The organism is Dorea amylophila (assembly GCF_025567265.1).
GTDB lineage: Bacteria > Bacillota > Clostridia > Lachnospirales > Lachnospiraceae > Dorea_A > Dorea_A amylophila.
Genome location: NZ_JAOQJW010000029.1, coordinates 1 through 49638, shown reverse-complemented (window position 1 = coordinate 49638; position 49638 = coordinate 1). Strand labels below are relative to the sequence as shown.

Annotated in this window: 45 protein-coding genes and 1 pseudogene; 2 read left to right on the top strand and 44 right to left on the bottom strand. The window is 42.5% G+C overall.

Annotated elements, in window-relative coordinates:
• Nucleotides 1–383 precede the first annotated feature (383 nt).
• Nucleotides 384–1565: an MFS transporter gene (locus tag OCV72_RS15360; protein ID WP_055284690.1), complete on the top strand. Its 1182-nt coding sequence runs from the start codon at nt 384–386 to the stop codon at nt 1563–1565.
• A gap of 81 nt (nt 1566–1646) precedes the next feature.
• Here the strand turns inward: OCV72_RS15360 and radA are convergent, their stop codons facing one another.
• The 32 genes from radA to dapF all read right to left on the bottom strand — a co-directional run bounded on the left by radA (nt 1647) and on the right by dapF (nt 38575).
• Nucleotides 1647–3014, bottom strand: a complete 1368-nt coding sequence (radA, locus tag OCV72_RS15355) for a DNA repair protein RadA (RefSeq protein ID WP_055284688.1) — start codon at nt 3012–3014, stop codon at nt 1647–1649.
• Entirely contained in the window at nt 3014–3427 is a 414-nt protein-coding gene (locus tag OCV72_RS15350) for a hypothetical protein (protein WP_028086926.1), read from the bottom strand. The genes radA and OCV72_RS15350 overlap by 1 nt, the downstream gene beginning before the upstream one ends.
• Before the next feature lie 56 nt (nt 3428–3483).
• The gene (locus tag OCV72_RS15345; RefSeq protein WP_055284686.1) at nt 3484–5919 is read right to left on the bottom strand and encodes an ATP-dependent Clp protease ATP-binding subunit; all 2436 of its coding nucleotides are present in this window, start codon (nt 5917–5919) and stop codon (nt 3484–3486) included.
• A gap of 20 nt (nt 5920–5939) precedes the next feature.
• Nucleotides 5940–6311, bottom strand: coding sequence for a GntR family transcriptional regulator (locus tag OCV72_RS15340; protein ID WP_055284684.1), 372 nt, complete (start codon nt 6309–6311; stop codon nt 5940–5942).
• A 112-nt stretch (nt 6312–6423) separates the two neighbouring features.
• The gene (purD, locus tag OCV72_RS15335) at nt 6424–7698 is read right to left on the bottom strand and encodes a phosphoribosylamine--glycine ligase (RefSeq protein ID WP_055284682.1); all 1275 of its coding nucleotides are present in this window, start codon (nt 7696–7698) and stop codon (nt 6424–6426) included.
• A 21-nt stretch (nt 7699–7719) separates the two neighbouring features.
• Nucleotides 7720–8346 (bottom strand): phosphoribosylglycinamide formyltransferase, encoded by a 627-nt coding sequence (purN, locus tag OCV72_RS15330; RefSeq protein ID WP_055284680.1) that lies wholly within the window; start codon nt 8344–8346, stop codon nt 7720–7722.
• Complete coding sequence (gene purM, locus OCV72_RS15325) at nt 8340–9365, bottom strand: phosphoribosylformylglycinamidine cyclo-ligase (protein WP_055284679.1); 1026 nt, start codon at nt 9363–9365, stop codon at nt 8340–8342. The genes purN and purM overlap by 7 nt, the downstream gene beginning before the upstream one ends.
• 50 nt (nt 9366–9415) lie before the next feature.
• The gene (purE, locus tag OCV72_RS15320; protein ID WP_028086920.1) at nt 9416–9928 is read right to left on the bottom strand and encodes a 5-(carboxyamino)imidazole ribonucleotide mutase; all 513 of its coding nucleotides are present in this window, start codon (nt 9926–9928) and stop codon (nt 9416–9418) included.
• A gap of 42 nt (nt 9929–9970) precedes the next feature.
• Nucleotides 9971–12013, bottom strand: a complete 2043-nt coding sequence (locus OCV72_RS15315; protein WP_055284677.1) for an aminopeptidase — start codon at nt 12011–12013, stop codon at nt 9971–9973.
• A 1-nt stretch (nt 12014) separates the two neighbouring features.
• Nucleotides 12015–12407, bottom strand: a complete 393-nt coding sequence (locus tag OCV72_RS15310) for a DUF6142 family protein (RefSeq protein ID WP_055284675.1) — start codon at nt 12405–12407, stop codon at nt 12015–12017.
• Nucleotides 12376–12855, bottom strand: coding sequence for a VanZ family protein (locus OCV72_RS15305; protein ID WP_028086917.1), 480 nt, complete (start codon nt 12853–12855; stop codon nt 12376–12378). Before OCV72_RS15305 ends, OCV72_RS15310 begins: the two co-directional genes overlap by 32 nt.
• 30 nt (nt 12856–12885) lie before the next feature.
• Nucleotides 12886–13038 (bottom strand): hypothetical protein, encoded by a 153-nt coding sequence (locus OCV72_RS15300; RefSeq protein WP_028086916.1) that lies wholly within the window; start codon nt 13036–13038, stop codon nt 12886–12888.
• An 18-nt stretch (nt 13039–13056) separates the two neighbouring features.
• Nucleotides 13057–13737 carry an orotate phosphoribosyltransferase gene (pyrE, locus tag OCV72_RS15295; RefSeq protein ID WP_028086915.1) on the bottom strand — a complete coding sequence of 227 codons (681 nt, stop codon included), beginning with the start codon at nt 13735–13737 and terminating at the stop codon, nt 13057–13059.
• A 131-nt stretch (nt 13738–13868) separates the two neighbouring features.
• A complete protein-coding gene (locus OCV72_RS15290) occupies nt 13869–16064 on the bottom strand; it encodes a YhgE/Pip domain-containing protein (RefSeq protein WP_055284673.1) in 2196 nt (731 codons plus the stop codon).
• Nucleotides 16061–18613: a YhgE/Pip domain-containing protein gene (locus OCV72_RS15285; protein ID WP_055284671.1), complete on the bottom strand. Its 2553-nt coding sequence runs from the start codon at nt 18611–18613 to the stop codon at nt 16061–16063. The genes OCV72_RS15290 and OCV72_RS15285 overlap by 4 nt, the downstream gene beginning before the upstream one ends.
• 211 nt (nt 18614–18824) lie before the next feature.
• The gene (locus OCV72_RS15280; protein WP_028086912.1) at nt 18825–19727 is read right to left on the bottom strand and encodes a dihydroorotate dehydrogenase; all 903 of its coding nucleotides are present in this window, start codon (nt 19725–19727) and stop codon (nt 18825–18827) included.
• Nucleotides 19727–20509, bottom strand: coding sequence for a dihydroorotate dehydrogenase electron transfer subunit (locus OCV72_RS15275; RefSeq protein WP_055284670.1), 783 nt, complete (start codon nt 20507–20509; stop codon nt 19727–19729). Before OCV72_RS15275 ends, OCV72_RS15280 begins: the two co-directional genes overlap by 1 nt.
• Before the next feature lie 68 nt (nt 20510–20577).
• On the bottom strand, nt 20578–21504 hold the full coding sequence (gene pyrF, locus OCV72_RS15270) for an orotidine-5'-phosphate decarboxylase (RefSeq protein ID WP_055284668.1): 927 nt from the start codon (nt 21502–21504) through the stop codon (nt 20578–20580).
• A gap of 136 nt (nt 21505–21640) precedes the next feature.
• Nucleotides 21641–22816: a S41 family peptidase gene (locus OCV72_RS15265; RefSeq protein WP_055284666.1), complete on the bottom strand. Its 1176-nt coding sequence runs from the start codon at nt 22814–22816 to the stop codon at nt 21641–21643.
• 31 nt (nt 22817–22847) lie between these two features.
• The gene (locus OCV72_RS15260; protein WP_055284664.1) at nt 22848–24008 is read right to left on the bottom strand and encodes a murein hydrolase activator EnvC family protein; all 1161 of its coding nucleotides are present in this window, start codon (nt 24006–24008) and stop codon (nt 22848–22850) included.
• A gap of 27 nt (nt 24009–24035) precedes the next feature.
• Complete coding sequence (gene ftsX, locus OCV72_RS15255; protein ID WP_055284662.1) at nt 24036–24944, bottom strand: permease-like cell division protein FtsX; 909 nt, start codon at nt 24942–24944, stop codon at nt 24036–24038.
• Nucleotides 24934–25620: a cell division ATP-binding protein FtsE gene (ftsE, locus tag OCV72_RS15250; protein ID WP_028086906.1), complete on the bottom strand. Its 687-nt coding sequence runs from the start codon at nt 25618–25620 to the stop codon at nt 24934–24936. Before ftsE ends, ftsX begins: the two co-directional genes overlap by 11 nt.
• 16 nt (nt 25621–25636) lie before the next feature.
• Nucleotides 25637–26725, bottom strand: coding sequence for a PucR family transcriptional regulator (locus OCV72_RS15245; protein ID WP_055284660.1), 1089 nt, complete (start codon nt 26723–26725; stop codon nt 25637–25639).
• Between the two features lie 213 nt (nt 26726–26938).
• On the bottom strand, nt 26939–27613 hold the full coding sequence (locus OCV72_RS15240) for a WecB/TagA/CpsF family glycosyltransferase (RefSeq protein ID WP_055284658.1): 675 nt from the start codon (nt 27611–27613) through the stop codon (nt 26939–26941).
• Nucleotides 27614–27698: 85 nt separating this feature from the next.
• Nucleotides 27699–27917, bottom strand: coding sequence for a small, acid-soluble spore protein, alpha/beta type (locus OCV72_RS15235; RefSeq protein WP_055284656.1), 219 nt, complete (start codon nt 27915–27917; stop codon nt 27699–27701).
• 91 nt (nt 27918–28008) lie between these two features.
• Nucleotides 28009–28206: a PspC domain-containing protein gene (locus OCV72_RS15230; RefSeq protein ID WP_055284694.1), complete on the bottom strand. Its 198-nt coding sequence runs from the start codon at nt 28204–28206 to the stop codon at nt 28009–28011.
• A gap of 123 nt (nt 28207–28329) precedes the next feature.
• Nucleotides 28330–29277 carry a DUF4097 family beta strand repeat-containing protein gene (locus OCV72_RS15225; protein WP_055284654.1) on the bottom strand — a complete coding sequence of 316 codons (948 nt, stop codon included), beginning with the start codon at nt 29275–29277 and terminating at the stop codon, nt 28330–28332.
• Nucleotides 29278–29280: 3 nt separating this feature from the next.
• Entirely contained in the window at nt 29281–30054 is a 774-nt protein-coding gene (locus OCV72_RS15220) for a DUF1700 domain-containing protein (RefSeq protein WP_055284651.1), read from the bottom strand.
• Nucleotides 30051–30374 carry a PadR family transcriptional regulator gene (locus OCV72_RS15215; protein ID WP_055284649.1) on the bottom strand — a complete coding sequence of 108 codons (324 nt, stop codon included), beginning with the start codon at nt 30372–30374 and terminating at the stop codon, nt 30051–30053. Before OCV72_RS15215 ends, OCV72_RS15220 begins: the two co-directional genes overlap by 4 nt.
• A 192-nt stretch (nt 30375–30566) precedes the next feature.
• Nucleotides 30567–34244, bottom strand: coding sequence for a helicase-exonuclease AddAB subunit AddA (gene addA / locus OCV72_RS15210; protein ID WP_055284647.1), 3678 nt, complete (start codon nt 34242–34244; stop codon nt 30567–30569).
• Nucleotides 34245–34246: 2 nt separating this feature from the next.
• Nucleotides 34247–37606 (bottom strand): helicase-exonuclease AddAB subunit AddB, encoded by a 3360-nt coding sequence (gene addB / locus OCV72_RS15205; protein WP_055284645.1) that lies wholly within the window; start codon nt 37604–37606, stop codon nt 34247–34249.
• Between the two features lie 111 nt (nt 37607–37717).
• Complete coding sequence (gene dapF, locus OCV72_RS15200; RefSeq protein ID WP_028086897.1) at nt 37718–38575, bottom strand: diaminopimelate epimerase; 858 nt, start codon at nt 38573–38575, stop codon at nt 37718–37720.
• 312 nt (nt 38576–38887) lie between these two features.
• On the opposite strand from dapF, the gene OCV72_RS15195 reads away from it, so the two are divergent.
• The gene (locus tag OCV72_RS15195) at nt 38888–39727 is read left to right on the top strand and encodes an AraC family transcriptional regulator (RefSeq protein WP_055284643.1); all 840 of its coding nucleotides are present in this window, start codon (nt 38888–38890) and stop codon (nt 39725–39727) included.
• Here the strand turns inward: OCV72_RS15195 and hflX are convergent.
• The 12 genes and pseudogenes from hflX to OCV72_RS15135 all read right to left on the bottom strand — a co-directional run.
• Nucleotides 39679–40947, bottom strand: coding sequence for a GTPase HflX (hflX, locus tag OCV72_RS15190; RefSeq protein WP_055284641.1), 1269 nt, complete (start codon nt 40945–40947; stop codon nt 39679–39681). The genes OCV72_RS15195 and hflX overlap by 49 nt on opposite strands.
• A gap of 6 nt (nt 40948–40953) precedes the next feature.
• Entirely contained in the window at nt 40954–41475 is a 522-nt protein-coding gene (locus OCV72_RS15185; protein WP_055284639.1) for a tetratricopeptide repeat protein, read from the bottom strand.
• 22 nt (nt 41476–41497) lie between these two features.
• Nucleotides 41498–42166 (bottom strand): uracil-DNA glycosylase, encoded by a 669-nt coding sequence (locus OCV72_RS15180; protein WP_028086893.1) that lies wholly within the window; start codon nt 42164–42166, stop codon nt 41498–41500.
• 56 nt (nt 42167–42222) lie between these two features.
• Entirely contained in the window at nt 42223–42984 is a 762-nt protein-coding gene (gene hisF, locus OCV72_RS15175; protein WP_055284637.1) for an imidazole glycerol phosphate synthase subunit HisF, read from the bottom strand.
• Nucleotides 42985–42996: 12 nt separating this feature from the next.
• A complete protein-coding gene (hisH, locus tag OCV72_RS15170; RefSeq protein ID WP_055284692.1) occupies nt 42997–43602 on the bottom strand; it encodes an imidazole glycerol phosphate synthase subunit HisH in 606 nt (201 codons plus the stop codon).
• Between the two features lie 66 nt (nt 43603–43668).
• The gene (locus OCV72_RS15165; protein WP_055284635.1) at nt 43669–45174 is read right to left on the bottom strand and encodes a sensor histidine kinase; all 1506 of its coding nucleotides are present in this window, start codon (nt 45172–45174) and stop codon (nt 43669–43671) included.
• The gene (locus OCV72_RS15160; RefSeq protein WP_055284633.1) at nt 45171–45854 is read right to left on the bottom strand and encodes a response regulator transcription factor; all 684 of its coding nucleotides are present in this window, start codon (nt 45852–45854) and stop codon (nt 45171–45173) included. Before OCV72_RS15160 ends, OCV72_RS15165 begins: the two co-directional genes overlap by 4 nt.
• 204 nt (nt 45855–46058) lie before the next feature.
• Nucleotides 46059–46292, bottom strand: a complete 234-nt coding sequence (locus tag OCV72_RS16700; protein ID WP_055284630.1) for an LPXTG cell wall anchor domain-containing protein — start codon at nt 46290–46292, stop codon at nt 46059–46061.
• A 253-nt stretch (nt 46293–46545) separates the two neighbouring features.
• A complete protein-coding gene (locus tag OCV72_RS15150; RefSeq protein ID WP_055284628.1) occupies nt 46546–47697 on the bottom strand; it encodes an IS4 family transposase in 1152 nt (383 codons plus the stop codon).
• Nucleotides 47698–47816: 119 nt separating this feature from the next.
• A pseudogene (locus OCV72_RS15145) lies at nt 47817–48305 on the bottom strand (ABC transporter permease subunit); the annotation flags it as partial.
• A 271-nt stretch (nt 48306–48576) separates the two neighbouring features.
• Nucleotides 48577–49269, bottom strand: a complete 693-nt coding sequence (locus tag OCV72_RS15140; RefSeq protein ID WP_055284627.1) for a ferric reductase-like transmembrane domain-containing protein — start codon at nt 49267–49269, stop codon at nt 48577–48579.
• Nucleotides 49266–49638 (bottom strand): hypothetical protein (locus OCV72_RS15135; RefSeq protein WP_172677236.1); only part of this gene is annotated, 373 nt, incomplete at its 5' end. The genes OCV72_RS15140 and OCV72_RS15135, both read right to left, overlap by 4 nt.

Sequence of the window (49638 nt, the reverse complement as noted above, 5' to 3'; positions counted from 1 at the left end):
GTTTGTCTCAAGCGACAGCTTATTAAGAATATCACAAGCAGTTGTGTTTGTCAACTGTTATTTTATTCTTTTTTTCAGGAACAATTCCCGAAGATTTCTGATTATGATTCGGCATTCTCTGCTTTTCCGTAATCAGTTCCCGCCGTCTTCTGCTTCGACTCTGTTACCTCACGGCCTTGTCTAACGCGACAGCTAGATTAATATACCACAAGGGCGTTTGAATTGTCAACGTTGTTTTTATATTTTCTGCAATTTAGACAATTCAAACAATTTTATTCTTTTCCCTTGCTTATTTCTATATAAATTGCCTGTTTTCCTTTCTTGACACTGTCTATCTTTTCTTTTATGATTCTTCTTATATAAAAGGAAGGAGTTACTATTATATGTTTCACTTATTACTTGCCGTAATCTATCTGGCATTCATCAGCCTCGGACTTCCGGATGCACTTTTGGGCTCCGCATGGCCCTCCATGTATCCGGTCTTTCATGTACCCGTTTCTTACGCAGGAATCATTTCCATGATCATAGCCGCCGGTACCGTTATATCTAGTCTGCAAAATGACAGACTTACCAAAAAACTTGGTACAGGTAAAATCACTGCCATCAGTGTAGCTACTACTGCTGTTGCTTTGATTGGATTCTCTGTCAGCCATTCATTTATTGCATTGTGTCTGTGGGCAGTTCCTTACGGACTTGGCGGTGGAAGTGTTGATGCAGCACTCAATAATTATGTTGCACTTCATTACGAAAGCCGGCATATGAGCTGGCTGCACTGTATGTGGGGTGTCGGTGCCTCTATTGGACCTTATATTATGGGATATGCTTTATCTAATAAGCAGGGGTGGTCTATGGGATACCGCTACATTTCCATTTTCCAGATTGGACTTACTGCTATTTTAATCATAAGTCTTCCTCTTTGGAAGCAATTTCAGAACAAAGGAAACACCGGACAACCTGATTCCAGTTCTGTCTGTACTTTGCCGGCCCTGACTTTAAAGCAGATTTTTCAGATTCCAGGCGCCAGAGAAATTCTTTTTGCTTTCTTCTGTTACTCTGCAATCGAACAGACATCCTCTCTCTGGGCCAGTAGTTATCTCGTTCTGCACCTGGGTTATTCTTCAGAGAAAGCAGCTGGATTCGCAAGTCTCTTCTTTATTGGAATTACTGTAGGCAGAGGTATCAGCGGTTTCATTACTTTTAAGCTAAATGACTCACAGATGATCCATCTTGGTGAAGGGATCATACTTATCGGTGTCTTCGCCATGATTTTTCCTTTTGGAAAAACAATTGCTTTAACCGGACTTATCCTCATCGGACTTGGATGTGCACCGATTTATCCATCCATTATTCACTCAACCCCCGCACATTTTGGTGCGGACAAATCTCAGTCGATTATTGGAGTACAGATGGCGTTTGCCTATATTGGAACTTGTCTGATGCCTCCATTTTTTGGCATTATTGCAAGATCCATAGGTATTACACTCTTTCCGATTTATCTGGGAGTCTTTTTATGCATCATGTTCTTTATGTATGAAACAGTTATCAAAAAAACTCATATAGTATAGTTTTCTCATACCACATAACAATAAATAAAAAAGAACCAGTGGGGACACTAAAAAAGCCACAAAACTCCGTCCCCACTGGTTCTAAATATAATTCATTGCCTGATTCACGCTACTGACCCCGATCACTTCGATTCCGTCCACTTTCCCAATGGACTTCAATGTAACCGATGGCACAATACAAGTCTTAAATCCTAGTTTTTTAGCTTCTGCAACTCTCTGCTCGGGCATAGATACAGCCCTTACTTCCCCGCTTAATCCAACTTCTCCGAATACGATCGTATCTTCTGCGATTGGTTTATTCTTATAACTGGAAGCAATAGCCATTACAATGCCCAGATCAGCTGCCGGTTCATTCATACGAATCCCGCCGGCAATATTGACATAAGCATCGTAATTGGATAATGGAAGCCCCATCCTCTTTTCCAAAACTGCCATCAGCAGGTTAACACGGTTATAATCCAATCCTGCCGCAGTTCTTCTCGGCATTCCGAAATTACTCCTGCAGATCAGTGCCTGAATCTCCATCAGCATCGGTCTTGTGCCTTCCATCGCACATGCCACCACAGATCCGGCTGCATTCTCCGGCTTTCCACTCAACATGAATTCCGAAGGATTCTCTACCTCGCATAGTCCCTCTCTGCGCATCTCGAATACGCCGATCTCATTTGTTGATCCAAAACGATTCTTCACTCCTCGGAGTATCCGGTATGATGCATGCCTGTCGCCTTCAAAATAAAGTACTGTATCCACCATATGTTCCAGTACTCTCGGGCCTGCAACCGTTCCTTCCTTTGTCACATGTCCCACGATAAAAGTCGAGATATTCAGCCCCTTTGCCAGCTGCATCAGTACATTTGTTGATTCCCGCACCTGGGATACGCTTCCCGGTGCAGATGACACTTCTTCATTATACATTGTCTGAATCGAATCAATCACAACAACATCCGGCGTTTCTTTCTCAATCACACTTTGAATTGCTGCCAGATTCGTCTCACATAATAAAAAGAGACTATCCGCGAATTCTCCCATTCGATTTGCACGCAATTTAATCTGCTTCAATGATTCCTCTCCGGAAATATAAAGCACCTTCTTCTGCCTGGCTGCCAGCTTCTGGCACACCTGAAGCAGCAGTGTTGATTTTCCGATTCCGGGATCCCCACCTACTAATACGAGGGAACCTTGTACGATTCCCCCGCCTAATACTCTGTCTAATTCTTTTATTCCAGTTTTTGTTCGTTCTTCATCTGTCGTTGATACACTGGATAAAGTCACAATCTGACTCTTTTTCTTTGCCACACTGCTGCCTCTGGATACACCGGCTGCCGGAGTACTCACCTTTTCCTCCACAAATGTATTCCACTCTTTGCACATTGGGCACTGCCCCAGCCACTTGCTTTCTTCATGTCCGCAATTCTGACAGAAATATATACTTTTCTTTATTTTTGCCATTATTTTCTTACGACTTTAATTCCAATCTCTTTTCCCGGATCTGCTTCTGCACTTACGCTGAGTTTTCCACTTAAGTTTGTTGTCATGTCTCCGATATTCACATCATCCATGTATACAACATACTCTGCATCCGCTTCCATTCCAAGTGTAAACTGAAAATCTGTCTCTCCACATACTTTAAACGAAACTACGTTCTCTGTTGCCTTGAAATTCTCTACTGCAGTTCCCGGTACGGATTCGTATACAAACATTCCGTTCTTTTCTAATTTTGTAATCTCTTTGAACGTCTTAACTTTGTAGATATCCCCCTGAAATTCGAATCCGTCTAACTTAGTTTTGCTGTCTAATGTATAATCTCCAAAACTAAGTGTACCGTCTGTTTCAGCTCTTAAAAGCTCTTTCACTGCTGCCATTTTCTTGTCCTCCTAAGGTTCTTCTTTCGTTCATTCTATTATATAATAAAATATTTTTAATTTGTAGTCTTTGCCGTAAATTTAATTTCTTTTTTAGAGATTCCAACAACAACTTTCATATTTCTTCTGATTTCCCCACTTAAAATCGCCTCGGCAAGTTTATCCTCTAACTGATTCTGTACAGCGCGTCTGAGTGGTCTTGCCCCATACTTCTTATCCATACCAGTCTCTACAATATGCTTTTTCACAGAATCACGAATCGTAAGATCGATTCCAAGCTGATCTTTTGCACGTTTGATCAGTTCTCTGCACATCAATCCCACAATCTTCTGCATCTGCTCAACTGTCAGTGGATGGAATACCAAAATTTCATCAATACGGTTCAAAAATTCCGGACGGAAGATAAACTTGATCTCATTCATAACGTTATTCTTCATCCGCTTATAATCTCCTGCGGCATCTTCTTTTGTATTAAAGCCCAGCTTTTTCGGATCGATGATTGACTGTGCTCCGGCATTAGATGTCATAATGATCACAGTATTCGAAAAATCCACCTTTCTTCCCTGTGAATCTGTAATGTGCCCGTCATCTAACACCTGCAAAAAGATATTAAACACATCCGGATGTGCTTTTTCTATCTCATCAAGCAAGATGACGGAATATGGATGTCTTCTCACCTGTTCGCTAAGCTGTCCACCGTCATCGTGTCCGACATATCCCGGAGGCGAACCAATCAGCTTTGCCACACTATGCTTTTCCATATATTCAGACATATCTACACGGATCATAGAATTCTCATCTCCAAAGAGAGCTTCCGCAAGAGCTTTGGATAATTCTGTCTTTCCGACTCCTGTTGGCCCCAGGAATAAGAACGAACCGATCGGACGCTTTGGATCTTTCAGTCCGACCCTTCCGCGCTTGATAGATTTTGCTACTGCTGTTACCGCTTCATCCTGCCCGACCACACGCTTATGAAGTGTCTGTTCAAGCTTATTTAACCTTGTGCTTTCTGACTCAGCCAGACGACTTACCGGAATCTTCGTCCACTGTGATACGACCTCTGCAATATCTTCTTCCGTTACTTCCAGATGCTTTGCATCATTCTTCTTGTGAATACGTTTCTTGATTTGTTCTGATTTCTCTTCTGCATCCTTTAATTCTTTATGAAGCATGGATGCCTCAATGATATTGCCGCTTTGAATTGCTTCTTCCAGTTCCTTTGCAAGTTCCGTCTGTGCCTTTTCCAGTTTATATACATTTTCCGGTACTTTAAATCCACGCAAGCTTACTTTTGAGCATGCTTCATCCACAACATCAATCGCCTTATCCGGAAGAAAACGGTCATTGATATAGCGGTTGGAATAGCTGACTGCTGCCTCCAGTGCTTCTTCTCTTATCTTTACTTTATGATGTTTTTCATATCTGGAGCGCAGACCTTTCAGTATCTCCAGACACTGATTTTTATCTGGTTCTTCTACCGTGATTGGCTGGAATCTTCTTTCCAGTGCCGCATCTTTTTCAATATATTTGCGGTATTCCACGATCGTTGTGGCACCGATCAGCTGCAGTTCTCCTCTTGCAAGGGACGGCTTCAGAATATTAGACGCATCCATCGCTCCTTCTGCACCACCCGCACCAATGATCGTATGCACTTCATCCAGAAACAGAATGATATTACCTGCCGCCTTCACCTCCTGAATCAGACGTTTCATACGTTCTTCGAATTCTCCGCGGTATTTTGATCCGGCGATCATACTTGCCAGATCCATGGTATAGATACGTTTTCCCCTGATTCCTTCCGGCACGATGCCTTCTGCAATCTGTGTTGCAAGCCCTTCGATGACTGCTGTCTTACCAACACCCGGTTCCCCGACCAGACAGGGATTGTTCTTTGTGCGTCTGCTTAAGACCTGCATCAGCCGTCCGATTTCTTCTTCTCTTCCGATGACCGGATCGAGCTTTCCTTCTTCTGCTTCTGCTGTCAGATCGGTACCATACTGATCCAATACTCCGTTCTTTCTCCCCTCTTCCGGTCCATATTCTTCCTGATACATCTTCGGATCGATCCCGACAGTTTCAAATATTTCCTGATAGATCTTCTGAAGATTCGCACCTAACGTAGTCAGGATCTTTGCAGCAACACAATCCATATCACGGATAAGTGCCGTCAGCATATGTTCTGTTCCAATCTCTTCTGAGCGGAACTGTTCTGCCTCTGTCTTACTGTCTTCCAGAATATATTCCAGTCTCGGACTGTATTCTGGTTTCTTTCTGCCTGGCATCTCACCTGCAGGAGAGATCAGTTCGGACATCACTTTCTGTATATTTTCCTCATCTACCCCGTTCATTCCCAGAACCTGCGCCGCTACGCCGGTATACACCTTTCTGAGTCCCAGAAGCAGATGTTCTGTTCCTACATAAGGGTGCGCCATCTCCTTCGCACTTTTTTCTGCAATCTTCAGCACTTCCTTAGCCTGCCTTGTATAATCCATGCCTTTTTGTTCCTTTCTGCCTATCTTCTATACTCGTCAAATATCTCATCCACCAATGCATGCACATCTTCTCTTCCAATATTCTTGCAGCATCCTTTTGCAAGTAATATTGCAAGCTTTTCCCTGAGTTTTAACATTGCCTGTGCCTTGTCCGCATCAATGGCGACTACGGCTCCTCTTCTTCTGTCCAACTGGATGAACCCTTCCTGCCGTAAGATCGAATACGCTTTATTCACCGTATGCATATTAATTCCCACAGTATCCGCCAGCTGTCTGACAGACGGTAAGGTATCTCCCTCCCGAATCATGTCTGTTGCAATCCCCATGATAATCTGATTCTGCAGTTGTACATAGATTGCCTCGCTGCTGTTAAAATCAATTTCTATCAACATCTCATCACCTGTTATCTGTCTTTTTCTTTTGTTATATGGATACTATAACACAATTAAAAAGAGCTTACAACCTAAATCGTAAGCTCTTCTTTTCATACTCTTTTCGTACTTTTTATGCTTCGTCAATCGCTTTACCAATATCATGACGCATATATTTATTATCGAATTTTACCCATTCGGTTGCCGCATAAGCATTAGCTCTTGCTTCTTTTAAGTCTTTTCCCTTTGCTGTCACACCAAGTACACGTCCGCCGTTGGTCACAATCTGATCACCGTTGAATTTCGTACCTGCATGGAAGCAGTAATAGCCTTCGTGCCTGTCAAATTCCTCCAGTCCGCTGATTGGAAGTCCTTTGTCATATTTCACCGGATATCCGTCACTTGCCAGAACAACACATACTGCAGCATTGTCTTCAAACTGCAGATCGATCTGATCCAGCGTACCATCAATACAAGCTTCTACTACATCAATGATATCATTTTTCATTCTCGGAAGAACCACCTGCGCTTCAGGATCTCCGAATCTGGCATTGTATTCCAGAACCTTCGGTCCGTCCGCTGTCAGCATCAGTCCGAAAAAGATTACACCTTTGAACGGTCTTCCTTCTGCCTTCATAGCATCAACGGTTGCCTGATATACATATTTCTTACAGAAGTCATCTACTTCTTCTGTATAGAACGGACTTGGTGAAAATGTTCCCATTCCTCCTGTATTCAGACCTGTATCTCCATCACCTGCACGCTTATGATCCTGTGCGGAAGTCATCGTTTTGATTGTATTTCCATCTACAAATGACAGTACTGAGACTTCTCTTCCTGTCATGAATTCTTCTATAACCATCTCATTACCGGCTGTACCGAATTTCTTATCCAGCATGATCGTCTTCACGCCTTCTTCAGCCTCTTCCAGATTCTTACAGATCAGCACGCCTTTTCCAAGTGCCAGTCCGTCTGCTTTTAATACAATTGGGAATCTGGCCTCCGTCTTCAGATATTCAACTGCCTCATCCGGATCTGTAAAATTCTCATAAGCTGCAGTCGGAATGTTATATTTCTTCATAAGATCCTTGGAAAATGCTTTTGATCCCTCAAGGATCGCTGCATTCTTTTTAGGTCCGAAAGTACGGATACCTGCGGCTTCCAGTTCATCCACCAGACCGCCAACCAGTGGATCATCCATTCCAACAATAACCAGATCAATCTCTTTTTCTTTTGCAAATGCTACGATCTTGTCAAATTCCATGGCTCCGATCGGTTCACACTCTGCAAATTCTGCAATTCCCGCATTTCCCGGAGTACAGTAAATCTTGTCTACTTTATCGCTTTTTGCAACGCTGTATGCGATTGCATGTTCTCTTCCGCCACTTCCAACGATTAATACTTTCATCTTACACTGCTCCTTTATCCTCTATGACTCGATCGTCACACGCTGTCCTTCTACTTTAACTTTACCGTTTGCGATCAGATCAATGGCTCTTGGCAGAATTCTCCATTCTGCCTGCTCCATTACACGTCTCTGCAGAACTTCCGGGGTATCTCCCTGTTCCACTTCAACTGCTTTCTGCAAAATGATCGGACCGGTATCGGTTCCTTCATCTACAAAATGTACCGTTGCACCAACCACCTTCACTCCGCGTTCCAGTGCTTTTTCATGCACCTTCAATCCATAAAATCCTGTTCCGCAAAATGCCGGGATCAGGGACGGATGAATGTTGATCATACGGTTTCTGTATTTTGCGATCATCTCTGCCGGAATCACTACCAGAAATCCGGCCAGAACGATCAAATCCGGCTGCATGACATCCACAGCCTTCATAAATTCCTGATTGAAAATCTCACGGCTTTCATAATCTTTTGGAGATATACACTGATTCGGAATCCCATGTTTTTCAGCACGCTCCAGTGCATATGCATTCTTATTATTACTGATGACGCCGGCAATCTTTGTGTTTGTAATCTCGCCGGAATCTACTGCATCTATGATTGCCTGCAGATTTGTTCCGCCACCGGATACCAGAACTACGACATTTAACATAATGTCACTCCTTTTTCACCTTCTTCGATATGACCGATCACATATGGAGTATCTCCGGTCGCTTTGATTGCTTCTATTGTCTTATCTACATCAGCAGGATCAACCGCAACGATCATACCAATACCCATATTATAAGTATTGTACATTGCATGCTCGTCTACATTTCCCTCTTTTGCAAGCTTTGTGAAAATTGGCGGAACCGGATAACTGTCTTTTTCTACAACGGCTTTTACTCCGTCTTTTAACATTCTTGGAATGTTCTCATAGAATCCGCCTCCTGTGATATGGCTGCAGGCTTTCACTTTCACTCCTGCGTTCTTTATGCTCTTTAATGCTTTGACATAGATTCTTGTCGGAGCAAGCAGTGCTTCTCCGAGTGTAGTTCCCAGATCATCATAATATGTATCCAACGATTCTTTTGTCATCTCGAATACTTTACGTACCAGTGAGAATCCATTGCTGTGCACACCTGAAGATGCCATACCGATCAGTACATCTCCTGCTTTTAAGTCTTCTCCTGTAATCATATCTTTTTTATCACATACACCAACTGCAAATCCTGCAAGATCGTATTCATCTTCCGGCATAAGTCCCGGATGTTCTGCTGTCTCTCCACCGATCAGGGCTGCTTCTGACTGCAGGCATCCTTCTGCCACACCTTTTACGATAGATGCGATCTTCTCCGGATAATTTTTTCCACATGCAATATAGTCTAAGAAGAATAACGGCTCACCGCCTGCACATGCAATATCATTCACACACATAGCTACTGCATCGATTCCAATGGTATCGTGCTTATCCATGATCATGGCAAGTTTGACCTTTGTTCCACATCCGTCTGTTCCTGATAACAGCACCGGTTCTTCCATTTCTTTGATCTTCGCAAGAGAAAATGCTCCCGAGAATCCTCCGAGTCCTCCAAGAACTTCCGGACGCAAGGTCTTCTTTACATGCTCTTTCATAAGTTCTACTGACTTGTAACCTGCTTCAATATCCACACCAGCTTTTTTGTAATCCATAATCCGATCTCCTTTTGTACCTGTTATTTATTTTTGTACTTTTATATCTATTATTTTGATGCCAGATATGCCTCATATCCGATAGAATCAAGCTTTGCTGCTTTGGCTTTGACTGCCTCTTTCTGTTCTTCTGTATAAGCTTTCAGTTTCTTCAGAAGTTCTTCATCTGAAGCCGCAAGAATCTTTGCTGCAAGAATTGCTGCATTCTTTGCGCCATCGATTGCAACGGTTGCAACCGGAACTCCCGGCGGCATCTGCATGATTGAAAACACTGCATCCATTCCATCCAGATTCTTTCCTGAAAGAGGTACACCAATAACCGGAAGGGCAAATAATGCTGCACACATTCCCGGAAGGGCTGCTGCCATTCCTGCACCGGCGATCATAACTTTTATTCCGCGGCTTTCTGCTCCTCTGGTCCATTCAATCAGTTCATCTGGTTCACGATGTGCTGAGATGATCGTCATCTCATACTCGATTCCTAACTCTTCCAGCATTACTGCAGCCTTACTCATAACTTTAAGATCTGAGTCACTGCCCATGATAATTCCTACTTTTGGCATAATTTTCATCCTTTCTTATAAGTTTGACAAATAAATCATACCCTATTTATTAGAATTTTTCAATGGTTCATTTAAAATCTCTGTACCGGGAAGTACAAATTTTCCATTTTCCAGTAACACAATCTCTTTTTTATCCTTTGTAACAACCGTAATACTTCCAAGTTCTTCATATGGAATGGTAATATCTGTATGGCAGTGGAAATATGCTTTTGATACATCTTCTTTTCTGCGGATCGATACCGAATTGTCTCTTGCAATAATCTCTTTTCCGTTCGGATTATAGACTTTGATATCCTCGCACCAACTGTAACATGTATCTCCCACCGCAAAATGCGGTCCCATCTTCTCTGCGATCAGAATCGGCATCTTATCCTCGATTCCATACTTCCTGGCAGTTATATATGCAGTTGTATTCGTTCCGATCGCAAATTCACCAAGCGGCAGCGTCGGATGTTTGTATAATACATTATCGTGAATATACGCTTTATTTTCCAGATCGCGATCAAAGTTCGCACAGTTATACTCTGATACCATGCCATTTGAGAATGTGATCTCCAGATCACGATACTGCAGTTCATTCAGATACACTTTGCTGACATGTAAGACTCCGTTCGTTCCTTCCAGAACAGGAGAAGTAAAGACTTCCCCGACCGGAATATTCACATCTGCCACACAGTTCTCAAAGATTGTTTCTTTTGCCGGGTCATTCAACGGATGCAACTGCACATTCAGATCTGTACGATTCCCATTTGTCCCGAGAATATGCACGTATTCTCCCTGATCCAATGCATCAATCAGTGTCTGCTGTACTTTTTCATATACTTTTGCATCCAGTGTGTTTATACGGATAATCTCATCGAAAATCTCTTCATACTTCTCTCCGATCTCCGGCACCGGATAGGCAATGATCGTAAAGCTGCGCTCTTCTCCTTTGATATACCTGTTCACCATCTGGCTCTGACGGCTGTCATACTGCAGGATCATCTCTTCCTGACTCTCCGAAAGCTTTGCCACAGTCTCTTTTGCCACCGGTTCGAATGGTTCTTCACCAAACATGTCAATGCATGCCGGTCCTGCAAACCCGGCTGCCTCTTTCTTATAATGTTCATATGTTGTCTGCATCACTTCCAGTTTGCGCTCCAGGTACTTCTTATCCATGAAGATTGCCTGATCATCTTTATGATCGTATTCATACTGCTTATTTGCCACTGCTCCGCAGTATCCGATCTTGTAATGTTGTCTCTTTGTCAGCACACTGACCGCTGCACGATAGATGACCGGTTTTAATCCCATTTTTTCAAAGTTCTCTATCGCTTTCTTTACTACACGTTCAAATCCAAGAATATAACGGATATTCACTACCGATTTCTTCGAAAGATCTTTTCCGGTATTTACGAATCCGATGCGGTATCCTTCCGAATAGACATCTGCCATCTTCTGGATGGTCTCTTCCGGGAGACGGTTCAGATGCTCCGCTGTCTTCCATTCGTTTTCGCTGATATACTCTCCAAACTGATACAGATATCTGAGATCTTTAAGATCACTGTTCATAATCAGATCTGTTGCGAAGGATTCTTCCGGCAGGATCTGTTCTCTGATACGATCCGCAAGGAATACATCACAATAATCACTTGCATACCAGTAAAAAATATCACGGGCTGTTTTTGCATCCGGTGTATCCTCGAACTGGTTATATATTTCAATCAATAATTCATACAAAATTGCCAGATATTCCGTCTTTCCCTCAAAAACATAAACGACTGCCCCACGAAGTTCCGCATATAACATTCCAAGAATCTGTCCTGATTCTTTTCCAAACATCTTACACGCATAATCCGGATTCGCATAACTTTCTTTATACTGCTCCGGCAAAACATCCTGATACAGCCGTCTGTTCCATGTTCTTAATTCTTCCAGCGTAAGTTTCTGATACCTTCCGTCCAGAAGTTCATCTCTCAGTTCGTCCAGCATAAGCACGAACTCTGCCATCTTCTTAAAATAATCTCTGTAAGGCTCTTTCACCGTATCTTCTGTCTGCATCAGACGGATACGGTCAAGTGCCAGTTCATATCTTTCTTCTATCATTCTACATAAGCCCCCTGACGAATAATCCAACCATAACGGCGAGAAATACCGCATTTACCGTGATTCCCACCTTGCATGTTGTATAAATCTTTTCGCGTTCTCTGAATCCTTTCATGCCAAGCCAGATTCCAATCACTGCCATCGCACAGGTTCCCAGTCCGAAAAATCCGATCAATATATTGACATTTCCTTTATTTAAAAATGAAAAAAGAATCATCACGATCACCAGAAATGCAATCACCACTGCATAAGTACAGGAATAGACACCCCTTTTGGAGTGTCTGACTGCTTTCTGTCCATATTTCGTTTTGATCATCTTTTTCCGCTTTTTTTTACGGGCTTTCGCTACCGCTTTAATTCTATCATCTTCTGTTCTTAGTTTTTTTCCCAGCATGTCTTCTCCTTATTGCCGCACATATTGCAAATAATATATATCCGCAAATTCCACCGATGGTATTCAGTAACAGGTCATCTACATCAAAGCTCCCCACCTTTGTAATAAGCTGGAAGACTTCCACGCACAGGCTCAGTACAAAGCTGTAATATGCCGTTGCAATAAAACTTCTCTGCCTGCTTCCCATCGGGAGGAAAAATCCAAACGGAATAAATATAATCACATTTCCAAATAAATTGGTGAACATTGCAAAGAATCCCACCTGCTCACGATACTGCCAGAATCTTTTGATTTCTTTAAACAGTACCAGATTATAATGGTATTCCCTCATCTCACCTGTACGTCCATACCAATCAGAGAACAGCAGGAAATATACAATAAATATTACATATAATATAAATAATATCTTTCCCAGTATCCGGATTCGTTTTCTTTTTCCTGAATCCAACGTCCTACAACCTCCTGTGTCTCTTCGGTATTAGAATAAGATTCCTTTCTTTTCTTTCAGTAAACGGGCACCGCTTATAATGGAGATCACACCTGCGGCGATTCCTATTACCGTGACTACAATTCCTACCGCAATCCCTGCTGCACCGGCTAGCCCCATTGCTTTATATGCTTTTTCATTCATATCCTGATCCCCCGTTTTCTATTTTGCTCCGTACTGTTCATAATATGCATCGATTGCTTCTTTTAATGTATCATCGATCACAACTTTCCCGTCACATTCTTTGTTATACAGGCACTCTACAACTTCTTCCATTGTTACGATCGCAGCTGTATCGAATCCATACAGATCTTTGATCTCATCCAATGCACATTTCTCGCCGCCTTTTCCTACTTCCATACGGTTCAGGGATACCATCAGACCTACGATTGTTACATCTGCGGCACCTTTTACTTTTGGTACGGTCTCTTCCATAGACTTTCCTGATGTTGTCACATCTTCGATCATGATCACACGGTCTCCGTCTTTTAACTTACTTCCGAGAAAGCTTCCTTTATCGGCACCATGATCTTTTTCTTCTTTACGGTCAGAACAATAGCGTACTTCTTTTCCGTAAAGATCACTGTAAGCAATTGCCGTGACCACTCCAAGCGGGATTCCCTTGTATGCAGGTCCGAACAACACGTCGAAATCATCTCCATAGGTATCATGGATTGCCTTCGCATAATACTGACCTAATTTTTTCAGCTGTGATCCTGTTACATAAGCTCCGGCATTCATAAAGAACGGTGATTTTCTTCCGCTCTTTAATGTAAATTCTCCAAACTTGAGCACATCGCTCTCTACCATAAATTCAATAAACTCCTGTTTATAACTTTCCATTTTGATTCCCTCCATATATTTCAGACTCTGTGTGTCTTATTTATTGCATAATAATTCCATTTAATTCTATCATAAGAAAATCAGTTTTTCAATTCACGTCAGAAAAAAAGAACAGTATATACACGTAATCATTACATAATCTTTGTCTCTTCCAGCTTTTCTGCAAATGCCTCGTTCATCCGGATTACCGGTTTGCGCAGAAGCAGTCCTAGAATCAATGACAAAAGCAGGAAGATTCCCAGCTTCCCAAGTTCCGTCCAGTATGTCATACCATACATTCCGCCAATCGTCTCCCTGAATGCCGCCATACTATGAACAAATGGCAGTAACGGATATACTGCTTTGAAGAACGCCGGTGCCACTTCAATCGGGAATGTTCCTCCGGAACCTGCCACCTGCATGACCAGAAGTACAACACTGACTGCTTTTCCGATATCTCCGAATGACACCGTCAGTGTATAAATGATATTCACATATACGATGCTCGAGAACCATCCTGCCAGCATAAACAAGAACGGATGCTTACACTGGATGCCCAGATATAACAGATCTCCCAGACAGATCAGAGTGCTCTGCAGCAGACCGACGATCATGAAGAGAAGATAACGGCCCAGGTATTCCTGATGTGGTTTTACTTTCTTCAGACCTTCGGTACATTTTGTCGAAACACCTGTCTTTAACATGGCAACCAGTACGATTCCGCCAATCCAGATCGACAAGGTGGAATAGAACGGTGCCATCGAAGAGCCATAATTTTCAATCTTATAGACCTGATTCGTCTTCAGGCTTACCGGTGCTGCCAGGAACTCTCCGATCACACTGGAATCCCCGGAGATCAGTTCTTCCAATTGAGAAAAGTCTCCGCCCGACTGCATCTGACTGATCTTTCCTGTTGTCTCACTGATCTTTCCGGATGCTTTATCCAACAGCTTGCAGGAATGATCCAGTGCCTTATTGATCTGTGTCAGATCTGCGGAAGCCGAAGATGACAGATCATAGACTCCGTCCACACTTGCATCCAGCTGATCCATCAGACTGCCCAGACTGCTGCTGGTATCTCCCATGGATTTGGAAAGCTTATCCAAACTGTTTTTTACATTCTTTTCATAGTCGGATTTCACATTTGCAAGACTGTCCGCACTTTCTTTTACCAGTTTGTCCAGCTCTGCTTTATTCTGGATTGCTGTGCCGGATGCATCTGTCAGAGAGGATGCCGTGCTCTGTAACTGATTCTTAAGCTCTGTCTGTGTTGCGATTGTCTCACCGAGCTTCCCTGAAATGTTGCCGAGCAATGCATTCAGTTTCGTATTGCCAAGTCCGCTCACTTTATCTGCCATATCATCTACCGAATTCTGCAGTGACTGATAGGCGGCTGTTACCTTTTCCACGCTGGATGCCAGAGTGTTCAATGTCGCCGCTACATCTGCCGCACTCTGTGAATTGGATGCAAATGCGGAATCAATGATCCCGGACATCTGTGAATAAAATTCCTTTCCGGAATTCAGTGCCTCATTTACGCCATCCGTTGCACCGTTGATCGTTCCTTCAATCCCATTGAATGATTTCTTCGTTGTCTTCAGGGCATCTGTTGTCTTATCCGAACGGTTCTGTGTCTCTTTCAGAAATGTGCCTGTCGTATCCAGAAGCTGCTGTGCAGATGTCGTCATTCCCGCAAAGGAACTTAATGTCGCAGATGCCACATTCAGGTCCGAACCGATCTGGTCCAGATTATTTGCCAGATTCCCTGCAATGGATTCTACTCCATTCTGATCTGCCACATTGGTAACTGCTTTGAAAGAAGTAATAACCGTATCACTGATCGTTTCAATAAATACTTCATTGACCTGTCTCTGGATCGCGCTTGCTCCTTTATCTGTAACCTTCGGTGCGATCGCATTTTCTTTTGCATTCGAATAGTATGTGATACTTGGTTTACTGATATTTTCAGAGAACAGACTCATCATATCTGTACTGAAGTTTTCCGGTATCACGATCGCCGCATAGTATTTTCCGGATTTTACTCCGGATACTGCTTTTTTCTTGCTGGTAAATACCCAGTCAAGCTGCGAATTACTGCGAAGCGATGTCAGTACCTGATCTCCCATATTCAGTTCGAGCGGAATCAGGCTGCCTTCATACCCCTTATCCACGCTTGACACCGCAACTTTTAAGTTTCCTGTATTTTTATATGGATCCCAGCTTGCTGCAATATTAAACCAGGCATAAAGGCAGGGAACAACGGTGATCCCCATAATGACGATCATGGCGATCACATTATTTTTAATCCGTTTTATATCCCTCCGGAAAATTTCCCATATATTTCTCATACGCCTTTTTCCTCCTTTATTCCCCGTACCAGATCTTCTGTTGTCATTCCTGTGGCAGCAAGCTGTTTTAACATCTTATCGTGTATATATTCTACACAGATCAGATACAGTGCAAGTGCGATCAGCGATACGATCCATAACACCAAAAATACCAGTTTGGATTCCAGGCTGAACATCAGTATCAGGAAAATGAGCGGGATAATGATCATTCCAAGGAATCCAAAGCGGATCATCTTCGGATAACGCTTCTCGAATTTTTCTGATCTTTCCATGAATTCCTGTTTCCACTCATCATCTTCCATTAACGTCTTCATCATCATGGTCAGTTCCGATCGTTTCCGCTCTGCTGTTTCCGTCTCTCCCAGCATCAGCTCTGTCTCTGACAGCCGCTTATCGAACAGATGATTCAGATTCATAAGCAGCGGACGAAGTACCAGACCGATGAAAAGCGATATCGGGAAGAAGATTGCCAATATCCCCAGGTATTTCCAGATATTCGCTCCATACATACCGGCAATGCATTCACGCATTGCACTGATTCCATATGTGAAAGGAAGCAGCGGATGAAGTTTCTGGAAAAATGCAGGTGTCATCTCGATCGGATATGTTCCTGCCGATCCCGGGATCTGTAAAATAACCAGTACAACTCCCAGTGCTTTTCCAATATGCTTGAACGTAAGCGCCAGCGCATAGATCAGATTTACATAGATAAAGGAACAGAAGATGCCTACACATACGAATGCAACCGGATGAACGCATTGTACTTTCAGAAGCACAATATCACCTAGACACACGATCAGTCCCTGTACCAGACCTACCGTCATGAATAACATCCATCTGCCAAAATAAGCCTGTGATGCCGTAAATCTGTGAATCTTTCCATCTTTATCCACTTCCTGTTTCAGAATGGATACCAGGATCAGTCCGCCTACCCACAATGCCAGATTGGTATAAAACGGTGTCATACCGGATCCATAATTTTCCACATCATACAATACTTTCGACTGAATACTTACCGGCGAAGACATAAAACCGGCAATGGAATCCGCATCAATCCCCTCCAGAGAGGTCAGTTTCTGATACATCTGTGAACTTTGCAATGCTCCCAGATCTTCCTGAACCGAAGCCAGTGATTCATCTACCCGCTTCAGCACTTCTTTTGTCTGTCCCAGTGCCGAGGCACTGTCTTTCAAGCTGCTGTTGAGCTGATTCAGGATACTCTTCATCTGTTCAACCGTTGGTTCTACACCATCCAGTGTTGAGGCCAGGCTTCCGCTTAATGAAGCCAGACTGTCCAGTGACTGGTTCAATTGCGGCATTAATGTCTGTGCAAAATTACTGCGGTAATCCTGCAGACTTTCCTTGCTGTCTTTTGCAAGCTTTTCCAGAGATGTCCGTGTACTCTGCGCTGTTGTCACTGCATTCTGAATTCCTTTATTGCCATTCTTCAATGAAGCCACCAGCCCCTGAAGGGACGCATTCTGGCTCTCCAGTTCGGAAATCTTTTGTGCGATCAATGCCGAAAACTGCTGTGATAATTCTGTATTTCCCTGAATCTGTTCATTCAGCGCTTTTAACTGACTCAGTAATTCCTGATTCCTGGTAAGGAGAGTGGATGCTGTTGTCAGGCTTCCGTCTACTGCTGTCAAAGCCTGTCCTGCCTTCGTCTCGAATATGCCCAGTTTTGCCGATGCAGACACATAGGTATTATTCAGAAGCGTCTCGCCGTTCGACATATTATCCGAGAACTGTGTCGAAAATATTCCTACTGCTGTTCTTGTGTCTGAAAGTACCGTTCCGCTATCTGAAAGTGTCTGCACTCCTGATTTTGCCGATGCATTGACCTGATCCAGTGTTTTTACCGCATTCTGAATCACTTCATCTGACTTATCCACCGTTTTCTGAAAATTTTCCAGCACTTTGTTATATTCTTCCAGATTCTTCCTTGTCTCGGCAACCGCCCGGATCAGACTCGAATTTCCCTCCGTCACTCTTCCTGCGATATCTCCGGCTTTTTCACTCAGCAGCTTTGAAATGGATTCTGCCGCCACCGAAGAAAAGGTGTCATTGATCTCCTGCTGGATCGTGCCTGCACCTGTATCTGTGATCTTCGGGGCGATCGCATTTTTCTTTTCATTAATATAATAATCCAGCTCCGGCTGTTTGATATCTCCCGATAAAATGCTCAGAAGCGATTCGCTGAAATTATCCGATATCACGATCGCAGCATAATATTTTCCGGATCTTACTCCCTTTTTTGCTTCTTTTGCATCTACAAACTTCCAGCCAAGCTGGTCATTTTTCTTCAGATTGTCTACAATATTTTGTCCTGCGTCCAGTGACATCTGCTCACTGTCGGCACCTTTATCTTCATTAGCAATCGCTACCTGGATTCCTTTGGTATTCCCGTACGGGTCCATATTGGCAGCGATATTAAACCATGCATAAAGAGACGGCAGTACACTGATTCCAACCAGGATCAGTACCGCCGCACGGTTACGGAATAACCGGCCGAGATCTCTTTTGAAAATCTGAAATGATTTCTTCATCCACACATCCTCCTTTGGTATCGTCATATACATATCAGTATAACAAAAACATTTCTGAAAATCTACTCAAAAAACTGACTGTCAGTCATGTTTTTATTATAGCATTTGCCATACAGGCACCCGTATTTTTACCGTTCACGGTTTTTCTTATATTTTCCTTACATATTTCCAAGAAAAAAGAGACATTGCCGATAGCAGTGTCTCTTTATCATTATTTTACAATACCAACCATATCTTTCACGGATTCAAATCCATTTTTCTTCATATATGCTTCGATTCCGTCAATGATCTCTATTGTTGCATTTGGATTATAGAAATTCGCGGTTCCCACAGATACTGCGGATGCTCCTGCAAGAATCATCTCGATTGCATCTTCCGGTGTAGCAATTCCTCCCATTCCGATAATCGGAATATTGACCGCCTGCGCCGTCTGGTATACCATACGGACTGCGATTGGATGTACAACCGGTCCCGATACGCCGCCGGTCTTATTAGCTACCGCAAATGTTCTGCGGTTGATATCGATCTTCATCCCCGTCAATGTATTGATCAGCGACAGGGCATCTGCTCCGCCGGCTTCTGCCGCCTTTGCGATCTCTGTAATATCCGTAACATTTGGTGTCAGTTTCATGATGATCGGCTGTTTTGCGATCTTTTTGATCTGAGCCGTCAGTTCTTCTACATGCTTTGCGTCCTGTCCAAACGCAAGGAATCCCGCATTTACATTCGGGCACGAGATATTGATCTCCATCATATCGATCGGCTCATCCGCCAGCCGTTCAACAACCGCAAGATATTCCTCCGGCGCATGCCCGCAGACATTCACAATGATCTTTGTATCATATTTCTTCAGAAACGGAATATCTCTTTTGCAGAACAGATCAATTCCCGGATTCTGAAGTCCGATCGCATTCATCATCCCGCCGTATACCTCTGCTACACGCGGTGTCGGATTACCCGGCCACGGGACATTTGCGACTCCCTTGGTCGTCACCGCTCCGAGACGGTTCAGATCGACAAACTCACCGAATTCTTCTCCCGAACCAAATGTACCGGAAGCCACTGTAACCGGATTCTTCCACTCTACGCCGGCAATATTTACTTTCATATCCATTATAAATCCACCTCCGTAGATAAGAATACTGGTCCGTCTTTACAGATTCTCTTGTTATTCACGTTGCTGTGTGCATCTTTTTCCTTTGTCTTGCAGACACATGCCAGACAGGCTCCGATTCCGCATGCCATTCTCTCTTCCAGAGAAATATAGCATTCGATCCCCTTCTCTTCTGCATAAGTCTTGATCGCCCGCAGCATTGGTGTCGGTCCGCATGCAAATATCATATCTGCATCCAGATTCTGCTCACGGATAGCATCCATGACATTCCCTTTTGTTCCTACACTTCCGTCTTCTGTGGAAATATATAAGGTCCCGTTCTGTTCAAATTCGTCTTTCAGGAATGTATGTGCATCTCTGTAGCCGACAACAATCTGCTTTTCTTCGCACTGCATCTGTTTGGCAAGTTCCAGGATTGGCGGAACACCGATTCCTCCACCCATCAGGAATACTTTCTTTCCTTCTGCTTTCTCATATGGAAATCCATTTCCCAGAGGTCCGATCACCGGCACAGTATCTCCTGCCTTTAATTCCGAGAACTGTTTTGTTCCGGTCTTTTCTCCGGTTACACGGTATACCAGTCTTAATTTTTTTGCCTCTTTATCAATTTCACAGATACTGATCGGACGCGGAAGTAATTTGCTTGCATCTGCCGTGTATACAGATACAAACTGTCCCGGTCTGGCAGTCCGTGCTGCTTCTGTCTCAATCCACAGACTGTAGATCCCGTCTGCCAGCATCTCCTGTGACAGAACTTTCGCCTGTTCTTTCTTTTTCTCCATCTTCCTTTATCTCCTGTTAAGATTACTCTGTCATACGTTTTTATCTGTCTTTTTTGTCAGATCAGACCTTATCTGTTCTCAAGTGCTCCTTTGATGTCTGCTACCATAGTCTCAACTGCTGCTCTAGATGCATCACCAAAGTTCTCAGCTCCAAACTTTGCATACTGCTCCTGCTTGTATGCCGCAATGATTCCTCTTGAAGAGTTCACGATTGCTCCAAGTCCATCCTCATTAAAGAAGTGTACCAGATCTTTTCCTTTTCCCCCCTGTGCACCGTAACCAGGAACCAGGATATATGCCTTCGGCATTACTTTTCTAAGTACTTTTCCCATCTCCGGATAAGTTGCTCCAACTACTGCTCCTACATAACTGTACTCATCACCCATGACTTCTGATCCCCATGCAGCCACTTTCTCTCCGACCAGTTCATACAGCGGACGCCCATCGATCTTCTGATCCTGGAATTCTCCGCTGGATGGATTGGAAGTCTTAACAAGGACAAAGATTCCCTTCTTTTCTTCTTTGCATACATCCAGGAATGGATTGACTCCGTCTGAACCAAGGTATGGATTGACTGTTACAAAGTCTTCGTCAAATGGTGCATATGTCTTGCTTCCTACTTTCACTTTTCCAATATGACCAACCGCATAAGCTGCAGATGTAGAACCAATATCTCCTCTTTTTATATCTCCGATGACAACCAGTCCTTTTTCCTTACAGTAATCTACCGTCTTCTTAAATGCCGCAAGTCCCGGAAGACCGAATTGTTCATACATCGCGATCTGTGGTTTTACTGCAGGGATCAGATCATACGTCTTATCTACGATTTCTTTATTGAACTGCCAGATTGCTTCAGCGGCACCTTCCAGTGTCTCACCATACTCTGCAAACGCTTTCTGCTGAACCTGTTCTGGAATGTAGTTTAACATTGGATCCAAACCTACTACGATCGGTGCTCCTGTCTTCTTTATGTTGGCTACTAACTGATTAATCAATGTCTTTTCCTCCTATTTTACATGTATCATCTTAATTTTACATTATTTATATTTTACCATAAGGCATACTAAAAGGGAATGCCTAACTGCATTCCCTTCCAAACTCTTCTTCTGCCATGTCATTGCCGGCACACCATTACTTCATCTGTGCCTTTACTGTCTCTACTGCTTTTTCAAGCTGGTTATCTGCATCCGGATTTTCTTCATCGCTCTGGTACTTGATTTTTACATCCGGTGTAATTCCTTTTCCATTAATGCTTCTTCCCTTTGGAGTAAAATACTCTGCAATCGTAAGTTTTACAGCTGTTCCGTCATCCAGATCAAAAATCTGCTGTACAACACCCTTTCCATATGTCTGGGTTCCTACAATCTTACCGATTCCATAATCCTGGATTGCACCGGAGTAGATTTCTGATGCGCTGGCACTGTTACCATTTACCAGAACTGCCAGCGGCTTGGTAAACTGATGCTCTTCATCAGATTTCATCTTTGTCTTTTTGCCATCTTTGTCTTCTGTATAGACGATCAGTCCCTTTGGCAGCATCAGATCCAGCATATCACATACCGTACTGAGTGAACCTCCCGGATTATTACGCAGATCCACCACTAATCCTGTCATTCCCTGCTTCTCAAGATCATCCAGTGCTTCTTCGTACTGATCATAGGTTACCGTATCGAATTCAGACACTCTGATATAACCGATCTTGTCATCCATCAGCTTATACTCTATCGTCTGTGCCTGCACAGTGTCTCTTGTAGCAGTCACAGTTACCTCCTTCGCATTTTCTCCTCTTAATACGGTAAGTTCTACTGTTGTTCCTTTTTCGCCTTTTATTTTACTTACAACTTTCGAAAGGTCTTTTCCTGTTACTTCTTTTCCTTCTACCTTATATAGGATATCATTGTCCTTAAGTCCAGCTTTTTCAGCCGGAGAATCCTTATATATCTGAACCAGAGTAATCACTCCTGTCTCCGTGTTCTGAGACATCACAGCACCGATTCCGGAATATTCCCCACCGGTCGATTCATATAATTCTTTTGTCTCTTTCTTGTTGTAATATACCGAGTACGGATCATTCAGACCATTGATATAGCCTTTATAGATTCCATCTTCCAGATTCTTCTCTTTTACGTCCCCCATATAATGCTTCTTGACCAGGTTCTGTAATTCCGATATCTTATCCTCTGTTTTTGATGTGATATCACTGCTTCCACTATTTACTTTTAATCCGCAGGACACAAGTCCCGCTGCCAATAACATAGCAAGGGCGCCGCAAAGCGCCCCTTTCAAAAAACTTTTTCTGTTTTTCATTTATCTGCCTCTTACTATGATCTGTCTTTTATTACAGATAATTTGCCGGATTGACCGGTGTTCCATTCAACATTACCTGAAAATGAAGATGCGGTCCGGTTGAATTACCGGTTGTTCCCACTGCCGCAACATTCTGTCCTTTGCTGACTTTCTGCCCTGCACTTACATAAATCTTACTGCAATGCATATAATATGTCAGCAGACCGTTACCATGATTGATTACCAGCAGATTTCCTGCATTCCCTGCATATCCTGCTGAAATTACAGTTCCCGCTGTCGCTGCATAGATTGGTGTTCCTGTTGCAGCGGCAAAATCAATTCCTTTATGATTCGTACTTGCTCCTGCAATCGGCTGTGTTCTATAGCCAAATGTACTTGAGATATACCCGGCCGGACAAGGATGGGTAAATGTTCCATTCCCTGATACAACCGGCGAACCGGCAGAACTTGAAGATGAACCTGTATTCTTAGATGCCGCTGCTGCCTGCACTTTTTTCGCTGCTGCCGCTGCTTCGGCTGCCTCTTTTTGTTTTTTCTCAGCTGCCGCTGCCGCTGCTTCTAACTGAGCCAGCTTATTCTTTGTATCGCCAAGTTCACTGTCCAGCTTCTGTATCTCGCTTTGTTTGCTCGTCAGCAGCTGATTGACATTATCCTGTTTTGCGATCAGATCATCCTGCATTGTCTGCAGTTGTTTGTATTCTTTCTGAAGCTCTGCTTCCTGATTCTCCACATCTGTTACAACCTTCTGAAACTCCACCAGCATATTTCTGTCATAACCAGATATCGTACTGATATATTCTGCATTATTCAGAAATTCTCCGATTGATTTAGAAGAGCATAAGATTTCAATAAATCCAGTATTTCCGTTCTCATACATAAAACGGATTCTCTTTTTCATGCTTTCATACTGGTCATTTTCTTTTGCTTTTGCAAGAATCAGCTCGTCTTCTTTATTCGAGATTTCACTTTCCTTATCCGAGATTTTTTTCTTTGTCTTTTCCATCTCATTTACCAGATTACTCAGTTGATTGGCAAGAGATGTCTTCTCACTCTCGGCAGTTTTTTTCTTATTCTCCAGTTCTTCTGCTTTTTTCTTTGTATCATCTATCTCAGTTGCATACGCCGGCATGAACATTCCACATGTAAGTGCCATTGTCAGCAGAAGACTTATCCTCTTCTTTCTATTTATCATATGTCGTTCCTTTCCGGATCAGAAGCATTATACTTTCAAATGCTTGCGGATTGTAAAGAAACTTCCAACAAAACCAATTCCCACACCTAATGCGATTCCGATTGGAAGCAATGTTCTGTAAACATTTGCTACTGGAAGGAAGTCTACAATGTTATTCAGCAGGCTGAATTTTGTCATAATATATGTAATTGCTTTATCATACATAAAGTACAAAAGTACCAGCGGAATGACCGCTCCCACAGCTCCGATGATCAGACCTTCGATTACAAACGGAGCACGGACGAATCCGTCTTTTGCACCGATATACTTCATGATCGCAATCTCTTCACGTCTTACTGTAATACCCATAGTAACCGTATTACTGATCAGGAATACAGATACTGCAAGCAGAATTGCAATAATTGCTACAGACACATATCCCACCAGCTTATTCACACTTGTCAGCGTCTTTGCTACCACATCTGATTTATTAACTTTACGTACTCCCTCCAGTGATTTTGCAAAAGATACAACACTCTTCTGCCTTGATACGTCCGAAAGATATACTTCATAGTTGTCAGAATTTGCAAGCGGGTTATCACTCTTAAATCCTTCCGCCAGATCACTGGACTCTCCAAAATACTGATCTTTGAACTTGTTCCATGCCGCGTCTGCACTTACATAATTCACTTTCAGTACGCCGTCCTCTTTCTTAAGCTGGGCACCAATCGAGTCTTTCTGTTCCTGTGTTGTATCTTCGTTGAAAAATACGGTGATTGCCACACCTTCTTCTGCTTTTTCCACGATATAATTAAAGTTCACTACAATGGAATAGAACAGTCCAAACAGGAAGATGCATGCCGCCATCGTTGCAATCGAAGCAATGGAAAACATCTTATTTCTGCGGATGTTCTTAACTCCTTGTTTCATCGAATATCCTATTGTACTAATTCTCATGCTTGTACCCACCTTTTTTCTCGTCGCTTACAATGACACCTTTTTTCATTGTAACAACCCGCTTCTGCATTTCGTTCACGATTTCCTGGTTATGCGTAACGACCAGAACTGTAGTTCCTCTGTCGTTTGCCTCTTCCAACAGCTTCATAATCTCCCATGAATTTGTCGGATCCAGGTTACCGGTAGGCTCATCTGCAAGCAGAATTGCAGGTTCATTCACGATTGCTCTTGCGATTGCAACTCTCTGTTGCTCACCACCGGATAATTCCTTTGGAAATGCCTTGTATTTTTGGGCAAGCCCTACCAGTGACAATGCCGCCGGTACTTTTTTCTTGATAATTCTTGTAGATGTCTCTGTTACTCTCTGTGCAAACGCAATATTTTCATAGATATTGCGATCCTTTAACAGACGGAAATCCTGGAATACAACACCGATATTTCTTCTGTACATCGGCACTCTCCGATGTTTCATACGGCTTAAGTTATTACCATTTACGATAATTGTTCCAGATGTAGGCTCCAGCTCTTTCATGATAAGTTTAATCAACGTGGACTTACCAGATCCGCTGTCTCCCACGATAAACACAAATTCACCCTGTTCAATCTTCAGATTGATTCCATTCAGGGCTGCAACCCCTTTTGAGTACTCTTTCGTTACTTCTCTTAGTTCAATCATATGTTCCTCCTGATTATTAATACTCCAGCGACTCCATATACTTCATATACTTCACTACCATAAGTGCGATCTTGAATGTAATGGCGTCTTCAAACACACGCAGATCCAGACCGGTACTCTTCTGCAGTTTATCCAGTCTGTATACCAGTGTATTACGGTGTATATATAATTGTCTGGATGTTTCTGATACGTTCAGATTATTCTCAAAGAATTTATTGATCGTTATCAATGTCTCTTCATCGAAATCATCCGGCGATTTCCCCTCAAAAATCTCACGTATGAACATCTTACAAAGTGGAATCGGCAGCTGATAGATCAGACGTCCAATTCCCAAAGCACTGTATGCAATAACGCTGCGTTCACTGAAGAATATCTTACCGACATCAAGAGCTAATTTGGCTTCTTTATATGATTTTGAAACTTCTTTGATATCACCGACAACTGTTCCGTATGCTATCAGAATATCTTCTTCTCCATCTTCTTTCAGGAGCGTATACATATTCTCCGCAATCTTCTCCAGTTCCGCATGGCCATCATTCGGTTCCAGTTCCTTTACCACGATAATATTCTTCTCATCAACAGCTGTCACAAAATCCCTGGTACGGTTACCAAGAAGTGTTCTCACGTTGTCGAGCGCATTCGTATCTTTTTCATGCTTTGTTTCAATAATAAAGATAACACGTCTTACTTCTGTGTCAATATGTAATTTCTTAGCACGGTTGTAAATATCTACCAGCAGCAGATTATCCAGCAACAGGTTTTTAACAAAATTGTCCTTATCAAATCTTTCTTTATATGCGATAAGAAGATTCTGAATCTGAAAGGCCGCGATCTTGCCTACCATGTAAACATCATCACTTCCCCCATTGGCAAGAAGTATGTATTCCAGCTGATGTTCATCAAAAATCTTAAAAAACTGATATCCCTGCACGACCTGACTGTCTGCTGGGGATTCAACAAAGGAGAGTACCTCCTCTACGTAGTTCTCCTGTTCTGAGAATGTGCTTGCAAGAGATTTACCGTCTGTGTCCATCACGCAAAAGTCAATTCGTGTAATCCCTTTCAATCCTTCAATTGTGTTTTGAAGTATTTGATTAGATATCATATTCCATCTCCTCCACTCTTTTCAATATGCATTTTACACAACAAATTCACTATAATAATCTACAAAATACATATCGTCAAATCTTATCTTAATATATATAACCAAAAAAATAAAGAGGAAATCACACTTTTTTGGTGATTTCCTCAGTTTTTTTACATTTTGTACATATTTATTGCATAGACATAGTGACGAAATAACTTTCTTATATTTTTCTTAGGATTTCATTTTCAGCTTATTTTTTTCCATTTCACGCCTGAAAATATGATTCAAGAGATACTTTGCAATTTTCCCCTGACCGAATCCCGGCTTACGTGGCGAGAATATCTTCTTTCCAACTCCGATCCAAACTCTTACATCCAGAAGATTTCTGTTTTTTGCAATAAAATCTTCCTGTAATGGAACCGATAATGCCGAAAGGACACAATCCACTTCACTTCCGTTGATCGCATTCACCAGCATATCATCCGCTCTGCCTTCTGCAGATACCTTCGCCAACCCCACTAACTGAATCCCACTATATGCCTTCTGCAGATACCGGAATGCCTCCTGCCCTTCTTCTTCTGACTCTACCAGCAGATAGAGTCTTTTATGGTTCTTATGCAGATAGCGCATAAACATCTTCAGATACAATTCCATATTAATCTCTTCCGGCAGTTCCGGTTCTTCCGCTGCTTCAAGGATCAGCTTTTCCCCCGGCAATATCATATCAAATTCATTCATCTTTTCTTTCAGTTCCGGGAGATCGTTCATCTGCATCAGCGCATCTACCGATACAACATCTATCACACTCACAGGTTCAGATTCCAGAAATGCAATTGTTTCCTTCATGGCTTCTTTCGCTGTAAAACTGTCTATATTTACACCTAAAACATTAATCTTCTCGTTCATATCCTCACCTGCTAACTCTTTTACCAGTTGTTCGATTATAGCAAATGGATATTTTCTTTTCAACCTTTATTACATAATATTCATACTAATTAACATTCGTAATATTTTTGTCATTTTTGTCATTCTGTCGTTTCTTTTTCGTGATCAGGCCTCCGATTCTTCCGGTTTCCTTGGAAGTGAGGGATTTCCACCCATCTTTCATTACCCGGTCGAGAAGTCCTAATTCTCCCGCAATCTCGTATTTGACTTTTTCATCAGGTGTAAGATCTTCCAGACGGACAGGTATTTTCTTTTTTGATGGCATATTGATTGATTCCTTTCGTTTTTTATCAGTATGCCACCTTTCCTGCTATTTCATACATCACAGTATTTTTTCATCCCTGAATAAAAATATCCTAATACTCTTCCGGGTCATCCGGTATGATGATTGCCGCAACGATATAAGCCAGTATTCCTGATCCTGCTCCCATTGAGATCAGCACAAATGCCAGTCTTACAAGCGTCGGATCTATATTGAAATATTTTGCAATTCCACCGCATACTCCGCATATCATTCTGTCTTTTCTTGACCGGTATAATCTTTTTCCTTCCATAATTCTATCCTCCATATTCCTGATATAATCTACGATACATACGCTGTTTATATTTCCCGATTTCCGGATCCGTGTGCATCTGCAGGATCTGCCACCGGCAGTTCCTTTCGAACGCATGGCGATTTACATCTGTTCCATAAATGTCACATTGATAGATCCGATACCACAGTCGATATCCATTTTCTTGTCTGCACCATTGTCAATACTGTTCTCTCTGCCGAAACCTGAGAAACTGTAATCGCCACACTGAATCTCTCCGATACCGCAGTCCAGATCATAATTATAATCGTTCTGGTTTCCTTTTAGCTTTAAATTGATCTCTCCTACACCGCAGTCTGCATCGATCTTTTTCTTCGCATCGCCTGCTGCGGTTACGGAACCGGCTCCACATTTGAATTCTGCTTTATCAGCTGAAAATTCCAGAATATTTACTTCACCTGCTCCGGCATTTACCTCCAGATCTTTGGCAAGAATCTGTTCTGCTTTTAATTCTCCCGCCTTCAGGTTCAGTTCTACTTCTTCCAGCTCTATATCTGCAGGAAGTGTCACGGTAATTGTTCCTTTTCCTACATTCCTGGTCTTTGTAATTTTTTTATTCGATGTCAGATATAGAATTCCATCCTTTGCGTATGCACGGAAGCCAAGTTTTTTATGTGTGTCTTTACTTTCTACCGTAATCTCATCTGTATCCGGCTGTGTTTTCAGATGAATCCTTCCTGCACCTACTGTACTCTTTATCTCCCGGATATTCTGATATGCAGCCTTTCCGTTTCCTTCTATAATTCCCGTTGCATCTTTCATCGTCTCTTTCTCCTGTGATGCTGCTGTTTCTTCCTGCTTCCGTTCATTTTGATCATCTTCTTCGTCCTGATCATCCTCTATATCTTCTTCATCTTCTTCATCTGCATCATCCCAGTCTTCATCTTCCGATATCCAGCCGATCCCATGTGGAAATTGACGCGCGATATCTGTCAGGGTCGTTCCCATTCCCCACGAAACCGAACAACATATGATTCCGGCCAGAAACATCGAGCCGCACACGATCCAGAATATTTTCCATCTCTTCTTCATCTTTTATGCCACCACCTTTCTGTGAAATGGTTTTCTTAATATATATACAATTCCTCTGACTATCCCCGGAAATACGATAATGCACAGCCTTACACCGACTACTGTTCCGATCACTCCGATTGCAACTGCCATCAGTCCGGCTCCAAGAACTGCAAGCCCTACGCCGGGATTTGCGATCATGCATCCTATCCCCGCTGCGAAAAGTACAACACCAGCCATCACCACTGCTGCAAACGCAAGTACAATCGCCACAAACACACAGAACGCCGCAATCACAATTCCTGCGATCAACGCCAGAAGTCCGGCTGCAAGTGGTATCACAATTGGACATCCGATCACAACGATTGCCACGATCATAGTCCATTTTAACCATTTATTCGTCCACGGCTTATTCTCCTGACGCTCTCCATACTCATAGCTTCCATTATCCTGGTATATTTTATTATCTTTTTCATCTCCGGATCTGTCCTCCTGATAATACTGATATGTATTTTCCGTATCCGTCTGAGCCTTGTATTCGGAATCTGAAGTTCTTTCTGCCTGCCCTTTTCCAGTATCTGTGTCATATTCTTCCGTAGTTCCTGTGTCTTCCCGGTCCGCTTTGATCTTCATCGCCACTTTTTCCGGACTCTCCAGTTCTTCAATGACATTCTGCTCATTCTCACTTCCTGCGTCATCGAAGTAATCATTATAATACTTCAATGCATCGATCCGATCCTCTTCCGGAATATCCAGAAGCAGTCTGGACAGCGTCTCCATAAATTCTATTCTGTTCATTCTAGTCTACCTCCCTCAAACAATTCGCTGATCTTCCCGGAATATTCTTTCCATTCTTTCTGATACATGGCAAGCTGGATTCTTCCGCTTTCTGTTACTTTATAATAACGTCGGTTTCTTCCGTCAAACTGCCTGTCATAGACTTCCAGATATTCCCCTTTCTGCAGTCTTCGAAGCACCGGATACAATGTAGATTCTGATACATCGATTGCTTTTCTTACATCCTGTGTAATCTTATATCCGTACGTTCCTTCATCTTCCCGCGATACTACCGCCAGCACAATTGCATCCAGAAGAGCTGCACCTGTATTAAAAACCATGCTCTCACTCCCTTTCGCACTATTATCTAATATTATTTTGTTACGCATATTATACGTCGTATAATATAGTATGTCAACACATATTATGTATGTTACAAAATTGTAAGATGCTGATCATATGACACTAGCGGATTCTTCCAAATACATAACGCAAAAAGAAGCACACCCCGACTTGGGATATGCTTCTCTTTGTTATTTTATATAAATTTCTTTCTTCAAAGTAAATGAATATATAATCTTTTCTTTAACCTTTTTTCCTGTCATCTGTTCCAGTGCCTTAGCATAATAGCGCAGCTGCTCCTGGTACTTCTCTGCCAGTTCTTCTCCTCTGTCTGCCTTATCCGTCTTATAATCCAGCACAATCAGTCCATCTGGTTCTTCAAAATAAGCATCAATGATTCCCTGTACCAGGATCAGTTCCCCGTCTTCTTCCTCCGGATACAGCTCTTTTGCATTAATTCCAAGTACAAACGGCTGTTCTCTCCAGAGCTTCTGATTTCTGTCTGCTTCCTGCATCCGTTTTCCCGAATCACATTGCAGAAATTCCAGAATATCTGTCCAACGGACACATGCTGCCGCCTCTTCTTCTATCCTTCCTCTTCTGACCTGTTCCTCCAGCCATCCGGTGAACCATTGTTTCCACGGCTCCTGCATACCGGAAAAATCCAGTAACTCCATCACACGGTGATACGCCGTACCTCTCGGTGCTCCTGTCAGTCCCTCTTCCTGCTGCATGAATTTCGGTAAAAGCGGCACCACTTCCGGTTCTTCGTATAATAAATCACCCTGGCCTTCAAGTTCTTCCCGGCCGCCATCTACCGCAATCTCATAAGCTCTTTTTTTCAATTCCGTAACGGTGAATTTCAGCTTTCTTTCACTGCTCTTTTCATATGGGTAAGAAAATGCGAACTGTTCCTGCAGCATCTCGTGCAATTCCGGTTCATAGATTTCTTCTACATTCCAGTTTTCAAGAATGGCTCTTGAAAGACCGCTCTTTTCTTCTTCCTCTATGCTTTCTTTTATCAGATCCTCCATATGCAGGATCTGAAGTCTGAACAGTTCTTCTTTCTGACTCTTTAATACCGCCGGAAGTATCCAGTCCCAGTATGTGGAAGCATGGCTAAGCTGGGCGAATGATAATGTTCCGTCTGCGTTTCCTCCAAACATCTGATATCCGGTAATCTTATCCTCTGGTTTTGAAAGTGTTCCTGTAATGATCAGCTTCTCTTTCGCACGCGTCAGGGCTACATATAATACACGCAGTTCCTCCCCCAGACTCTCGAGTGCTTCCTCTTTTTGTATCACTTTCTTGATGATACTTGGAATCTTCGTACGATATTCCAGATTCACCGCATCCAGTCCGACTCCCATACCGGCATGGAGTGCCACTGCACTTCTTGCATCCTGCATGTTAAAACGTTTTCCCATTCCTGCAACGATCACAACCGGGAACTCCAGACCTTTACTTTTGTGGATCGTCATTACGCGCACCGTATCCGCATGTTCATCTTCAATACTTGCTTCACCATAATCCACATCATATTTCTGCAGCTGTTCGATATATCTTACAAAATGGAACAATCCTTTATAGCTGGTTGCCTCGTATGCCCTGGCTTTTTCGATCAGCATGTCCAGATTCGCTCTGCGCTGTGCGCCGCCGGGCATCGCTGCCACATAATCTCCATATCCGGTTCGATCCAGTATCTTCCATAAAAGCTCATGCATCGGTGTATATGGTACAATTCTACGTAATTCGTCCATCTCTCCCAGACACTTTTCCAGCTTTTCCCGGATCTTTTGTTCACTTCCATGTACTCTGTACTCTGCAACGCTTTCAAAGAACGGCTTATCCAGATACGCACACCGGATCACTGCCAGCTCTTCGTCTGATATTTCCGCAAATGCCGAGCTTAATACTGCTGCCAGCGGAATATCCTGTCTCCGGTTATCCAGAACCCTCAGATAATCCAGAAGCACGCCGATCTCCTGTGTCTGGAAATATCCTTCACTGGTTCCCGCATAGGTCGGGATCCCTTCACGGTTCAGCACTTCCGTAAATACATCGGCAAATCCTTTAATACTTCTTGTCAGGATCACGATATCCGAATAGCGGACATCTCTCAGTTCTCCGGTCTCCTTATCCGTAACTTTCTGCGACCGCAGAAGTTCCCGGATACGCATGGCGATCATACGGGCTTCCAGCTCTCTCTCGGAAACAATTCCCTTTCCCGTATCTTTATCCGTATTACCAGTGCTGTTTTCTTCTTCTACTGCATCATTCTCCTGATATCCATCCAGATCACCGTCCATCACCAGAATCTCTGTCTCCAGATTCTCCGTCTTCGGATATTCTGCTCCCGGATATAATGCTGCCTGCTTATCGTAGACAATCCCGCCCAGTTTCTCCGTCATAATCTGCCGGAATATCGCATTGGCACCTTCCAGTACTTCCTTCCGGCTTCGGAAATTCTTGTGCAGGTCAATCCTCTGGGTCTGACTTTCTTCTATATTATATGTGTGGAATTTCTCCAGAAATAATTCCGGTCTCGACAGACGGAACCGGTAAATACTCTGCTTCACATCCCCCACCATGAAGATATTGTACCTTCCGCTTCTGCAGGTCGATACACTGGTAAGGATTGCTTCCTGGATCAGGTTGCTGTCCTGATATTCATCGATCATGATCTCCTGGAACTGTTTCTGGTATTCTTCCGCTATTTTTGACGGTCCAAGTCCCGCTTCAGTCTTCTCTGTCAGGATACGCAGTGCATATTGTTCCATATCCGAAAAGTCGATCATATTCTGTGCACGCTTCTGCTCCTCAAACTTCTCCGCAAACAGCCGCACAAGATCTCCCAGTTCTTCCATCGCCGGGGCACATAGTTTCAGATCCTCTACCAGTTCCTGCGGACTTTCATAAAAATACTGCCCGCTGATATTCTTTACAATTCCTTTTACCAGTTCACGGATCTTCTTAACCTGCTCAATCTTTTCTTCCGATACCGTCTTATCTTTATTTGCTGCGATCCTTGCCCATTTTACGTTCGCAAATGCTTCTGCCATCTTCTCATAAGACGGAATCCCGGACAGCTCCTCGATCACCTGCATGTCTTTATCCAGCGTTGCCTCATACACCGCCGGACCATCCGGACTTAATGCGATCTTCTCCGCATGAGCCAGCAGTTCTCTTGCATCATCCAGATTCTTTCGGATATCTGTCATCACCTTTTTCATGAAGCTGCTTTCTTCCAGCGTCTTCACATCCGGTATTCCATATACTTTCACACAGGAATCCAGCCATTCTTCACTATCCGGATAACTTCTGGAAAATTCATAGATCTTCAATATCAGATCTTCAATCTTTTTATCATCTCTTCCGGTGCTGTAAGCTGCCACAAAATCAAGAAACCGTTTATTTCCTTCCTGATATTTCTCCTCCAGCATCTCCTCCAGCACATCATGTCTTAACAGCTTCAGTTCTCCTTCTTCACCGATCCGGAATCCCGGATCAATATCAATCGCATGAAAATGATCGCGGATCACAGAAAGACAGAAGCTGTGGATAGTTGTGATCTGCGCATTATGGATCAGGGTTGCCTGTTGTTTCAAATGCTCATCTTCCGGGTATTCCGTCAGTTTCTTCTCAATTGCAAGACGAATCCTTTCTTTCATCTCTGAGGCTGCCGCCTCGGTAAATGTCACGATCAGGAGCTTATCTACATCCACCGGAGGATCATCTTCTGTCAGCATCGTAATGATACGTTCCACCAGAACAGCCGTCTTTCCGGAACCTGCTGCTGCCGATACCAGAATGTTACGGTTCCTCAATTGTATGACTTTCTGCTGTTCTTCGGTCCATTTCACACCCATACTTAATTTCCTCCTTTCCCGCTCTGCTCTGCCTCACTCTGCTCTATCCGCATCGCCGCCATAGCCTCTTCTTTTCCCATCGCTCCGATATCACGGTATTCATATCCAGGGATCTTAACATCGAATCCACAGACATGCCGGTACGGACAGTAATCACAGCCGCTTTCCTGGCCGCGCTTATAAGGAAGGGCTCCTGCTTCACCATTCAATATCTTCGTTCTTGCCTCTTCCATCTGCCTTTTTGCATGAGTCATCATCGCAGAAAAATCCTCTCCCACAACCACTTTGGAGTACCCTGATACGCTGCCGTTCTTATTATATTTTACCGGAACCGCCAGAGATTCGCCCGAAGTATTATGATCCAGATGCTTTAATATCTCTGTCCCAAGCGGAATGATGCCATCCGGTTTTAACTGCTTTAGAACTGCACGCTCTGCTTCTTCTTTATCTTCTGTCTTGTCTACCAGCGGATCCTGAATACGGTAATAGAACACACCGGCCGGGATTATCTCCTTATCCGGATGGCGCTTTTTCTGAAATTCGACTGCTGCATCCATATAGACCATAAGCTGTAATTGTAAGCCATGATACAATGCAACCACGTCAAATGCCTTACTTCCGGTCTTGTAATCCATAACTTTGACATATATCTGCTCTTCCGTCTCACATATATCAATGCGGTCAATCTTTCCTCCGAAGAAACGTAGTTCATATGCCTCCGGCACAAAGTCCCCGGCTTTCAGCTGGTTCGTAAGTGCCCATACTGTTCTCTCCAGCATCTGCTTCATGCGCACGATCATCTGTTCATTTCTTGCCGTACTGTATAATACAGAATTGCCATAATCTGTAATCGCTTCTTCCACACTTGCATCGATCAGCTTTTTTCTTTCTTCTTCCGGCAATACTGTCCAACCGCCCGCCTCCGACGCCTTTTTCGAAAACAGTTCCAGGGCCCTGTGACAGACATTTCCCAGATCGACTGCTTTAAATTCATACAGCGGCCGTTCCTTCAGGCGGAGCCCGTAAGCAAGGAAATGTGCACACGCACAGGTCGCATACCGTTCCATTCTCGTGATGCTTCCTTCGAAATTCTCTCCATAAAGTTCTCTTGCTACACGTTCCGATAATGGATCTTCCGGACGTCTGTAGTACCATGCGCGCAAAATCCGGTCCACCGCAGCTTTCCATTCTGGAGATTTCTGATACCAGGTATATAATTCCTGCCAGGTGAGGTCCAGATTCTTCTCCTGCAGTCCACGGATCAGATAAGCAACTCCACTTTTCTCCGTCAGTTCTTTTTCCTTTAGTTTTTTTGCTTCTTCATCCTGAACCTTTAACTCCGGATATAATCTTGATAATTCCTGTATCAGATAAGACGGACGCTGTGCTTTCCCTCCTGCAGACACTTTACTATAATAAATCTTCAGTTTCTCCGACGGCTTAGTCAGGTTCATATACAGGTAAAACTTTTGGACATATGCTTTTTCCTTTCCGCCTGCCGCCAGCGCATGATCCGCCTGCCGGAACTTCTCTCTGTCCTGTTCTGTTAACAGACCGGTTCTCATAAGTGCTCCGGGAAGGAAGCTGTCATTGGCTCCAAGAAAAAAGAGTGCCCTGATGTCTTTTAATCTTGTTCTCTGCATATCTCCTGCCACTACCTGATCCACACTTGGAGGAATTACACCGACTCTTGCCTCTTCCAGTCCTGCATCCAGAAGCTTACAATATTCGTTCAGTCCCACCGGTTCCTCACCCAGAAGTTCTACAAATTTATCAAATAATTCTATAATGATCCGGTAGACCTGTGAATATTCCTTCGCCAGTGCCAGCTCACCTGCTTTCTGAAATTCTTCTTCTGTTCTTTGCAGGCGTTCCTGGATATTTTCCTTCACCATGAACTCATATACTGCCATCGTGATATCTCGCACCGTTTTCCTCTTTTGTTTTAATACAAACATCAGGTTATCCACTTTTTCTACCAGTTGTACACGGTAATGATTCAGCCGGTCCAGTTCCTCTTCTTCCATCCCCTTCAATCTGCGGATCCAACGGTTCTGCCAGCCTTTATATCCCCTGATTCCCAGTCCGAGCACATAGTTTTCCAGTTCATCGACTTCCTCGCAGGCGAATCCTGCAAGATTCGTTCTTAAGAAGCGGAATACACTTTCATAAGAGAAATTCTTTTCCGCCATATTCAGAAGACTCCTTATATATTCTACAAATGAATTCAACAGGATGCTTCTCTTATGATCCATAAACACCGGAATCCCGTAATTCTCAAATGCCTGTTCCAGATAGTCTCCATATACATTCATATCACTGACGATCACACCGATATCTCTGTATCTGTACTGCTCTTTACGTACCAGTCTGCGGATTCCCTCTGCCACTGCATCTGCTTCCTGTCTTGGGTTCCCTGCTGCATGGATTTCCAGATTCTCCACAGCTTTATCATACCTTCCAGACCCGTACCGGAAGATATTTCTCTCCAAAAATGCAAGTTCCTGGTTCTTTTCAAATCGTTTCACCGGATATCCATACAGGCAGACCGGTTCTTCTACCTCTATATGATCTTCCCCCGCCATTCTGACCAGTGTCGTTACCATCTGCTTACTCAGTCCAAACAGCTGATATGGATGTTTATAAGCATACGGATTCTCCCGTTCATCCATCGTAACTGTCACCCAGACTTCCTTGCAGCACCGCATAAGTTCCAGTATCAGCCGGTTCTGCACCGGTGTAAATCCAGTAAATCCGTCAAGAACTACAACACTGTTTTTCAAAAGTTCTGATTCTTTTACCTGACTGTTCAATACATCCAGCAATTCTTCCTTCGTGATATACCGCTCTCTTAAGTAATCCTGAAAACCTTCATACAAAAGCCTGATATCTTTTAACTTGTAATACAATCTGGAGTCTTCATCCAGATGATCCAGCATCTCATCCATCTCTTCTTCCCCGATATCATACTGTGTAAATTCGGATATCACGGATTTTACCTCACTGATATAGCCAAGTTTCTTAATATTCCCTTTCAATACCGTCAGTTTGTTCTCATAATCCCCTGCAATCTTTCTGAGGATCAGGTTTTTTCCCTCATCATCCAGAACCTGCATCTGCTTTGTACCGGTCTCTTCAAATACCCGGTAAGCAAGTCTTGCAAAACTCAGTACATCGATATTCATGATACCGTGTCTCGGATGCATACTGACCAGATCCTTCTGCGTCTGCATTGTGAACTGTTCCGGTACGAGCACTATGAAATTCTTCAGTGGGTATTTTTCTGATTCTTCTATGACATGCTGATATAAATAAGTTGATTTTCCTGAGCCGGATGGCCCGAATACAAATTTTAAAGGCATAAGGTTTCCTCCTTATGCCCTAGTATAACACGAATATATGTTTGTGTATAGCTGTAAAACCTGCTTTTATACTGTCATTCACGACAGCTTTTGCAAGATTTCCCCGGTATCTTATAATGCACGCAGTCTCTCTGCAAATTCATTACTAAGTGTCATCTTCGCAACGTAGAACACATCTCCTGTCATGTATACATTCCAGTCATCTTCTACTTCTACCTGGAGTTCTCCTCCCGGCATATGAACGATCACTTTACTGTTCGTAAGTCCCAGTTTGTACGCTACACCTGCTGCCGCACATGCTCCGGTTCCGGATGCTCTGGTGTATCCTGCACCACGCTCAAAGATCTCGATCGCAATATTCTCTTTATCCATCACCTGCATGATCTGTGTATTGATTCTGTTCGGGAAATATCTTGCGATCTCGGAATAATCACCGATCTTGCATACCAGCGGTTTGGAAATCTCACGCATAGGGATCACGCAGTGTGGATTACCGATGGATACACAGGTAACCGGATACAACGTCCTTCCGAATACCATGTCCTCGTTGATCACTTCACGCCTCTCGCCGATGACCGGGATCTCATCACTCCAAAATGATAATTTCCCCATAGATACACGCAGCCGGCTTCCATCTTCATTTAAGAATGTCACTTCCACCGGACCGTTTCCTGTATATAATTTGAAATTCTTTTTCTGTACGTAACCGGCATCTTTCAGATATTTTGCAAAAATGCGGACACCGTTTCCACTGGTCTCTGATTCACTTCCGTCCGGATTCCATACTTTTACATGCATACCGTCTTCTTTCAGGATCGGTCCTTCCAGAACTCCGTCAGCACCAAGCCCCTCATTACGATCACAGATCATTTTTACATTTGCCTGATCCAGTTCTAATTCATTGTGATTCGGATCAAATACAAGATAATCATTCCCCAATCCATGATAACGTTCCAATACTACTTTCATCTTTCTTCCTCCTGATTTTTAATCCCCGTCTTTAATTACATTCAAAAATTTCTTCTGTTTTATTTTTATTTCTTTTGACTGTATATAGTTCACACAGAGTATTCGCCGCTTACTGCATCTGTTAGCTGCATCTTTCTCTTTATCCATATCATAACAGGCATTATTTCCATAATCTACACAAATAATGCCATGTTTCTTGCAAATAATGCTATTTTCCTATAAACTGATTACAGATACTATTTGCAGCTTTTTATCTGTCTCGAATCACTCTGATTTTGATATTGTATTTTTAATAATATATGGAGGATATATATGGAACAATACGAGAAAAAAGGATATCTGAACAGTGAATTCAGACTTTTTCACCTGACTGATCAGGATACAAAAGAAATAGATTACCATTATCACGATTTTGATAAGATTACAATCTTTATTCGGGGAAAGGTCAATTATATGATCGAAGGCCGCTCTTACGACTTAAAGCCTTATGATATCGTTCTGGTAAAACAGGGAGATATTCATAAGCTGACAGTAGACAATTCCTGCCCTTATGAGAGAATTATTGTCTACATCTCTCCGAATTTTATGAACGCATATCAGACCGAAAGCTACGATCTGAGTTATTGTTTCCAAAAAGCTGATCAGGAGCACTCCAATGTTCTGCGCATCCCCTCGCCGGAAAAGAGTTCCCTGTTCCGTTCTATCTCTAATCTGGAACATTCTTTCACTGACGGCGGCTATGCCTCCGAACTCTACCGGCAGGTAATGTTCCTGGAATTCATGATCCATCTGAACCGTGCGGTAAGAAAAAACCGGCTGGAATACATTGACACGGATAATTGTAACGAAAAGGTGCTCGCCATCCTTGATTACGTCGGCGAGCACCTCTGTGAGAACTTATCGATCGACCTGATCGCCGGGCAGTTCTATATCAGCAAATATTATATGATGAGATTATTTAAGCAGGAAACTGGTTATACACTGGGACAGTACATCTCCCAGAAGCGGCTCCTGCTTGCAAAAGAACTATTATCTTCCGGTGTGCCGGGCACACAGGTCTGTTATGATTGTGGATTTAAAGATTATTCTACGTTTTCCAGAGCTTATAAGCAATTGTTCGGTGTGACGCCTTCCGGACGTACCTGCCCATAAAGTTCTGCCGGAACGAATGCCCTCACGAAGATACCATCCTCCCGGTATTCTTCCTCCTGAAGTTCTCCGTACTTCCGGATCTTTTGGATCTTTCCGGCTTCTTTATATGGATACAATGCCTCAATCTCCACTTTCCGCTCCCTCAATACAGCTTCTATGGACTGAAGGAATCCTGTAATTCCTTCTCCCGTCTTTGCCGAGATTTTTACATGATAATCTGCACGCAGGTCTCTCGGAACCCAGGTATCTTCCATGCGGTCAATCTTATTAAATACCGTGATCACCGGCTTATCTTTCACTCCGAGATTCTGCAGTGTCTCATATACGGTATACATCTGTTCATCCATCTGTGGATTCGAAGCATCCACTACATGCAGGATGATGTCTGCGTATTTTGCTTCTTCCAGTGTACTCCGAAAAGCCTCTATCAGATGATGTGGAAGCTTTCTGATAAATCCTACCGTATCCGTCATGAGAATTTCCTGACCGCTTGGCAGTTTCAGATCCCTGGTAGTGGGATCCAGAGTTGCAAATAATTTATCTTCTGCAAGAATTCCTGCACCGGTCAGAGTGTTTAAGAGTGTAGATTTCCCTGCATTCGTGTATCCTACGATTGCTGCTACCGGAATGTGGCTTCTGCTTCTCTGCTCTCTGGTCACTTCCCGGTGTTTTTTGACATCCTTCAATTCACGGTTCAGTTGTGCGATCCGGCTTTTGATCAGGCGGCGATCCATCTCCAGTTTCTTCTCTCCCGGTCCTCTGGTTCCAATTCCGCCTCCCAGTCTGGACATCGCTCTTCCCCAGCCGGTCAGTCTGGTCTGCTGATACTTAAGCTGCGCCAGTTCTACCTGTATCTTACCTTCACTGGTCGATGCTCTTGCCGCAAAGATATCCAGAATGATCAGGGTTCTGTCCATAACTTTCACATCCAGTTCATCCTGCAGGTTCTTCATCTGCGCCGGAGACAATTCATCATCACACACAATCCCGGTCGCACGCAATTCCCAGATCATATTTTTTAATTCTTCAATCTTTCCCTTTCCGACATAAGTTGCCGGATGCTGCTGTTCCCGGTTCTGGATCAGCATTCCTGCCGTCTCTGCCCCGGCTGTCGATACCAGATCTTTTAATTCTTCCAGTGATTCTTTTGTATCATCCTGATCTGAGAGAGCAACTCCGACCAGAATCACTTTTTCTGTTTCATCTTTTATTTCTATCATATTCTATTAACGCGTCTCCAGGAATTCTGCTTCTTTTTTGGCTGCTTTGTCATTCGGATAACTTTCCAGATATTCTTCCAGTTTTACTTCCGCGCTCTCCCAGTCTTCCATCTTCTCATAGGCAACGATGATATTATATTTCATTTCTTTCTTCATCTTCTTGCTGACGTCATCCTGTTCCAGTCCAAGATTATAATAGTTCAATGCTTCTTTTGCTTTGCCTAATTTCAGATCACAGTTCCCAATGAGATTATAAATGGTTCCTGTCTTCTCGGCATTATCATCCAGAGCCTTCCTGAATGCATTCCTTGCCCCTTTATAATCTTTCTGTTCCCATTTCGCGATGCCGATTCCTCTCCAGGCATCTCCGGTATTCTTATTCTTTTCTATTGCCTGTTCAAACTGTTCAACCGCCTGATCGTATTCTCCTTTTTCAAGATACTCGACGCCTTTTTTCGAAGGATTTCCACAGGCAGTCAGTAACAAACCTGCACTGAATATTGCAAGTAGTGCTTTTCCTCTTTTCATACTTTTTCTATATACTCCTCATTTATTCGATCTGCCAGTCGATCGGCTCTATTCCATGCGCTCTCAGATAATCGTTCGTCTGACTGAATGGCTTACTTCCAAAAAATCCGCGGTACGCAGACAGCGGACTCGGATGCGGTGCTTTCAGGATCAGATGCTTCGGATTATTCAGCATCCTCGCCTTTCTCTGCGCCGGTGCTCCCCATAAGATGAACACGATCGGTCGATCCTGGCTGTTAAGTGCCATGATCGCCGCATCGGTAAATTCTTCCCATCCGATATCCTTATGGGAATTCGCCTGATGTGCCCTTACGGTTAATACCGTATTCAACATCAGCACACCCTGTTCTGCCCATTTAGTCAGACAGCCGTGATTCGGGATCGTACATCCCAGATCATCATGTAGTTCTTTATATATATTCACAAGCGAAGGCGGCACATCCACGCCTTTTTTTACCGAAAAGCAGAGTCCATGCGCCTGTCCTACATTATGATATGGATCCTGCCCCAGAATTACTGCCTTTACATTATGAAGCGGTGTCAGATGAAATGCATTGAAGATATCATCTGCCGGAGGAAAGATCTGTCTTGTTCTGTATTCCTCATTTACTGTCTCGAATAATTTCTTATAGTATGGCTTTTTGAACTCTTCTTTCAGAGCGTCCAGCCAGTCATTATTAATCGCTGCCATTATTTTTCACACTATCCTTTTTATTTTTTTGTCCATGCTGTCATGCAGACTACAAACTATAGACGGACAGATACACCTTTTTCTCTTAAATATTCTTTTACTTCCTTGATCTCCAGCTCTTTGTAATGGAATAAGGATGCCGCCAGCGCTGCATCTGCCTTTCCCTCTGTCAGTGCATCGTAGAAATGTTCCAGATTGCCTGCCCCGCCGGATGCGATTACCGGAATACTCACTTCTTCTGCGATTGCTCTTGTAAGTTCCAGATCATATCCTGCTTTCGTTCCGTCGCAGTCCATACTGGTCAGAAGAATCTCTCCTGCACCAAGCTTCTCCACTTTCGCTGCCCATTCCACAGCATCAATTCCTACATCGATACGTCCGCCATTCTTATAGATATTCCATCCGCTTCCGTCTTCTCGTTTCTTTGCATCGATCGCCACTACCACACACTGGCTTCCGAACTTTTCCGCCGCTTCAGAAATTAAATTTGGTGTATTGATTGCAGATGAATTAATAGAAATCTTATCCGCACCCTCTCTCAAAAGAGCTTTAAAATCGTCCACTGTACGGATTCCTCCACCTACCGTAAACGGAATAAACACATTTTCCGCTACTTTGCGGACCATATCGACAACTGTACCTCTCGCATCCGAAGATGCTGTAATATCCAAAAATACCAGTTCATCCGCCCCTGCCTTATCATATGCCTTTGCAATCTCGACAGGATCTCCCGCATCCCTTAAAGATACAAAATTGACTCCTTTTACCACTCTTCCGTTATTTACATCCAGACATGGAATAATTCTTTTTGTATGCATTGCCTTGTCCCCCTATAATTCCACAAAGTTCTTTAAAATCTGAATTCCTATATCACTGCTCTTTTCCGGATGGAACTGGCATGCAAACACATTTCCCTGTTCTACCGAAGCATGGATATGTGTACTATACTCTGTTGTTGCAGTCACAATGCCTTCATCTTCTGCTTTCAGATAATACGAATGTACAAAATATACATAGGAATCTTCCGGAATATCTTTAAATAATCTTCCGTTATTTTGGAATTTTAGTGAGTTCCATCCCATGTGAGGGATCTTAAGTCCTTCCTGATCCGGGATTCTTAATATCTCTCCCTTCAAGATCCCAAGGCCTTCCACACCCGGAGTCTCATCACTTCGTTCAAATAATAACTGCAGTCCGAGGCAGATTCCAAGAAATGGCGTTCCTTTGGCTGTTACGTCTCTGATTACTTCATCAAGTCCATACTGTCTGAGTTTTCCCATCGCATCTCCGAATGCTCCGACTCCCGGAAGGATTACCTTATCTGCATTCATGATCGTCTCTCTGTCTCTTGTGATTGTTACTTCCTGTCCCAGAAGCTGCATGGCTTTTTCCACACTCTTTATATTTCCTGCATCGTAGTCAATAATCGCTATCATCTCGTCGTCCTGCCTTTCGTATGTGATCTGGAACTCTCCGGCCATTCATTCCGTGCCCATTATTCTTTATTGTACATCAAGTTCAAACCAGAATTCAACTCCATTATCATAATTCTTTACTCCATATTCCTGATGGAACGATTTCATAATCGCTTTTACAATAGAAAGACCGATTCCATTGCCGCCATATTCGCGTGTATGTGCTTTATCGACTTTATAGAATTTATCCCAGATATGTGCAATATCTGCTTCTGGTATCGGAGTTCCGGTATTAAATACGGATACCCGCACTTTACCGTCTTTTTGAACCATTTTTACCTCTATCACCATATCCCCGCTGACATGATGACATGCATTGCTGACATAATTTTTCACGACCTGCTCTACTTTAAATTCATCTGCCCATGCATAGATATCTTCTTCTGTATGCAGGAGAATTTTTGCCCCTGCCTGATCTGCCATGATTTCCATACTCTGGAGCACACCTCTTACAAGTGCTGTAAGATTAAATCTGTCAAACACAATATCCTCATCGCCGAATTCCAACTGGTTTAATGTCAGAAGATTCTTAACCATCTGATTCATCTTGGAAGCTTCATCCATGATTACATCACAGTAGAATTCCCGGCTCTCCGCATCTTCATTCACACCCTCTTTTAATCCTTCGGCATATCCCTGGATCAGTGCGATCGGTGTCTTTAATTCATGCGATACATTTCCCAGAAACTCATTTCTCATCTTTTCCAGCTTGTCTTTCTGTTCGATATCTTTCTGCAGGCTGTTATTCGCCTTCTTGAGCTCCGAAATTGTACTTTCCAGTTTTTCCGACATCCGGTTAAAGTTCTCACCAAGTTCCCCAATCTCATTACTTCCACCACTGGTATATTTCGCATCAAAATCAAGATCTGCCATACGGTCTGATAATCTTGCCAGTTCGCGGATCGGTTCTGTGATACGTTTTGCAAAATACCAGATCAGCAGGATAGATACAACCATCAAAATACTTCCTATATATAATAAGAAACGATTCGATATCGCCGCACTCTCCCGCATACTTTCCACCGGACTTCTGAGCAGGAACTGACTGCCATCATCCAGGCTTCCCCACATATCTACATAATAGTTCTGATTCCATGGATCCCATGACTGATTGATCTGGTAAACTTCCGTGGAATCCAGGATTCTGCTTTCTTTCTGTGCCTGATTCAGAAAATATCCCATCATCTGATTCTTCAGCATATTCTTATCATGCACATTTGTATGTACATCATTATCTTTTTCTATGACCAGATAAGAAATATTATTCTTTTCAGCGAAATGAATAAGTGAACTATTTTTCCTTGCACTGTTCCACTTATCTTCATTTGATACATTATTCAGCTTTTCATAAAGCTCTATAAAACGGGATTCCTTCTTACTGATATAATATGGTTCCAGAAATTTGCCATTGATGAACATTAATGTCACTACCAGGCAGATCAGCAGTCCTACAAATGCCATGATCATCTGCGTCTTGATCGAATGATGCCTGTTTTTGATCTTTGCTTTTTTTTCTTCACTTATGATCTTCATTCTTCATCAACCTCAAATTTGTAACCCATCCCCCAGATTGTCTTGATATAATTTCCTTTTTCTCCGAGTTTGCTTCTCAACTTCTTAACATGTGTATCAATGGTTCTTGCATCTCCAAAATAATCGTAATCCCATACGTTATTCAAAATTTTCTCTCTTGATAATGCAATGCCCTGATTCTCAACAAAATACGTCAGAAGTTCAAATTCTTTAAAGCTTAATTCAATCTCCTTATCACCAATCTTCACCTGATGTGCCGCTTTGTCGATCACAATTCCGCCGGCATTAATCTCATTACTCTCTCCTATTACATTGGCTCTTCTTAAGATTGCATTCACTCTGGCTACCAGGATCTTCGGACTGAATGGTTTTGAGATATATTCGTCAACGCCAAGATCAAATCCCTGTAATTCGTCTCTCTCTTCTGATCTTGCAGTCAGCATGATAATCGGAACTTTGGATGACTGGCGCACTTCACGGCATACCTGCCAGCCGTCCATTCTTGGCATCATCACATCCAGGATTATCAGCGCAATATCTTTTTCATCATAAAATTGTTCCATCGCTTCCATACCATCTCCGGCTTCGATCACCTGATATCCTTCTCTTTCCAGGAAATCCTTCACCAGTTTCCGCATCCTGCTTTCATCATCTACTACTAATATTTTGATCTTATCCATAAGACCCGGCCCTCCTCTTAAATCTATATTTTCATGATATATTTTTCTTCTATCTTTATTATTATAGCAGAGAACTATGTAGTCTTTGTGAATTTTCCGGTATATAGAATAAAAAGTACCCGCGATATCATATTACTTATGTTATCACGGGTACTTTTTATTAAGTTACTCTAATCTGTAATTTGTTGTTTTATACAACTCATACTATTCTTCATCTTCTCTTTTCTTTCTCTTAAGTGAGAATCCTCCGATTCCGGCTCCGAGAGATGTTACTGCAAGTCCTAACCACGCAAACATGCCGGACGGATCTCCAGTCTTCGCAGCTTTTCCACTCTTCGTATTCGATGCGGATCCTGTCTTACCAGATTTGCCTGATGTACCGTTTGTACCGGCTGCTCCACTTGTGCCGTTAGCTTTCTGTCCTGCATCCTTTTTCACAAGTGTACTGATTGCTTTATTTAGCTTCTCTGTTGCTTTATCAACTGTATCCTGATCTTTCTTTTCTTTCTTGTGTTAAGCTCTATTGTTTAACGGCTTTACAGTTTGTGATCTGACCTGTCGAGCGGTCTGTTGTTTCACCTTAATAGCTGTTTGATGTCATAGCATTAGAGCTTTTACTATATCATTTGTCATTCGATGTTTTATGAATCTTCGTGCAATAGGAAGAACATCTTCAAAGGATATTTTGTATTCATATTTCCTTTTTTTCTTTCCTTGCTCTTTCTTTTTTTTCTTCTGTAGCAAAGGCGTGAAGAAGCGAGGCAAAGTTATACATAATAAGTTTTGCATATACTTCTTGAATAATCAGTTCCCGATTAACCGAATGTAAATACACTAGTGAAAGCGCATATTTTAAGCGTCGGCAAGAAGTTTCAATAGACCATCTTTTCCAGTAAAGTTCTCGTAGATCCAGTGCAGAAAATTTTTTTAATGGTAAATTAGAAATTAAATATTCGTAGTTTCCATTTTCAAGTTGTATACAGGTGCATCGAATTTTCATGGTATATACACTTTTCTTATCATCAATCGGAATCGGCTCGAAAGTTCTTTTATTTTTTACTATTTTCATTTTATCCCCATGACAAAGATGCTTGTTTTTTTTCGATCTTGTTACGTCCAAAACAATCTCTCTATCTGATTCTGTTTCAGCTGGCAAAATATCTTTCAGAAAAGCAGATGGTGCAGACGGAGATTTCCAGCGAATGAGAAAAAATTTCTTTTTTTCAATTAAATGAGCCATTGTGTTTAGCGAGGCATATCCTCTATCTGCGATAAGTATCGTATTTTCTGGCAGATTACAATGATCGAGCATATGACAGAGAGCCTGTGTTTCATTCATTTTAGGGCGTGGTTGGGTAACAGCAGTAATATATCTGTTTTCACAGATATCAAACAAAGCGTTCAAATGCATCTTAAAAAACACATTGTCACTTCGAGCCTGTTTTATACGATATTCAAAATCATTTTTATTAGTAGGAAGATTAATATCAGAACCATCTACTGCAACAAGATGAAACCCTTTATACGTTTTGGTAAAAGGGATTTTTTCATTAAAAGATTTTAAAAGATACGGAAAAAAATCAGCAGTTAGTTTTTTTCGCTGTTGTGTGAAAGCTGATTTAGATGGAACTTTCTTGGTTTGGGACATAAAAAAGTTAAATAATTCTGTATTTGTCCTATTCATGGTGAGGCAGAGAGTAGCTTTTACCGTATCAGAAAAAGGACAGAGTCTGTGTCTGGTCATATCTGAACCTGGAGTATTAACATACAAATGAATATTTTTCTCTGCTGTTTCAAGAACAGAGAAGAAACGTTTTCGAATAGTTGCTGGTGTCATGTACATGTGTGGTACCTCCTTGAAGTAAAAATATATCTAACTTCAAAGGGCACCTTACTGATTATAATAATCAGTAAGGTGCCGCACATTTTTACGATTTTGTCAACTATTAATTTGAAAAAAGCTTAACTAAATGTTATTGCGACTGCAGAGAACAGTTTCATATAATCTGATGGCATCTTCATCCATAATACAAATGCAATTACGATGTAGTAAATGATTGCTCCGATAAATAGCGCTCCTAATGTAAGTGCAAATGCAATTTTCTTTCCTGCACAGAATTTTCCAAAAATAACTTCACTAATGATAACTGCTGCAAGTCCGATTACGATTGCTCCACGTCCCATATTTACATCGGCTGCACCCTGATACTGTGCATAAATTTCACCACAGAGACCTACAAGTCCATTGGAAATCATAAGTGCAAGAACTTTATTAAATGATGTGTTGATTCCCTGTGCGCTTGCCATCTGTGGATTACATCCGGTAGCACGGATAGCAGCTCCAAGTTCTGTTCCGAAAAACCAGTAAATAATTGCAATCAGCCCAATTGCTGCCAGAATCAGTTTGACAAAGAAAAATCCGCTTCCTTCTCCCGTAACATATCGAAGAGATCATTCCTGCTAAAAATGCAAATGCTTGCGTGTGCAAAGGTCATTGTTCACTGCATGAGAAAATTCGATGCCGGTTACTATGATTACGTAATCCTCCATTTTTAGGATAAGACTGAAGTGGAGAGAGACACTTCGATAATATGAATCTCAGATACTAAGTAGTTTTCTAGTGTCCGTCACAAAACTTTTAACAATAACAAACAGGGCTAATCTCATTACGAGACTAACCCTGTTTTGCTTTATTTTTTGTATAGACTATGAAATAATATTTTTAAGCAGTTGCTATTTTTGCCTTTCTGCTCTTTAGTGCTGCCTTTCTAAGTCTCAGAATCACGTAACAAGCATATATTACGGTATATACGATGATCCCTGTCATATGAGACTTTACGTCTGCCGAGTATAGCACCATGATATGCACATAGATTCCAATAAAGAATGGGTATGCCATGCGCTGTATGTTTTTCCAAGTCTTACCATTCATCTTACGGCGAACCGATTTAAACGAGGTAATAAAAAGAGGGATAAGCATAGCCAATAGAATAAGTGTGACTATAGCTGCAATCATCTGTCTTGTAGGCATAGCTGCCGGGTTAGTAAACAACATCGGAAAGTAATGAACTCCGAACACTACGGTGTGACTTAATACTATTAAACTACCCATAATGGAAATCTCTCCACGTACACTCATCAACTTACGCGACAGCTTGTTGTGCTTGGTAATTACACCAAGGAACATTACAACCATAAATGTCGCCGTTGAGAAGATACCTCTACTAAATATATTCATAAAATATTCATTAAACCATTCTGGGAATTTTTGGTCATACCCCAGGTTGAAGTACATAACTACTGCTCCACACCACACGTAAATTCCAATATAAAATACCCCCGGATGTTTTTTAATAGCATCTGCTGCCACTATGTAAAATATGGCAGTTATTGCGATTCCAATTATTAAGTTCACTGTACCATCCTTTCCGCCTCAGCTGCAGCAGAACTTTCTGTCGGCTTCTGTATGTCTTCTTTCTTATTAACATTACCGTTCTCTGGCTGACCTACACTTTCTACACTAGAACTTTCTGTAGTTTCCTTGCTCTCTGTCGGCTCCTGTATGTCTTCTCTCTTATTAACATTACCGTTCTCTGGCTGACCTACACTTTCTACACTAGAACTTTCTCTTGTACTTGAGCTAGCAATAGCTTCTGTAGTAGCATTTCTTGTGCTGCTGCTAACTGTTGCATTTGCGCTCTCCTCAACAGGGTTCTTGACATCAATTATTACGATTGCTCTGCCGTTTTTCTTTACTCCATCTACTGAGAACTCGAGAACCGCT

Coding starts and splice junctions, on each gene's coding strand:
- purE (WP_028086920.1), bottom strand. CDS start 9,928: ATGCCAAAAGTAGGAATTATCATGGGCAGTGACTCAGATCTTAAAGTT.
- OCV72_RS15265 (WP_055284666.1), bottom strand. CDS start 22,816: ATGAAAAACAGAAAAAGTTTTTTGAAAGGGGCGCTTTGCGGCGCCCTT.
- OCV72_RS15220 (WP_055284651.1), bottom strand. CDS start 30,054: ATGAACAGAATAGAATTTATGGAGACGCTGTCCAGACTGCTTCTGGAT.
- radA (WP_055284688.1), bottom strand. CDS start 3,014: ATGGCAAAAATAAAGAAAAGTATATATTTCTGTCAGAATTGCGGACAT.
- hflX (WP_055284641.1), bottom strand. CDS start 40,947: ATGATAGAAATAAAAGATGAAACAGAAAAAGTGATTCTGGTCGGAGTT.
- OCV72_RS15350 (WP_028086926.1), bottom strand. CDS start 3,427: ATGGCAGCAGTGAAAGAGCTTTTAAGAGCTGAAACAGACGGTACACTT.
- purD (WP_055284682.1), bottom strand. CDS start 7,698: ATGAAAGTATTAATCGTTGGAAGTGGCGGAAGAGAACATGCAATCGCA.
- purM (WP_055284679.1), bottom strand. CDS start 9,365: ATGGATTACAAAAAAGCTGGTGTGGATATTGAAGCAGGTTACAAGTCA.
- ftsX (WP_055284662.1), bottom strand. CDS start 24,944: ATGAGAATTAGTACAATAGGATATTCGATGAAACAAGGAGTTAAGAAC.
- OCV72_RS15360 (WP_055284690.1), top strand. CDS start 384: ATGTTTCACTTATTACTTGCCGTAATCTATCTGGCATTCATCAGCCTC.
- OCV72_RS15195 (WP_055284643.1), top strand. CDS start 38,888: ATGGAACAATACGAGAAAAAAGGATATCTGAACAGTGAATTCAGACTT.
- addB (WP_055284645.1), bottom strand. CDS start 37,606: ATGCCTTTAAAATTTGTATTCGGGCCATCCGGCTCAGGAAAATCAACT.
- OCV72_RS15160 (WP_055284633.1), bottom strand. CDS start 45,854: ATGGATAAGATCAAAATATTAGTAGTAGATGATGAAAGCAGGATGCGG.
- OCV72_RS15240 (WP_055284658.1), bottom strand. CDS start 27,613: ATGAACGAGAAGATTAATGTTTTAGGTGTAAATATAGACAGTTTTACA.
- OCV72_RS15215 (WP_055284649.1), bottom strand. CDS start 30,374: ATGGTTTTTAATACAGGTGCAGCTCTTCTGGATGCAATTGTGCTGGCG.
- purN (WP_055284680.1), bottom strand. CDS start 8,346: ATGTTAAATGTCGTAGTTCTGGTATCCGGTGGCGGAACAAATCTGCAG.
- OCV72_RS15345 (WP_055284686.1), bottom strand. CDS start 5,919: ATGGATTATACAAGGCAGGCTAAGGAAGTGCTGAAGATTGCAGAAAAA.
- pyrE (WP_028086915.1), bottom strand. CDS start 13,737: ATGGAAAGTTATAAACAGGAGTTTATTGAATTTATGGTAGAGAGCGAT.
- OCV72_RS15340 (WP_055284684.1), bottom strand. CDS start 6,311: ATGTTGATAGAAATTGATTTTAACAGCAGCGAGGCAATCTATGTACAA.
- ftsE (WP_028086906.1), bottom strand. CDS start 25,620: ATGATTGAACTAAGAGAAGTAACGAAAGAGTACTCAAAAGGGGTTGCA.
- OCV72_RS15235 (WP_055284656.1), bottom strand. CDS start 27,917: ATGCCATCAAAAAAGAAAATACCTGTCCGTCTGGAAGATCTTACACCT.
- OCV72_RS15300 (WP_028086916.1), bottom strand. CDS start 13,038: ATGAATGAAAAAGCATATAAAGCAATGGGGCTAGCCGGTGCAGCAGGG.
- addA (WP_055284647.1), bottom strand. CDS start 34,244: ATGGGTGTGAAATGGACCGAAGAACAGCAGAAAGTCATACAATTGAGG.
- hisF (WP_055284637.1), bottom strand. CDS start 42,984: ATGCATACAAAAAGAATTATTCCATGTCTGGATGTAAATAACGGAAGA.
- OCV72_RS15245 (WP_055284660.1), bottom strand. CDS start 26,725: ATGATATCTAATCAAATACTTCAAAACACAATTGAAGGATTGAAAGGG.
- OCV72_RS15185 (WP_055284639.1), bottom strand. CDS start 41,475: ATGAAAAGAGGAAAAGCACTACTTGCAATATTCAGTGCAGGTTTGTTA.
- OCV72_RS15180 (WP_028086893.1), bottom strand. CDS start 42,166: ATGGCAGCGATTAATAATGACTGGCTGGACGCTCTGAAAGAAGAGTTC.
- hisH (WP_055284692.1), bottom strand. CDS start 43,602: ATGATAGCGATTATTGACTACGATGCAGGAAATATAAAGAGTGTGGAA.
- OCV72_RS15260 (WP_055284664.1), bottom strand. CDS start 24,008: ATGATAAATAGAAAGAAGAGGATAAGTCTTCTGCTGACAATGGCACTT.
- OCV72_RS15285 (WP_055284671.1), bottom strand. CDS start 18,613: ATGAAGAAATCATTTCAGATTTTCAAAAGAGATCTCGGCCGGTTATTC.
- OCV72_RS15280 (WP_028086912.1), bottom strand. CDS start 19,727: ATGGATATGAAAGTAAATATTGCCGGCGTAGAGTGGAAGAATCCGGTT.
- OCV72_RS15275 (WP_055284670.1), bottom strand. CDS start 20,509: ATGGAGAAAAAGAAAGAACAGGCGAAAGTTCTGTCACAGGAGATGCTG.
- OCV72_RS15315 (WP_055284677.1), bottom strand. CDS start 12,013: ATGATAGAAGAAAGATATGAACTGGCACTTGACCGTATCCGTCTGATG.
- OCV72_RS15290 (WP_055284673.1), bottom strand. CDS start 16,064: ATGAGAAATATATGGGAAATTTTCCGGAGGGATATAAAACGGATTAAA.
- OCV72_RS15165 (WP_055284635.1), bottom strand. CDS start 45,174: ATGAAGATCATAAGTGAAGAAAAAAAAGCAAAGATCAAAAACAGGCAT.
- OCV72_RS15230 (WP_055284694.1), bottom strand. CDS start 28,206: ATGGAAGGAAAAAGATTATACCGGTCAAGAAAAGACAGAATGATATGC.
- OCV72_RS15225 (WP_055284654.1), bottom strand. CDS start 29,277: ATGAAGAAGAGATGGAAAATATTCTGGATCGTGTGCGGCTCGATGTTT.
- OCV72_RS15150 (WP_055284628.1), bottom strand. CDS start 47,697: ATGTACATGACACCAGCAACTATTCGAAAACGTTTCTTCTCTGTTCTT.
- OCV72_RS15310 (WP_055284675.1), bottom strand. CDS start 12,407: ATGCTGGGAAAAAAACTAAGAACAGAAGATGATAGAATTAAAGCGGTA.
- dapF (WP_028086897.1), bottom strand. CDS start 38,575: ATGAAAGTAGTATTGGAACGTTATCATGGATTGGGGAATGATTATCTT.